Source organism: bacterium (assembly GCA_030018315.1).
In the GTDB taxonomy this organism is placed as follows: Bacteria; Hydrothermota; UBA3073; order JACQXS01; family JAGMCI01; genus JASEGA01.
The window spans coordinates 1-55,756 of the sequence record JASEGA010000013.1 but is presented as its reverse complement, the minus strand read 5'-3'; the positions used below and the strand labels follow the sequence as shown (position 1 = coordinate 55,756).

Below are 55,756 nucleotides of genomic sequence, written 5' to 3'. Positions count from 1 at the left end.
AAGAGATGCTGCCTGATATCCTTTGAGTTCTCCTCTCAGAAGTTGTTGCAAGACTTCATACTTTATGAGGTCTCTCATTGTAATATTAAACTTCTTTTCTTTCATGGCAACCTTCTATCATTTTAATTTTAGAAGGTTGCTTTTTAAAATCAAAAAAACATTTCTAAAAATTTAACATTTTCACGTAATAATTATCTTTAACATTTTAAAATAATAACTACACAAAGCAAATAAAACTTGACAAGAATAGGTTCTTCTTTTATATTTTAGTTTAATTTGCGGGGGTAATTCAGTGGTAGAATGCTTGCTTGCCAAGCAAGTCGTCGCGGGTTCGAGCCCCGTCCCCCGCTTAAAGCAGGGATTAGTGGTAAGGTATTCTTTATTATTACTAACCACTTCATACTAATCACCGTAGTCTAAGGCGCGGTACCCAAGTGGCTAAGGGAGCGGTCTGCAAAACCGCGATTCGTCGGTTCAATTCCGACCCGCGCCTTAATTAAACCAAAGTGAAATCAAAAAAACACATTTACGATGACCGTGTCCCATCTGATATAGAGTTAAAGGCAAAAAGGGCGGTAGGGAAGAGTTTTGAGCCATCAGTTGTTGACAGCTCAATTCTTGTCACCTTTCCATACGAATATCCATATCGTCATATTCAGATGGAGCATACTACAGATGAATTCACCTGTGTATGCCCTTTTAGTGAGCTGCCAGACTATGCCACTATTACCATTAAGTATGTACCCAATAAGTTATGTATAGAATTGAAATCTTTAAAGTATTACTTGTACTCTTATCGCCAAGTCAGAATATTTCATGAACATGCAGTAAATAAAATCTTAGAAGACCTTGTAGCGGTTTTAGACCCATTGGAGATGACTGTTGAGGCTAAGTTTGCTGTCAGGGGGGGTATAGCTACTACATCTACCGCATCCTACAAGAAAAAGCATTGATAAGACATGAGAAAGGGATGGATAATGTTTAAAGGGATTTTTTATCTAATAATCGGTGTATGGCTTGTAGCATTGCCACAAGTCGTAAATTCTGTCACATGGACAAGGACTTATGGAGGAGAATTAAGTGATGAAGGTAACTCAGTTGCTCTCACTGCTGATGGTGGCTACATAGTGGTTGGTTCCACCAATTCATATGGCGCAGGCAGCGCGGAATCAATTTTTGGCTTGTAAAGACGGATTCACTTGGTAATAGAAGTTGGGAGCAAATAATTACTTCACCTGAGTATGATGAAGTTGGCTATGGTGTACAGCAGACGAGCGATGGTGGCTATATTATGGTTGGATATACAGAGCCTTGGGGGCAGGTGGTCAAGAAGTACTGCTTATAAAGCGAAATTCTGATGGTGGTCCAAGCTGGTGGAATTATTTTGGGGGAAGTGGCGACGATTGTGGGTATGGAATTCAACAGACTACTGATGCCGGTTATATCATAGTTGGATACACGGCCTCATATGGGGAAGGTGGTAAGGATATATGGCTTATAAAGACGGACACAGGTGGTGATACACTATGGACAAGGACATTTGGCGGCCCTTATAGTGATGAAGGACACTTAGTCAAACAGACAGCTGATGGCGGTTATATCATTGTAGACTCCACTTATTCATATGGTGCAGGTATAAGTGATGTATAGCTTATAAAGACTGATTCCCTTGGTAATATAGGAATAGAAGAAAATGCAAGATGCAAGATTAGAAGTCTATCCCAATCCTGTATACAAAAAGGCAGTAGTAAAGGTTTTATCTCCAGTAAATGAAAGGGCAAGTTTATCCATATATGATGTTTCTGGCAGAAAGTTAAGTGAGCTATGGGCAGGAAATATTATGAGTACTAAAATTATATCATTGGATATAAGCAAGTTTAATCAGGGCATTTATTTCATAGCACTTAATCTGGGCTCGTATACTACTGCAAATAAGATTGTAATTTTGAGATAAGAAGTTTTTACCAAGTTATTCTATCTCCTTCTTTCTCCAGTTATCTTTATCCTAACTTGATTTGGCGTTGCTAATTTATATACCTAAATTTATTGCGTCAATTCCTATATAGAATTTAATGTTCCCAGTTTTATTGGTAGCGATTCCTAATTTTGGTGCTGCTTTTATAAGTCCAAGCATAGTACCGGTCTCAAGTTTTAATTCCATTCCACATGATAAGTTGTATTCACCATCTATTGCAAATGCGACATCAGTAAAAATAGCTGCACACAAATCTTCAAAGAATAGATTAGGATTCCATAACCCCTTCCTTATTTTTAAAATTGGATGTGCATACTCGAGAGTTAAAGAGCTGCCAGTCTTAGTATAAAGTTGGTCATAGCCGCGTATTTTTATACCAATAGGGTCTGGATTCTCTTTGTCACTGTATCCTTTTGCTGAAATCCTTAGTTCACCCCCTTTTATATAATTTCTAATCCCAGCCTCCACACTATAAGCAGTGCGTTCAATATTTGAGCCAAATTTACCTCGTTCTACCGATGACTCTACTCCTACAAATACATCTGTATATGGGAAAGTAAACTCTATAACTAAGCCTGGTTTAAGTTCTTTTCTTGAGAAATCTTCTTTGAAAGCTTTGCCTCTGAGATATAAAGATAGGCTTGATAACCCAGGACTTAGACTCATAAATAGAGGGTAGGTGATTCCAAGTCCAGCTGTAATCTTTGATCGGTATTCCATATCTATACTAATAGGTGATAAAAATAGCGATCGTAGAAATGAAGATAAAAATGGCGTCTCTTCAATAGGGTCGTAGCCAAAGGAAACAGTGTAAAAATTCTCATAGGTCGCATCTGCACCAACAAGTATGCAACCGAGTGACCATTTTTTGAATGTAGTATCAGCTGGAAGTATAAAAGGAATGCGAACAGCTGGCTTTAAAGCAGTGCTTAAGACATCAAAGTAGCCACCATGTGATATACTCAACTTGTTTTTTGAGAAGTCGGGTCTATCACTAACAAGCCACTTTTTTGGCGTATACTCTACAAAGTCTATCTTCTTTTTGTATATGTCAAAACCAGCTTTTGTGTCTCCTATAAAATATAGATTATCATTAGAGAATACTCCGTTAGTAGCATAACCTCCTTGTGTAAGCTGGTATAGTTTATGGTCTAAAATATCATAACCGTAAATTGAGTATATTTTATCATAATTAGCAGTAAATAAAAGTGTATCACCAACAAGCCAGATATTGGACTCAGACCAAGGAGTGGTAGCAATAGGGGTAAGTCTTTTGCTGCTTAAATCAAGTAAATATACATCCCAATTTTTGTAATCCGTCCGTGCTGATGTTACGATATATTTAGAATTAGCAATTAGTTCTCCTAAGAGATAATCAGTAACCCATAATTGCTCTTTTTTACCACCCCGGTATAGCCAGAGCTCTGAGCCAAACTTATGCTGTCTATCCTTTGAATATAGAATAGACCCATCTTCTAACACACAGAATGCACGTATAGCGTCAGAAAATATGACTTTATCTTTGCCAGTTTTTAAATCGTTCATATGGAGCAAAGAAATAATCCCAAAACCCATCATGCTTGCATTAGCGTAGCCTTTTTTGAATTCATAGGTTGTGTAGTATAGTTCATTATTTTTAACTCTTAACGGAGTAGAAACTGGGCTTGTAAGTGAGACGAGGGTTTGCTCTTTCTGGGTATCAATGTTAAACTCAACAATCTTATAAAACTCAAATCCTTTCAGAGCATCAGTTTTCTTTGGGTAAGTATGTACGTAGTATAGCTTGTTTCCATCGTTTACGAGATACTTAACGAAATCACCCTTTTTAGTTACCCTGTCACCATCTATCTTCCAGTCCTTGTATTTTTTCTCCTCATAACGCTTCCAAGCCGAGAACAACGATGGTAAGTCTTTACCATAAGTTATTCTTGCTGCCATATCTATGCCAAAAAATGGAAAGAGTTGACCAAAAAAAGGAGCCCAGAAAAACGAGCCATAGATGTCAAACAGTTGCGAAAAGCGGTCTTTGCCATAAGTATCGGCAAGATAATTAAAAAACTCGCCCCCATAAAGATAAATACCAGTACGATATGGAAACTCTAATGGAGAATAGGTAGCAGTATGAATAGATGGAAGTTTGCCCTCTTTTGCTCTTGCTCCTATGTATGCATCAAAACAGCCGTCATTTAGACGACCTTCGTAATTTGAGAGCTGTGACTCAGAGTATACAGTAATGCCTTCCACTACCCAACCAGGTGAAAAAAGATTAGGCTGAAAAATTCTACCAAATAGTGTAGTTACAGCACGAGAAACACCTGCCGTTTTTGTCAAATGGCACATATGGGTATACTCATGGAGTGATACCAGGCGGTACCAGTTTTCAGTACTACTGGCAAAGATACCCGATGGTGGATAGGTATATATATGAATATTATTAAATATTGGGTCAGCCATTCCATTAGATACAGTTCCTATATCCTCAATAACAATAGGTAGATGTTTAGGCCTGTTACCTGTGAGAGCAGTAACTTCACTACGATAGTATTCAAGATTATTTAATACTTCTGTTGCCTCCCACTCATAGCCCGGCTTATAGATAACAGTAAAGTTGTCCGTTTTTACACTCTTCCAATCAAGCCAACCAAATAATAAAAATGCAGTCAAAAAAGTCATCTCTCCCCTTTTGGTTATGTCAGTAATTTTGTGTAATCCTGTCCTGACGACAGGTCAGGATTCAACATAACCTTCCTTACTTATCATGGGTTTAAAATCTTTTTCTTCGCCAGGGTGGATTAGTCCTGTATAATCCCTATTTTTATATAAAGCATATTCTTCTACTTGTCAAGTCTTAAATTTCAAAATTTCGTCTGATGACCCCACATGGTATCCATCCTTTATAAAATTGTCAATAAAATTATCTAAAATTTTATAATTGTAGGTAAATTGAAAACTTTGGGGGAGACACTACTTTCAGTTTCCTCAAGTATTTCTATTGGAGTTTTTCGCCTCCTGTCTCTATTTTTTCATAGCTCGCAAAGATTGCAGCGTTAGTCCCATCTTTGGTCTCCCCATAAGTATGCCACTCACCCCCGGTTCTCACATCTCTTGCAGTAAATTCATATCTGGGAAGGTGTAATCTTTTCATTTAGGGCCAATATTTCTCTATATCCCAGAGATCTTTTGTATCTATCTCTATAATTTGAATGTGTTTCGGAGCCCTGGAATGCTCCTCAAGACCTCTCAATCCCTGTTTTTCATACCTTCTTCTTTAATCTTATATCAAACTTTGATACCCCTTTTATCATGTCATAATAAACCATCTTGAAAAACCTCCTTTAGCTGAATATAAGTTAATTTTGGAGATTTCTCAAGCTTTTTATTTGCAATTTTGCGTAACTCGTTTACTAAATCTTCTTTCATATCCATACGGATCCTGCGGAAACTTTAATCCTCTAATCCCCTGTATACCATGTATCTTCCCTATCACATAAAATCAAAAAATACAAATAAAAGAATTCACTATGCTCGTTAGGTTTGTTGAGTTCGTCAGATTCATGAATAATAACCTAAGTATAAAACACCTAATCCTATAAGCATATTAAACTTGAGTAATACTGAAGCTTTGGGTACAAATGCTGCATTTTTTAATAGTTTATAAATAATAAAACCGAGCCCCAAATCCATACAAACTAATACAGCAATAAGATAAAATATTCCATACAGATGGGCTATGAAAGGCACTGGTGTAGATAGAATAAGTATAGCTAATACTAAAATTACCAATCTAATAGCAGCTTCAGTACCATACTTAATAGGGAACGATTCACTTTTAGCCATCCTGTCCCCTTCTGCATCTTCTATATCTTTTAGTATTTCTCGTCCCAAATGCAACATAAATGCAAACGCAAATGGTACAAGTGTTGGGAGACACGCTTTCACAGCCACTCCACCGTATATAAACGGTAGCCCACCAAGATATGCTACAATAAGGTTACCCGTTATTCCCCTTTTTTTAAATTCAAAGTTATAAATCAAAAGTAACATTGTTGCAAGAGTAGCAATAATAAATTCGGCTGATGATATCTTAATGCTGACTCCAATTCCAATTCCAAATAGTATTATGGATATGATAATAGCCTGCGTTTTTGTAATTCTACCTTTTGGTATTGGTCTTTCAGGTCTATTTTTGCTGTCTATTTCAGCGTCAACATAGTCATTTATAGCATTACCTGCGCTTATTATTAAAAAGCAACTTATGCATGCAAGTATTATCTTTGTGTAAACCATTTCTTTATGTGTTAATAGTGCTCCAATAAAGACAGCTATCATCCCAATTATTCCATTAACTGGTCTAATTATCTGTAATAATGGAACAAATTTTTTCATCAATAGGCTGTCTGATAATCCAAAAAATCATCACGAAGATACGTATGAATAAAATTACGCCATTGAGATTGCTTCGCTACCGCTCGCAATGACAGGTTGGGCTTACCTGATTTGTATAGGTATTCCTTCCTTGTAAAGCGATCTTTGAGCTGCTTGTAATATCTTTGTCACCTTGATTCCATTTTCTCCATCTGACAGTGGTTTACTTCTTTTTATCACGCATTCTATGAAGTGCTGGCACTCTAATCTTAACGGCTCATTCATTTCAATCTTTGGTATTAGTATATCACCTGTCCTAATAGTTAAAGTTTTGGCGTACGATTTAAAAGAAGGTTTGTAATCAACTCCTTTATCATAGACTCGTAATTTTTCTATTGTTTCCATATCATCAAATACAGCCATCTTCTTAGCACCGACGACAGTAATTTTTCTTATTTTATGTGGGTCTAACCAAGATAAATGTATGTGTGCTATTACTTTATTAGTAAAATATAGGGTGATAAATACGACATCCTTAACTCCTTTTTGCAAATATGCCTCTCCGGTAGCTGTAATCTTATCTGGCATTTCATCCATCAAATATAGTATAACTGACACATCGTGTGGTCCGAAGCTCCACAGTGCATCCTCATCCTTCCTTATTTGGCCCAAGTTGACGCGTTGTGAATAGATGTAATATATGTCACCAAAAGTGCTATCTCTCACATATTCTTTTAGCTTTTTAACTGCTGGATGATAAAGTAAAATATGTCCTACCATAAGTATAAGTGCCCTCTCTTTAGCCAATTTTATAAGTTCTTCACCTTCCTGTATAGATAGTGTAAGTGGTTTCTCCACAAATACATCTTTATTAGCAACTAATGCTTTTTTTGCAATTTTGTAATGTGAGCCCGCTTCTGTAGCAACAACTATAGCATCTGCATTTGAAATTGCTTCATCAACATTTACAGTAGTCTTGATAGTTGAATACTCTCTACCCATTTTATTCAGTCTTTTCTTATCCTTATCACATATCACTTCGAGACATCCCATTTCACAAAAGTTTCTGATAAGATTGGGTCCCCAATAACCTGCCCCAATAACACCTACTTTAGGCATAATACCCCCCTTTAATAAAATCAAAAATTAAATATCAAATATCAAAAATATAACTGCATATGTCACGAATAAGCTACAAATCATATTTAATATGAAATAGATACCACGCAATTCCGCCTCTTAATAAGCATGGCAATGGGTCTACTTTTCCTACTTTTATATACTTAATATTTGGACCTATATTTTGTTATGAGACCTTTACTGAAGCATCCCATGTTCTCCACCTCCCAATTTCATGTCCATATTCATCTACGCCAACAGTTTCTCCTGTGGTGAAGTAAATAATATGTCCTCCAATAGCCCCTTGGTTGATTGGATGAACATAACCTAAGAAATTGTAATACATTCCCGGATAAAGCCCGGGTAGCCAAAATGCAGCGCCCATTCCAACTGGTCTTGCTCCGGGGTATATTATAAGAAAAAGCACCTCAGCCTCAGAAGTCCCTGCGTCCAAACAAAAGGGATAAAAAAGTAGAATTATAGCAAAAGTTATAAACTTTATCATTTCAAAAATGCAAAATTATAAACTCAGGTTGCATATGACACAGATTACACAGATTAAATATTTTTATAGTTCTTGAACCAGTTTATGGTTTGTCTAATGCCTTCTTCTAATGTTACCCTTGGTTTCCATTTGAGCAACTTTTCTGCTTTCCTACAATCTAAAATGCTTCTATCCAGCTCTCCTCTTCTCTTTGGCTTATACAAAGGTGTAATTGAATATTTAGTAATCTCTTTCATAATTGAGAATAGTTCATTAACTGAAGTAGGTCTACCTGTCCCTATATTAAATATTTCATTCTCTCCTTTATTCATAGCAAGTATAGTAGCATCAACTGCATCTTTCACATATACATAATCTCTAATCATTTTTCCAAACCCATAAATGGTACATTGCTTGTTATTAAGCATTTGTTTTGTAAATATAGCTACAACTCCTGCCTCACCATCCGGATTCTGTCTCTGTCCATATACATTTGCATACCTGATAATTGTATACTTAATGCCGTATTCTTTGCCGTATAACTCTAAATACTTTTCGCCTACAAGTTTAGATATTCCATAAGGTGAGGATGGTTTTGTTTCTACTTCCTCCGTTGCTTGCTTGTTGGTATCTCCGTAAATAACACCTCCTGAAGATGCGAATATGAACTTCCTAACTCCTGCCTCCTTGGCGGCTTGTAGTATATTTATTGTCCCGATAATATTTGACTTAGCATCAAGTATAGGATTAGAGAAGGATTTCCTAACATCTATTTGGGCGGCGAGGTGGAATATATAATCTATTTTTTCCTGTTTAACAATCTGAAAAATACCTGTGTCTTCAACTTTTAGCTTATAAAATTTAGCCTTCTTGTGTAAGTTTTCAAGTTTTCCTTGAGATAAGTCATCTATTACTACTACTTTCTCACCCTGTTTTATAAGTTCGTGTACCAGATTTGACCCAATAAATCCGGCACCGCCTGTAACAAGTATATTAGACATAGTTAATACTAATTACAAATTACAAATTTAGATAAAAACATTTATTGCCAGTTTAGCTCTCACCTGCGTAACTGATTTGTCTGAATTCCAATAATTTTTAATTATACTTCCCCATATTCCACCAGATATAGATAATTTTGAGCCATTTAAGAATGCTTTAACTCCTAATATGTTCCTTCTATCAGGACATTCTGTAGGTGACTTCATCCCTCTCGCATTCGGGAACTCTTCTTTTTCCCATTCCCACGGTATCTCTAATTTTCCTTCACCGTGAGCTAAATTTTCATAACTTATGGAAACTCCATGAATAGCAGATAGCCATCTTATATACTCTAAATATAAATCAATAACATCTGAGCCTGCCCAAAATCCGAGCGGAATACCTCCATATGTCCAATGTGTTATACCTGACCTATGTGCATATGTCCATCTATTTACATAAGTAGCTTCAATTCTCAAATCACTCTTTGGCATTGCAAAGTATAATCCTCCAAGTATACCGTAAAGGCTGGGCTGCACTTCTTTTGACCAAATTACATAGTCATCGTTAAGGAATTCGAAGTAAATTTTAGTCCCCCTTTTTGGGACTATACTAATATCCACAGTCGCCATCAAATTATCGTCTCCACTCCTTCCTCTTCGTTCAGTAATGTAATAAAGACCAAGTGGGTTAAAGTATTTAAATATGTCCTCCTTCGTGTGCAATACTCCTTCTGATATTCCGATTATCATTTTCTTGTGCAAGCAAATCTCCACCCTTTGTGCCGACATTCGTTTTAATTCAAGTGAGTCTTGAATTCCAGCATTAAACGCATATAAGCTAATACTACCAATTTTTGTCTTTATGTTGTACACGAAATCTATAGGTGATGAGAACCCTGAAATAAATAGTGTTCCCCTACATCCTGGTCCCCACCTAACTTTATCCTTGCCAATTTCAACCCTAATAGATGATAGATTAAACACTCCATAAGCCCTATCTGCTTTGACTTCAAGCACCTCTTTTTCTCCAACAACTGGTGCCTGTTCCCAGTTATGCAGGATAAAATCTGGTTGTATATCTGGGTCATAGTATGGAATAGGGTCCTTTAATTTTCTTTGTTCATTAAATATCGTAGTCTTATTATATCCATAAAAGATATTACCAACCTCTACCTGCACCCATGGGCTGAGGCAAGAGAAAAATTCTCTTTCCCCGCTAGGGGCGCCCCACCCTTTTCCACCTAAATCTGCACCCAATAGAATATTTTTATTATTCACTTTTCTGCACTCAATCTCTTTTTCCAAAGTCTCAATCATCTGCATATCAAACGGGCGCATGCCCGTATCATTCTCATCTTTTTGTTTAAACTCATTCAGTATAGTTTCTATCTCTCCTTTTGACAGTGGCAAGCTATAACACGACAAATTTCCAGTTCTTACACTTATTCGTTCAATCTTTGCATATACCCAATTTATATGTCTTGAATCTAATTCATCCTCAAACTTGTATAGTTGCAAATTTGTAGCTGTTAAAAAAATATATAAAGTTATAATCATTGTGTAAACGAATTAGCCGAATAAAATCTACTCTTCATTATAACACTAAATAACACTAATATGCGTTTTCACCTCTAATGATGGCACTGAGTGTTGTCAACAGTATTTTTATATCAAACCCGAGTGACCAATTTTCTATATAATATAAGTCATATTCCACCCTTTCCTTAATTGAACTATTTCCACGTAGTCCATTGACTTGTGCCCATCCCGTAATTCCTGGTCTAACTCTATGGCGTTCAAGATACCTTGATATCTCTTCACTAAATTTTTCGACAAACTCCGGTCTTTCAGGTCTAGGGCCGACGAGGCTCATCTGTCCTTTAATCACATTGATAAGCTGTGGAATCTCATCTATTCCCCATCTTCTAATCACTCTACCAATATTTGTAGTCCTCGCATCGTTAGCGGTAGCGAATACAGGTCCTGTAGTTTCTTCCGCATTCATCTCCATACTTCTAAACTTAAGTATCTCAAACACTTTCTCATCTTTTCCAATTCTTTTCTGCCGATAAAATAAAGGTCCTTTTGAAGACAGTTTTATAATTATTGAAATCACAAGTGTAAGAGGTGCTAATATAATGAGGAGTATACTTGTAACGACAACATCAAAAATTCTCTTTGTTAATGCATTCCAGTATGTTAATGCAAACTCCTTAATTCCGAGCATAGTAAATCCATCCAAGTCGTAATACTCAATCTTTGATGTCAGCAGTTCGTAAGGGTCTGGTACAAACTTCAGGTCAACTGGTAATCCATTGCATCTAAGAAGTATTTTAGCTGCTTTCTTATGTTCAGACAAAGGGAAAGTAAGTATTAGTGTATCTATTTTATTCTTTTCTATTATTTCTCGTATTTGAAAAAGATTACCAAGTATAGGTAGGTCATTTCCATCTTCTCTTTCTGTAATCTTGCCTACAAGTCTATATCCAGTGATTGGATTTTTCTTAAATCTTTCAATTACCTCCTTTGCTCTATTCCCTCCCCCAACTATACATGCATTATGCACTGCTATCCCTTTACGGTACAAAGCCATCTTTACAACCCTAATAATTCCCTTTCCACTCATGATTAATACGCCACTAATGATACAAGCAAGTAAAATAGTAACTCTTGAGAACAAGAACTCTCTATAAAAGAAAATGGGTGCAAGCACAATAACTGTTCCTATAATTATTCCCTTAATAACTTCGTAAGTTTCGTCCACTACTGACCTCACCTTTTTTGTGTCATAAACTTTTGACAGATATAATATAGCAATCCATACCACCATAGCAAACACAGCCATTGATAAATAAGGTCCGATTGCAGGTATTCCTTTGGTAATTGGAATTAGCCTTGAATAAAACCTTATTAAGTAGGCTAAGATAAAAGCTATAAAAATGGAAATAGCATCTAAAATAATAGGTGCCAAAAATAATATGATATCACTCTTCTTTCTCATAATCCCATAGATTCTTCCCCTTCGCTACGCTCATTATCAGAATGACAATCTTTTAATTTCTCCTCTAACTTTGCCCTTTCTATCTTCGTCCATATCGGCTTTTTATCGCCTATTATGTATTTAATAACTCCTACTATCTGTGCACTATTTGTCAAACAAAAGTAAAATGGCAATCTAAATACTTCTTTTATCTTAGATTCTTCGCTTTGCTCAGAATGACGGGGGGCGTATTGCAATACGCCCCTACCACTTTTTATTTCAAATATAAACCCAATAACTGCAAAGCTATAAAAACACATTTGCAGTAATAATAATATACTATAAAAAGTCCCATAAGTAAATATATTTGAAATAAGTGCTGCAATCATAAATACTCCTCCAGCCCATCGTAGTATCTTATGCGACACAATTTGTAGCGCAGTTTTTTTTATTCCGTAATCAATTATAGATGTAATAGCACCTTCCATTATCCGTACTTTTCTTCTGAACTCATCAAAAATATTTACTGATGCTGTCTCATATGCAACTGCTTCTTTTTCAAGTACACTCCTGTATCCATTATTTATAACTGCTAATGAGACTGCTAAATCATCCATTATAATCCTATCCTCTTTCGGGAATGGGTAAAGTTTTCTTCTTACTGCATATATCGAGCCATCTGCAACACATGACCCAATTTTACTCTCTTTCTCTTTCAAAAACTTTTCCAGTTTCCAGTAGAGTCCCTCATATTTTCCTATTTTACCATCTTTTTTTACACTTTTAACCCCACATACACAACCTACACTTTCATCTTTGAAGTCGCGCACCAGTTTCTTTATAGCATCTTTCTCAAACATAGCATTAGCATCAGTAAGTACAATAATTTCACTCTCCACATCCTTTACTGTTTCATTTAATGTAGCCATCTTTCCTCTTCTTTGGTTGAATTTTTTAACTTTAATTTTATTAAATTTTTCTGCAATCTCTACTGTTTTATCTTCAGACCCATCGGAAGCAATAATTATATCAAGTTTACCTTGATAATCAAGCTCCAAGCTATTTTTAATCTTTTTTTTTATCACTTTTTCCTCATTATAGGCAGGAATAATAAGTGATACAGAGGGTAACAATGACTCATCCTTTTTATACAATTTTGGCTTTATCTTAGAAATAATAAGTAATAATAATGGATAGCCTATATACACATAACACAGTATTCCAATAGATAAGAATAAAATAACTTTCATCCTAATGAGGTTGTTTCGTTTACGCTTGCAATGACTTTCATTTAAAAGATATTAGGTATTTAGCAAAAGTTTTCGCTGCTTTAACTACCCTTTTTCCTTCTTTAGGACTTTTAACCACCTGCACCGCCTTTCTTACAATATAAGATAGTCTAATGTAAAACTCTCTTCTTGCTCTATCACAGAATTCAACCAGTTCTTTACTCTTAAGTTCCGGAAAATCCACTACGCAGTTATGCAGTCCGTCATTTGTAAGCCATCTACTATAATCATCAGTTATAAGATAACCTTCCTTTTTTACCCATTCGTATATTTCTGTTCCCGGGTATACCATTATTGGGAAAAACTGTGCCGTATCTGGATTCAACTCTTTAGCAAACTTCATCGTCTTTTCCATAGTCTCTTTTGTTTCACCCGGATTACCAACCATAAAGCATCCATGAATAAGTATTCCAATCCTTTTCGCGTCATTCATAAATTGTCTCATTATCTCGAGCCTTATCCCTTTTTTCATATTATCAAGTATTTTCTGTTCCCCTGTCTCAAATCCGACGCACATCAGCCTACATCCAGCTTCTTTCATAACTTTAAGTGTCTCAAAATCTACATCTGCCCTCGAATTACACGACCATCTAATATTAAGTTTGCGTTCAATTATGGCTTTACAAACCTCTTTACACCTCTTCCGATTCACAGTCAATGTATCGTCTTCAAACATAATCTCTCTAACTTCCTTGAATTCTTTACTAATAAATTCCAACTCATCAACTATATTTTTAACACTTCTAAATCTCAATTTCCTCCCACTAAAAGTCTGTGGGTACACGCAATAAATACACCTATGCGGGCATCCCCTTCCCCCTACAATTGTCACAATTGGGTACTGTGAGTGTGCGTAGAAGTATTTTGTATAATCAAGCTGCCTTTTATAGACCTGTGATACAAATGGAATTTCATCCAAGTTTTCAATGAACGGTCTATCAGGATTATGAATTATTTCTTTTCCATTTCTAAAACTTATTCCTTGAATCTTATCAAAAGCATTTTGCATTTTGCATTTTGCATTTTGCAATTCTTCAGCTATATCTCTAATTGTGTAGTCGTATTCACCTCTACATACAATATCAATTTTATCACTTAACTTCAATGTTTCTTCTGGAGTAGCTGATACATGTGGACCAACTAAAACAGTTAAGGGTTGGGAGTTGGTAGTTTGGAGTTGACTTTCTTTAAGTTTTTCTGCTATCTTGATGTCATTATAAATACTGGGGGTAGAAGTATCAATCACTATAAGCTCTGGCTTAAACTCTTGTATAATCTTTATTACATTATCCACATCAATTCCGCCTGCAGGTGCATCCACAAGTTTAACATTAAATCCATCCTTTTCCAGCACTCCTGTAGCATACGCCAGCCACATTGGATAATACAGGGTACCCGACTTAGTAATAGCTGGCGACCTCTGTTCACGAGAAAACCTCCCCTTAAATGGTGGATTAAGCATCAAAATATTCATTTTTCATTATAAACTTCTTCATATACTTTTAATGTTTCTTTTGCACATTTTTCCCATGAAAATAGTTTAATTCTTTCAAGTCCTTTGGCAACTAATTCTTCCCTAAATTGCGTGCAAGTGAGTACTTTCTGGATTGCATCTACAATGTCCTTTACGTTATAAGGGTCAACCAAAACGGCGGCATTACCTGCCACTTCCGAAAGTGCAGAGGTATTTGAAGTGATGACTGGGGTTCCACATGCCATGGCTTCAAGTATTGGTAATCCAAAACCTTCATGAAATGAAGGAAAAATGAAAACATCCGCGCACCTATATAATGAGGGTAAATAATTTTTATCAATTTTTTCTATAAAGATAACCTTATCGTTTAATGAAAGCTCAAAAACTCTTCTTAATACATTATGATATAACCAACCCTTTCTACCCGCTAAAATTAATTTATATTCTTGATGTATTCTTTGAATTTTATAAAAAGCATCAATAATAGAAATTACATTTTTACCTGGCTCAATCGTTCCAACATATAAAATATAAGGCTTATATTTCTCCCATTTCTCACAACCTCCTGTTTCCAGATTAAATATATTAGATACTCCATTATATATTACTTTTATTTTCCATCCATTCACACTACAATACTTAATTATTTCTTCTTTGCTACTATTGGAAACAGTAATAATCTTCTTTGCTAATTTTGCTGAATAGGGCACTAATTTTTTAAGAAAAAAAATTTTTAATTTACTAAATCGCTTACCTAATACAAACGATGTTACATCGTGGATAGTAAGTATTGAATTAGTTTGAAAAAAAATTGGCATTACATTATTTATCGAATGGCATAAATCAATTTTATATTTTTGAGCTAATAAAGGCACTAATAATTGTTCCATAAGTCTTCTAATTATAGGGTTTGTATTTGGTACACCAATTGATATAAATTTGAAATTTTTTTTGCTTACATAATAATTCTTAAAATTTCCCTTGCTTAAAAATATATAATATTCATTTTTGCTATCAAATTTTGCTAACCATTTTATTAAATTTTCAGCATAAACACGAGGTCCCATACTTTTAGTTGACTCAGATAATAAATTTATTCCTATTCTCATAAATTGTACACTTTCTTATATACTTCTAATGTTTTCTTTGCACTCAGTTCCCAAGTAAATAATTTACTTCTTTCAATTCCTTTATCAATTAATTCTTCTCTTAAATTTCTATTCTCTATAACTTTTATAATTGCATCTTTTATTTCTTCAACATTATGTGGGCTAACTTTAATTCCTGCATCAGATAAAATTTCTGGTATAGAAGAAACATTTGAGGCAATAATCGGTACCCCACACTTCATTGCTTCTAAAATAGGTAAACCAAAACCTTCATAAAACGAGACTAATACAAATACTTCAGCTCCATTATACAATAAAAATAATTCATCAATTGAGACATAATTTGTAAATATTACATCATTATCTTTTATTTCAGATAGAATTTTTTCACCCTGCCAACCAATAGGGCCTACTATCACTAATTGGTAATCATATCCTTCTCTTTTTAACAATTTGTATGCATTAAAAAGTGATTTTATATTTTTTCTTGGCTCAATATTACCAACTGTCAATATGTATTGCTTTTTTATTCCAAATAATTTAGATACTTTATCAAATGCCTCTGTTTTATTAATCCTACGAAATACTCCACTAGCTCCTAAATAAACAACTTCTATTTTTCCTTCTTCTACACCTAAAGTATTTATTATCTCATCTTTAATAAAATAAGAATTGGCTATGATTTTATCTGCTGATTTTGTTGATATTTTAAACATTATCCCCATATATATCTTATATTGTTTGCTACAAAATCTATTTGATATGATAGGGATTAAATCATGGATAGTAACTACATATTTTATATTAGGAAATTTAATTAAAGGAAGTCTTGCTACTGTTCCATGATATACATCAATTTTATCTTCTTTTAACTTTAAAGGTAGCCAAATTTGTTCCCATGCATCACCACGGAAGTGGTCGCACAACTTTACGCCCCAAGCCTTCTTATATGTAATATATGTATTTGTGGAATCAATTTTTTTAATTACCTCTATTAAATTTTTGGTATATGTCCCTAAGCCAACTTTTTCAAATACTGTAGCTCTACTATCTATCCCTATTCTCATTTTAATAGCGATTTAAACTCACCAATTGAACTTCTTTGTATTAAAATTACATCTTTTACTTTTATTTTTGCTCTTTTTATAAATATTAAAATTGAGCAAGAAGCACCTACAAAATATGATATTGTGGATGCGATTGCCGCACCTATCATACCATACTTTGGGATAAGTAGTAAGTCTAAACTAATTGTAAAGATTGCAGAAACAGCTGTTATATAAGTCCCATATTCTGGCTTACCTTGTCCTTGAAAATTACTTGTTATTATTCTTGTAATCCCCATAAATATAATCCCAGGAAGTAAAATTAGAAATGGTGTGATTGAAAGATAAAACTCTTTACCCACAGTTAGAAATATTATAGGCTTTATTATAAGAGCAAATAATATGCTGCCTAAAAACATTAAAAATACTGTATGTTTTAATATTAAAGAAGTAAACTCATTACCTTCATTATTTGATAGTTTAGCGACCTTTGGAAATAGTGTCATACCAAATGCTTCTGGTAATTTATAAAGTATTTCAGCAAATGAAACAGAAATAGAATAATAACCCACTTCTCTTATAGGCTTGAAATAATTTAAAATAAACATATCTAATCTCTTATTAACAAAATCAATAATAAAGCCTGCCTTATTTCTTATTCCAAACCAAGCTGTTGATTTTAATAATGATAAATTAGGTGGACCAGGTCTTCCATAAGGTAATAAATAAAATTGAACAACTATTCCTGCTATCATTGTTGAAACTAAAATAGAAATTATAGCACCTAAAATCTTAAATTTAATAATTAAAAAAGTACAAAGAATGAAATTTAATCCATGATGGATAATAAAAGTTAAATTAAATTTAACAAAATCACCATGCCCTTGAAGTAATGCTCTACTATAAATTAAGAAAATGAAGAATGGTATACTTGTAGTTATTATGATAAAATGCTTGTATTCTAAATTTTTTAATACTTTTGTAAAGAAAAAATCTCTATAAGTATAAAGAATAAAAATAGATATGCCACTCATAATAATGCCTAATATAAATGAGTTAGAAAATATTGTTTTGTGATTATTCTTATCTTTTGCAATCATATATATGTTTCCTTCGTCTAAACCTAATCCTGCAATTACTGAAAAAATAAATGGGAATAGATAAGCAATTGTTGCTATACCTTTACCCTCCGGTCCTAATATTCTTGCAATCAGTATGCTGTAAATAAATCCAATTATTAATATAATAAGTTGCGTTATAAATGTAATTTTCGTATCTTTAATATATTTTCTTATCATTTCATATATTTTCTGGTTAAACATTCAATCATAGCAAAATTAGTTGCCCAAAGAAAAACATATCTATCATGAATTAACATATCATTAGTAAAACCAATAACACTCATACCACCTATTAAAAACAAAGAGCTTAAAGAATATATTTTCTCTTCCGGATTTTTAGTAGTCCGGAATAAAAATATACACCGATTAAAAAATATAAATAAAACAATCAAATAAGAAATTAAGCCAAAATAACCTAACTTCCAGAGCAAAAATGCATAGCAATTGTCAACCGAATTATTTTCAAGAGAAACTTGCCTTCCTAACATTGCACGACTTACATAATAATCACCCAAACCTTTACCAAAAATAAAATCTATTATTGATGTTCTTCTACTAAATGCCACTTCTATTTCTCTATTTCTTGTAACCCAAGAAATGTCCCTTGTTATCAACGAAAGATTTGTAATTACAGCAGTTCTATGTAAAAGTGGCGTCAAATTTATATTTAAGGTTTTAGAAATAATTTTTAACCCTCCAAAAATTAGAATAAATAAGGTAAACAATGTAGTGAAGAAAGTTAAATATTTTCTCTTTAACAAAAGTAAGAAAAAAAACAAAATTAAAGAAAATCCGACAGTAATCCATAGTGCTCTTTGGTATGAAATAATAACACTTGGCAAAATAATAATAAGACCAATGATTGCGATTGCTTTTCTTTTTGTAGAATCTGAATATACTAATGTAGCGCCAATATAAGGTATGGTTAATTGAGCCATCTGAACATGGGCAGCGCAAACTCTCAAACCCCTTGAAAGGTAACCCGAATATAAAAATTGTAAACCAATTATTATAGAAATACCAAATAGAAACTCATAAAATATTCTTGTATTTTTTTCTTTAATTACCGAGTTTAAAAATATAAAATATGTGAGATAATAAAATATTGGTATAAAATCTTGTGCAAAATATTTAATTTTATTTCCATTCATAATCCCTATAATTGATGAGAATAAAAAAGATAGCATAAATACTATCATTGCTAAGTCCATAGAGGTAAATTTAATTTCATGGGTATTCATTAACATCCATATAATCCAATAAAACATTATCAACAAAAACAATGGTAAGCCAATAAGATTTGTATAACCAATATGTAACCAACGAAAATCAATAAATATATATCTAATTGCAGGAAAAGCAAGTGAATAAAATAAAATTAAGAAAAAGACCTTTTCTACAGAAAATAATGTAATCCCTAATATTAGGAGAGCGAAAAATGTAGTAAAAATAATTAACCAACTGTTAGTTTTACTATATAACCCTAAAAATGCAAAAAATACAACAATCTGAAAAATAAGAAAAGTTAAGAATAATTTTTTATCCTGGCCCACATTCCTCAAGCCAATTTTTTGATAGTTAAGATGTAGATTCATGCCTGTATCAAAACCTTATTCGGTAGTGGCTGACTATAATCTCCTTTCTTTTTCTGCCTGGAAGACCATTTTTATAGCATCCGGGCGCGTCCCTACAATTATAAGAACTTTTTTCATATGTCTCTCATACCTCACAAGAACCAGAGTTTAAAATTATACTTTAATTCGGATAGGGAATAATTTAGAAATTTTTTTCTACTGAGTTTAAAAACGCATTCAAGAAGTGTTATTAGTCTCACTAACAGCCAAGTTTTATAATATTACCCCCTTTTAGACCCTTAGTTGCATTTCTTGTGTCTACAACAAGCTTTGAATTCTTCACAATCGACTTGTAATCGTAGACACTGTGGTCAGTTGCTATCAGGGCGCAATCCGTGGCCTTTAAGATATCGTTTGTGAGAAGGATTGATGTATACTTATGGTTATTTATACTTATAGTCTTAATATAAGGGTCATTATAACTTAGTTTGGATACCTTATTTTTCAAAATCTCCATTATCTTTAAAGCGGGTGAATCCCTCAAATCTGCAACATTACGCTTAAATGCAACCCCAAGAACTAACACCTTTGCTTTAGCTGGGCATATCCCTTTTTGACTCAATGCCTCAATAACCTTGTTTACCACATAATACGGCATATCCTCATTCACTTTAGCAGATAGTTCTATAAAACTTGTATGAAAATCATACTCCCTTGCTTTCCATGATAAGTAGTAAGGGTCTATTGGTATACAGTGCCCACCGACACCGGGTCCCGGGTAAAATGGCATAAATCCAAACGGCTTTGTAGACGCTGCATCTATTACTTCCCATATATCTATACCCATACGCTCACATAGCTGGGCAAGCTCATTCACAAGTGCTATGTTTACATTCCTAAAAGTATTCTCAAGTAGTTTTGTCATCTCAGCTACACGAGTTGAAGAAACTGGGATAACATTATCTAAAACACTCTTGTAAAGTAGAACAGCTAACTTTGTGCATTCACGAGTCACTCCTCCAACAACTGTAGGTGTATTTCCAATAGTAAATTTCTTGTTCCCCGGGTCTATACGCTCGGGTGAAAATGCAAGATAGAAATCTTCACCTACTTTAAGACCCGACTTCTCAAGTATTGGAAGGACAACTTTATCTGTAGTCTCAGGAAATGAGGTACTCTTTAATATAATAAGCTGATTCTTATGCAGCCTCTTTTGAATTTCTTTGGAAGTAGCTACTATATAAGAGATATCCGGTTCTTTATTTGGATTCATAGGTGTAGGGACACATATCTGAATCGCATCACATTCACGAATCCTATCATAATCACCTGTGGCACTCAATCTACCTGATGCCACTTCTTTTTTAAGCTCAGCCTCTGGAGCATCTTCAATGTAACTTTTGCCTTCGTTTACAAGATTAACACGCATTTTTTTAATGTCAAATCCCAACACTTTGAACCCTTTCTTTGTAAAATGTAAAGCAAGTGGCAGTCCTACATAGCCCAGACCAACTACACCAATTTTTGCCTTCTTCTCTATTATTTTCTGTTCAAGCATATTTTCCACAGAATTAGCTATTAAGTGATTAAGCAATTATTAACAAAGGTATTATCTTTTACTTATTTACTTCCTTCTCACCATCGCCCTTATCTCTTTCCACTTTGCCCTTTCCTCTGGTTCAAGAGTTTCTATCCAGTTCAAGAAGAAGGCAAGAATAATTCCTACAGCAAGACTAAATATAAAAGCAAGCCCGACTATTATTTTTCGTTTTGGATAACTTTTATGTTCAGGGATAGAGGCTCTTTCAAGAACATCAACTGTAGGTGTATCTTTTGCCTCTTGTGTTTTTGCAAGTTCGTATTGTTCTGTAAGAATGGCAAGTAGTTTTTCCTGAATCATCACATCTCTGGTAAGCCTTGCCAGCTGTAATCCGACTTTTGGAATTTTTCTAAATGGGATAGAAAAACCGATTCCAAAGTGCTCACTATCTCCACTATATTCCATAGCATGCAGTCTCTTATTGAGTTCACTAAGTTCTGATTTTACTTTAATTACCTCCGGATTGTCTTCAGTAGCGTACTTTTGGAGCACACCAAGTTTAACTTCATTAGCAATAATTTTTGCCTTAATCTCACTTACTGCTTCAAGCACAGGTTCTATCTCCTCCTTAATAGATATAGTTTTATGTAATTCTTGAAACCTTTTGAGTGAATCTTCAGCCATTTTTAGGTCCCTTTTGACTTCTTGCAATCTACTTTCAAGAAATATCCGATTCCGTTTCCCAATACTCATCGTCAATTTCTTATTTAAGTTGTCAAGATTTCTGATATATGAATCTGCCATAAGTTTTGCAAGTCTAGGTGTCTTTGCTGTTGTAGCTATAGTAATTATACCTTCAGGAGTTACTTTTATTTCTGTATCTTTTGTGAGTCTCTCGTAAGTAGCTTTCATAGTATTTGTTTTGTAAACTTTTATTAAATTACAATCTATAATAACTCTATCCGCCGTAGCTTTTGATTTTAGAATAGCAGCAAATAAATCTGATGAAGTAGTAGCTGAGAGCCCTGGAATTCCAGAAATACCTGCTATACCCGATAAAGCACTCGCTATTCCTGATGTTCTTGAGATTCCTAACATCTCCGTTCCCGGGAGAGGTGGAAGTAGCGAAGCTGTAGCTGTGTATTTTTTGGGAATGATAAATGATATACCTATGGCGAAGCAAGTGATAATAAGTACGTTTAAGACAACGAGCCTTCTCCATTTAATCAACACTCTAATATAATCCTTTATACCTATATTACGCTCCATTTGTTATCGTGATAATGTAAACCAAGCAATTGTCACAGTTGTGAGAGCAGAAGCAATTGTGACATAATCTTCCCACCACTTAAGAAATACACGCTTTACCACAATTATATCGCCCCTATCTATTTCAGTCTTGTCAATGTGAATCTTGTTTCCGCCTTTCTTAATAACATAACTTCTTTTAGCATCTGCTCTCTCTGTAAACCCACCTGCTAACCCTATATATTCTTTAGCTGTCCTGCCAGGGAAAAATGGATATGCCCCTGGTTTCTCAACTGCACCATTTACACAAATAACATCGTGAAATCCTTTAATTGCGATAGAAATACGGATATTCTTGAAATATCTATTAAACTCATCCTCTACTAACTTACTTGCTTCTTCTAATGTAAGGTCGAGCACTTTTACTGTACCTAAGATTACACTACTTGATAGAGTTACTGCATTACTTAAAGGTGATACACCTTCTGAGGTTAATCCACCCGACCGAATAAATATAGTACCTTGAGGAGACACACTATCTGAATATGCAAAATTTATGTTACCAGATACGGTTAATGTAATCTCATCCCGTATTTGGAGTTTGTAATCTTCGGGAATAGGAGTAACAGTTATTAATATAGATAACAAAACACTCACTTCTTCCTCCTGAGTTTACTATACCACAATTTTTCAAACTCTTTAAACTGCGGTTTCTTCTTTATCTTTTCCCACCATTTTCTATTATCTACATACCACTCTATTGTTTGTTTAAGTCCATTTTTAAATTGAATCTCCGGATACCACCCAAGGATATCATTAGCTTTTTTAGAGCAGGCAATCAATCTCTTTACATGCCCTGGTCGGTCGCCAATAAGTTCTATTAATGCCTTTGGTCTATTTAAAGTATTGAGAATAGTCTGAGAGATTGTAATAACATCTACCTCCGTCTCTGACCCAATATTTATCACTTCCCCTTCTATCCCCGGGGTTTGTAGTGTTTTCCACACTGCTTTTACACAATCAAATACATGAGTCCAATCTCTTGTATTTCTACCATCTCCGTAGATAGGTAAAGATTTATCCTCCATTACCCTTGTTATAAAATACGGAATCAATTTCTCAGGATATTGGTTAGGTCCATAGATATTAAAAGGTCTTAGTATTACTACAGGAAGTTTGTAAGTCTGGAAGTATGAATAAACAAGCCTATCTGCACCCGCCTTGGCTGCTGCATAAGGAGATTGAGGCGCTATTGGATGGTTTTCATCCACTGGAGTGTATATAGCAGTTCCATAGACTTCAGATGTGGAAACATGGATGAACCGTTTAACCGGATACCTCCTTATAGCCTCAAGTAAAACTTGTGTCCCTTTGAAATCTGTATCAATGAAAGGGTCGGCAACATCAATTGACCTGTCTATATGAGTCCAAGCAGCAAAATGAACAACTTTATCCTGATTTTTCATAAGGTCAAAAACTAAATTTTTGTCTAAAATACTACCGTGACAAAAGGAAAAATTCTTATTATCCCATACATCAGGTGCAAAATTATCAAGATTTCCGCAATAGGTTAAAGCGTCGAGGACTGTAACTTTTATATCTTGATGCTCCTTAAGGACCAGCTTCACAAAATGGCTCCCAATAAACCCTGCCCCTCCAGTCACTAATAAGTTCATAGTTTGTTAGTTTGTTTTCCTACTGTATTCTTTGCAAAATAGTCCCATTTTATTACCTCATCCCGTATCTCATCTCCAATATTTTCTGCCTCTTTAAGTATCTGTGAACTCTCAACACTTTCAAATCCCATCTTTACTCCTCTAACTAACCAACTGACCAACTATCTCTCCCTCCTCTTCCAGTCATAAGGTATATCATTATTATATGGGTCAACTCTAAACTCATCCGGATCTTCGTAATTGTAGAGTTCAGTTGGAATATTCTCTACAATTGCCTCTTTTTCTGAAATACATTTAAAACCATGATATACATAAGGTGGAATATGAATAAGAATTGGGTTGTATTCTCCTATAAAAAACTCATTCACCTCACCATAGGTTTTTGAATCCTTCCGTGCATCATAGAGCACAATCTTAACCATACCACTCACACAACTCATATTATCGAACTGCTTTTTGTGATAGTGCCATGCTTTTACCACCCCCGGATAGGCAGTGGTAATATATACTTGGCCAAAGTGTTGGTATAGTTCATCATCCGCTCTTAATATCTCCATTAACCTACCACGTTCATCAGGAATTACCCTCAATTTCTTTGTCTTCACTCCTTCTATCATATATAAAAAATAAGGTCCTTTTTGGGACCCCTATCAAAGAATTAAAGTCTTCATAAAGTATATAAGTTTTTGTTCTTCTAAACTTATAACTTTAAAAAGACTTTTTCTTACCTCCTTTTAAAAATTACTACAAAAATCTTATTTGTCAAGTTTTTTTTGACAAAATATTATCGCATAAGCTGCTATTCCCTCTCCTTTACCTATAGGTCCTACTCCTTCGTTAGTTTTTGCTTTTATAGATATACATCTTATAGAAACATCTAGTGTTTTAGCAATCTTCTTTCGTATAGCTAAAATATAAGACGAAAGTTTTGGTGACTCACATATTATAACTGAATCCACATTTATAATTTCTACTTTTGCAATTTTCATTATCTTTTGAAGTAAAATAAGACTTGATATACCCTTATATTTTGGATCACAATCCGGGAAGTATGTCCCAATATCCCTCTTACCACTTGCTCCTAATATTGCATCACCAATAGCATGAGAAAGAGCATCACCATCAGAGTGTCCCAAAAGCCCTTTGGACCATGGAATTTTCACCCCTCCAATGATTAATGGTTTCCCTTCCACTAAACGATGGAAATCATAACCAAAACCTACTCTCATAAAATTCAATGCAAATTACAAAATTAGCAATTAACAGTGCAAAATTACTATCCTACCTTTACTATAAAATTGCTAATTGTTAATTGATAATTTTGCATTGATTTATAATTGCTTTTGCATATAAAAGGTCTTCATTAGTCGTGATTTTTATGTTGGTAGGCAGTCCCTTGATAACCCTTACCTTGATTCCTAGTCTTTCTACAAGTGATGCATCATCTGTCCCATAGAATCTGGTAGCATAGGCTTCTTGGTATGCTTTTCTTATTATATTAGTTTTGAAAACTTGTGGTGTCTGAATAGAATAAGCACGGTCTCTCTGAATAGTACAGTGTACAAAATTACCATCTACTTCTTTAATCGTATCGGTCACAGGAATACCTGGAACCACTGCTCCATATTTTTTACATTCCCTAATTAACGAAATTATAAAATCTTGTGTAACAAATGGCCGCACAGCATCGTGGATGAGCACAATGTCACCATCTACTACATCGAGCCCTACATTCACAGAATCCTGTCTTTCATTACCACCTTTTACTACAGTAATAACCTTTTTAAATCCAAATTTTCTTATAATTTCAGATTGGCAGTAATCAATCCATTTCCAGTGAGTAACAACCACTATATTCTCTATCTCCGTGGACTGGTCAAATGGCTTTAAGGTCAATGCTATAATTGGGATTCCATTTAATTTAATGTATGGTTTAGGAATAGAAGCCCCTATCCTTGACCCCTCACCCGCTGCTACTATTATTGCAGAAATATTAATAGACATATAAAAAGATGTCAGAACATTAGAGTACCAGAATGAGATGCTCAGAAGGACAGAATATCAGAGCGTACGAGAACCTTTCCTTTTCGAAAGCCCTTTCTTTTCAGAGATTCTCCTAACTATCCCATTGATACCCCTTTTATATTCTTCCACTCTGGTTTCTTAGAATCCTTTTCCATTAATCTGACCTTCTTTTCTGTGTAATCCGCGGCTTGACCCGTTTCCATTTGGAACGGGTCTTAAAAAGTGAAAACAGCCTCAGTTTCCACACCAACCAAAATGCCTCCCAAATAATACGTTTAGTCATTTTAGAACTCCCCTTTTCTCTATCTGTAAATATAATCGATAGCTCACCCATTTTAAATCCACTGTGATAAGCCCAGTATACTGTCTCAATTTGAAACCCATAACCATCTGAGCTAATTCTTTCAAGTGGCATCCCTTCCAAAGTTTCTCTTTTGTAACATTTGAATCCTGAAGTCAAATCTTTCACTGGAACTCCAGTTACCACTCTAGCATAAAGGTTAGCAAAGTAAGAAAGCAGAAGCCTTAACATTGGCCAGTTAACAACTGATACACCATCTGAGTATCTGGAGCCTATTACGAGGTCGCAATTTTTTATCTCTTCAATAAACCTTGGAATATCTTCAGGATTATGAGATAAGTCTGCGTCCATTTCAAAAATGTAATCATATCCCATTTTTATTGCATACTTGAAACCAAATCTATAGGCTGTCCCTAAGCCAAGCTTTTCAGGCCGATGAATAATGTGAATTCTTGGTTCACTCTTTGATAATTTTTCTACATATTCACCAGTCCCATCTTTTGAGTTATCATCGATTACAAGTATATCTGCTTGTGGGACGTAGGAAAATATAAGTTGAATTAGCTTTTCTATATTTTCTATTTCATTATAAGTAGGTATGATAATAAGAACACGCATAATTATTGACTCCGTTTTCTTGTTCTAACCCAAAATCCAATTACACCAAGTAAGAACAGAAATGAAATAAAAGAAAGCGTAGCTCCTATTTTAAAATACGGAGAATCATAAATGAATTCTACTTTATGTTCACCCTCATCAAGCTGAACAGCTCTCAAAGCATAATCTGCTACATATAACTTAGATTCTTTACCATCAACATAAACCTTCCAATCCGAGTGCCAGTTTTCTGATAATACAAGAAAACCGGGAGCCTCAAGTTCTGTCTCAATAGTAATTTTATTAGGAGTATATCCAACTATTTTAACCTTTTCAGAATTCTGAATTCTGAGTTCTAAATTCTGAATTGTAGACGGTTCTTCTTCAATTAGCACTATAGTTCGGGGGTCAAACTCAGTGCTCTTTAATTCCTTAAGCACTTGTTCTCTTGGCACGACTTTAAAATTATGGGTAATCCATACCCTTGGTAATGCATTCTCATTCTCATACACTGCATATCCACGTGCATCCCTGTAGACAAGTTTAAGTCTATTCCGAACTTCTGTCCAGCTTATACCCCATTTTTTAAAAAAGCTAAGTTTAAAGTCTTCAATTGCTTTCTGTATATTTTCTGGATAACCTGAGATATCATCGGGTACCCATAAAGAGACAATATATTTAACATTTAAAATATCAACTATATTTCTATATCTCATCAGATTAGGTGCATTGAACATAACACTCTCTCCTGCGCCAATAAGTTTCTGATATCTCTCACCCGGATTTGGGACATAGCCACCTACACTCTGTATATTATGAAGTGGAAGATAGCCATCAGTTGAGTGTTCATAATAAACAGGAAATACTCGATACAAGGAGTTGTCCACAGGTTGGGAGCCTGTGCTGGATAAAAAATTTACAACTTCATCAGCTTTATAATATTCTTTCGGATGTGGTACACTCTTCAAGAACTTCTTCTCAATACTCCACTGGTCAAATAGCAGTATTACTGCACTAACTATTGTCCACGGAACTAATTTTAGCTTCTTTGTAGCCAACAATATTATAAGGATAGAATTAACGGCTATCAAAAATATAGTCCTGCCCAGCCCTCCAATAAAATAAGGATAATTTTGGACAATGGTTTGTAATTTTTGTTGGGTAAGTCCGGGACCATAGCTTGCAAGTAAAACTGGCTGAAAATGTTCTTTTAAGAATGAAAGCACAGATTCTTTCCCTAACGAGCAAATAAGACTAAAAATTACAACTATCCCAAATATAATTCCTAATAAGAGACCGAGTTTTTTCAACTTTTTACTTTTAACTATTGCTTTTTGATTTTCTATAAAGAGTTGGATTCCAAATCCTAAAAGGACAGCAATTGAAAAAGCACCAAGGAAGAAAATCATTGAGGGACCCCTAAACTTCTTTATCCCTGGAAGGATATGATAAGGTATACGATAAAGTGGAGTATGTCCTCCGACAGCAAATACTGTTGCAACAACAGCAAGTCCAATGAAGAATTTGACATACTTTTCTCTACTTCTGAATACCATTGCTACAACAGCAAGTAGCAATGGCACTATTCCAATATATTGCGTATCAAGTTTAAAATAGTTCTCTCCCCAGTAATTATCTAATATACCAGAAAAGTGTGGTGTCAATAAGCCTAAAAGTTCATTAGGTGGCAATGCCCACGAGGTAGCAAATTCATACCCCCGGCCCTCACCTCTTGCCCCCCATCCTATACCTGCAAAAATAGGTAAATAGTTTATAGCTAATAAGCCACCTGCCAATACTAACCCAGCAACAGAATAACTCATAAGTCTTAAAGACCCTTTCAACTTATTTTCATTTCTTTGCCATATAAGATGATAAAGTAGATAAAATATACACACTATACCAGCATAATAGATAAGTTGAAAATGTGCATGTGTAGCAGCAAACCCACCTACCCCGCCGGCAAATAGAAAGTAAACAAGTCTATGTTCTGCAAGTCCTTTGTGTAAAAAAAGTAGTATAAAAGGAAACAAACCAGCAGCCATAATTTTACCCTCATGCCCCGGATAAGTCATAGAAAGTACAGACCCGCATCCCATATAGACTAACGCCCCAATAAAACAAGGGGAAAGAGAAAGCTTAAGTTCTTTCAAGTATAAATACATACCCAATCCCGCTAAAAATGTACCGAACACAAAAAGATATGTCCAAACTACATGAACAGGTAAAACAAGTGTTAGAAGTGTATAAAAAGTGTATGGATTACCAGCCGGTAACCCGCAAAAGACAGCCGGATTCCACAAAGGAGCACTCCCATTAGCTTTAATACAATCAGCTACCCATTTCATTGATGAATATGCACCCAATAACCAATCTGACCCATATAGCATCTTAGAGCCAGAAAGGAATGGTGCAAAATAGATTATTGGGAGGACAAATAGTATAGTTATGAGTATTTTATTTAAGGTACTCTCAGAGATAGCTTTAGGTCCCGCTATAGGTAATTTTTTAGCTCTCTTTACTCTCCCCATAATATTAAGACATTTCTATAATCCCTCTAGCTCGTTTAAGAAAAAAATCACGCAGTTCCCCTACAGTTATCGGTCTGACCATTCTCGGAAGAAATGATACTTCACTTACTCGGAAAAATGCCCTAGATAGTAAGTATTCATCAAGTCCAATATGCTTTTTCTTGGCAAGTGGAATAAGTTTAGGTAATTGGATTAACTCTTTTTGAAAGGCAGCAACAACATGTTTGATAATATTTGGCTTTTCTGTAAAGAAGTCCAAATTTTCAGAGTATCTATGCTGGAGATAGAACTCAGTAACTTTCTGGTTCTCTGTTAATATGCTCATATCTTTTTTGGACTTCTTGAGTACTGAAGTACCATTCCCAAAACTCTCTTATTTGTAGAGGAAGAGTAATTGCTGGTAAGTACTTATAGATAGTTTCCAAGCCCACTTCTTTAATATCCTTTATAGTCCCCTTTGTTAACACTCTTGCAATATACCATTTCTTGAACCCAGCAGAATTGAAATTGTTTGGCTCAAACTCATAGTCCCAAATAAGTTCTTTATTTATTTTCATTATATATTTACTCCAAACTTCCACTTAAAATCATTGCCAAATCTATATTACTTATCATTTATTTATATGTCAAGTAAATTTGCATTCTTATAAAAAGCTTGCAATTCTTACAAAGTGTATTATTGTTATTTTATGCCTCAAGGAGTTAAGAAAGGTGCTCTTTTCTCGTTCATTGGATTAGGTGGGTCCGGTTCAGTATTATTTATCTTTAATGTAATAGCGGCACGAACTTTAGGACCTGCTAATTTTGGTGTATTCAATATTCTATACTCACTTATCGGTCCAATTGCTACATTATTGGCATCAGGTGCTGCAGATGGAATTATAAGATTCAGTGCCGCTGCCGAGGCAATGGGAGAAAAAGCTAAGATAAGCAATGCTATAAGAAATGGCAGTCTTTTAACCATGGCATTGTTTATCGTATTCCTTGTTTTTGCCTTGAGCACAAGAAACTTTATTCAGACTAAATACTTAGATAATAAACCCGCCTTTTTTTCAATTTTTATTCTCAGTGTCTTATTCTGCTCAATAATCTTTCTCTTACGAGGCATATTTCAGGGCTTGAGAGAATTCAAGTACTATTCTTTATCCACACTTTCTGAGCCCCTTACCAGGCTGATATTTCTTCTCCTACTTGTCAACATTTTACACTTCGGAATTACAGGAGCCTGTGGTAGCCTTCTAATAGGTTATTTTATCTCCCTTATACCCACAGCTTGCTTATGTCTGACATTGAGGGACAGGTTTACAGGAGACAACAAGGAAGCAAAAAATGAAAGTCAAAAAGAGTTCTTCTCTTTTGCTGCTCTAGCCACTTTTATTCATTTCTTTCGGATATTCATTCTAAGGTCGGGTCCTATTTTTCTTAAAATGTTAGGTGGTACAGATGCAAACCTTTTAACCGGCTTATATAGTTCCGCATTGGTGTTACTAAACTCACTCCATATACTATTCACCGCTCTTTCCACCGCTATATTCCCTAACTTGACCAGAGTAGAGGTATTGAAAGAAGAAGGTATCAAGAAAAGATACATCAAAAAGGCAATACTTCTTGCTACGGGATTAGCATCTCTTATGATTATACTTTTCTCTTTTTTAGGAGCTTGGATATTAAAAGTAATTTATGGAAAAGAGTTTATTTTAAGCAGGTTAGATTTGTTTCTTATTTCAAGTATGATGGGCTTCTATTTCATTGCAGAACTATTAAATTATATTTTTCTTGCAAAATTACTTACTAAAGAGGCTTTTATAATATGGAGCGTCTCTTTCCTATTTCTTATTTTATTTATATATTTAAGCAATTTACCTCCACTTCTAAGGGTAGAATTAGGACTTTGCATAGCATCATTCTTAAACTTTATCTTTATGTTTACTAAGCTCATAATTATAAAAAAGTAGTTACTTCTTGCAAATTGACAAGTTAGTATATAAATTTAGTAATTCATAAGAAGAATAATTCTCAAAAATAAATCTTACTTTACTTTTTCCCTTTTTCCCCATCCTCTCAGCTATTTCTGGATTGGTTAATAGATATTGTATTTTTTCGGCAAATTTTTTATAATTTTTAAAGTCATCTATCAAAAACCCATTTTCTCTACTTTCTATAAATTCATCTGTTGCTCCAATTTTACTAGTTATAACTGGTCTACCAACTGCTAATGCCTCAATCAGGATAAGCGGTCCAAATTCTTTCGGCCATTGATGTGGTACAACTACAACATTACATTTGGATATTATACTCAGTGTTTCAGGATTATTTTTTTTACCCAAGAAAAATATACTATCTTGTGCATTATTCTGCACAACTTTATCTTTTAAATTCTTGACAAATGCTTCTTTTCCTGTCCCTATTAAATATAATTTTGCCTCTGGGATTAAACCCAATACATCCAAGAATGCATCAACCAAAATATCTACCCCATTTTCTACCGAAATCCATCCCGCAAAACCTACTGCTGGCCCTTTTATATCTTCTTTTGTTTCACCTAATTTAGCTAATTTATAATGATAAATTACTTTCACCCTTTCCGGTTTAATCCCATAATCTATTAGCCTCTGCCGAGAAGGTTTTGATAGGGCAACAAAACAATCCACCTTTTGGTTAAAATAATCAAATACCTTAGCTCTAATCAAAAAAAAAGTTTTCAATAAAATATTTGGCGTAATATAAGTTATAGTTTTTAAAATACCCTGTTTCATTTCTGATACGCATTGGTAACATTCTGCCCCATGGTAGGTTGAGCAATTATCACCGTTAGGCTTTCTTATAAAAGTCCGAGGGCAAAATATAAAATAATCTGCCACTGTATAAACTATTGGTATTTTAAGCATCAAACAAGTAATAATTGTAGGCAAGTATAGATATTTGCCATTGATGTGGACAATATCTGGTTTGGTTTTCTTTAAAATTCCATAAAGGTTGATTATGGCACAGACATCTAAAGGAAAGTTTGAAACTACAGCTTCATACTTCTTTAAAGGGGTGTTTATTTCATAAACTAAGTTACCTTGTTTGTTTTTGGTATAGTCAAAAGAGGAGGTCAAAAAAAAAATCTCACAATTTACACTTTTAAGTATATCTGAAAGAGTAACAGCAATGAGCTCAGCGCCACTCCAAATTTTATGGTACCCGGGGAGATGGTCTGAAACAATCCCAACCTTCATCCAAAAAGTTTCTCAGCCACTATAATATCTTCTTCTGAATTTATATTGGTGTATTTATCACAAATATCAAAAATTTTCACTAATTGTCCATTATCAACTGCGCATTGTATCAAATCAGGGAGCTCTTTTTCTCCTCTTTCCGGATGTATCGGTGTCCTCTCTATATAAGATAGAATCTCATTCTTGAATATACAATGTCCTGTCCCTTGAAAATCGTTCAATACTTTCTTTGGCTTTTCTATTAATCTAAAAATTCTGCCATTATCATCCACTAACACGGTATATGTTCTGCTTATCTTACTTTTGTCTTTTTGTATCATGACGCCACAGACTCCGAACAAATCTTCATCCTTAAACTTATCTAACATTTCTTTATGCCTACTATTTATCAATACTTCATCTCCTAACAACAAGAAAAAATCGTCCTCACCTATCGCATGCTTACTGCATTCAATTGCATGAACCAACCCTTTTTGTTCCCATTGGAGCACATACTTTATCTTTTTCCCATTATACTCTGTCCCATATCTGTTTATTATATCTTCTGCTCTATGCCCAACCACAATTACGATTTCGCTTATATCCACTATCTCAGCGGCACGGTCAATGTTATATTCAATCACAGGTTTACCGCCAAGTTCAAGCATGCATTTATTTACTGAGTTGGTTATCTCTTTTAATCTTTTTCCTCTTCCGCCAGCAAGAATTAATGCTTTCATAAAGATTTAATTACCCCCTTTACTGAACAATTTTTTATTTTCTTCTATCCACTCAATAAGTGTTCTAATTCCTTGTTTTGGCATAATAAGCGGTTTCCAATTAAGCTCTTTTTGTGCTTTAGTTATATCACATATAAAATATCTTAAATCCCCAAGCCTATCAGGCCCAAATTTAACTTCAGGCTTTTTCCCTTTAATTTCAGCTATGATATCTATACATTCTAATAAAGATATAGCAGTTTCCGTGCCTCCTCCAATGTTGTATATTCCTGGTTTTCGCGAATGGTAGAAGGCATCAAACGCCCGGCAAACATCAGTAGCATAAATAATATCTCTAACCTGCTTACCTGAGCCATAAATAGTTATCGGCCAATTTAACACACTACGTATTGCAAAGTTAGCCACCCACCCGTGGTCCTCGCCCCCAAATTGCCTAATCCCATAGATTCCAGTGAGTCGGAAACTTGCCGCCTCAACTCCATAAGTATCTATATAAACTTTGACATATATATCTCCCGCAGCTTTTGAAGCATGTAAAGGCGTTAAAGTCCCCTCTAATGTAGGATAACTTTCATCAATTGCTTCTGGCTCTCTAACATACCGTGTATCACTTTCACTCAATGTTTGATTAATTTTATTCCCATAGACATGAATTGTTGCGCATGACGCTACAGGTATCTTAAGCATTTTAGCTGTTTCCAGAACATTAAAACTACCCATAACATTTGTGGTAACATCTAATCGGGGGTCTTCCCAACTAATTGTCATAGCTGGCTGTGCTGCAGTGTGTATTATGTAATCACATCCCTGAGCATTATCAATTAATTCTTCAAAATTCCTAACATCCGCTTTAACTACCTTTACTCCAATATTCTTTAGATAGTTCCAAGTGTAGTTCCGTGCTTCCTCAGTTGCATAGCCAGTTCGCTGCAGTTCATATTTTGTCATGTTATCGTAAGATACTACTTCAACTCCTTTTTTGACATAAAATTCACAAATATGTGACCCTAAAAAACCACACCCTCCTGTAACTAACACTTTCATATTCTTTCTCCTGTATTCCGACGAGTCGTGATTATTTTTAGCTTTTATTGCCTTTTAAGTAAGATAGCACAAAATTAATATTCTGTCAACCTTTTTAAGATAACACAAAATTAATATTAGTATCTTGTTCCAAGTAATGTACCATCCCTATTGTAAAACGATGTCGTTACCAATGTACTTGTATTTACATAACTACTATTAACAAGGGACTCTGATGATTGCTTATCTACCTCTGGTGTCATAACAACTACAGTTCTTGCATTGGATAGGAACTTTATTTTTGCTTAACATCTTTCTAAAATTTCTATATTCCTTTCCTTTCCATATTTCTCTAAAACTCTGCTCAAACACATTTCCCAAACTATATTTTTTCTGGAACTCACGGCGATTTGCCTCATTTCCGGCACAACAGGGAATAACATGTCCAGTAGCAAATATAAAAGGCTCAATCCATGCAGTGCATCTATAAATGGGAAGTTTATCTTGAGACACATCTATGTTCCATATCAAGTGAATACCTAACTCTTTCGCCTTTTTCTCCACTGCCGTAATAACCTCTGGCGGTATTTCAATGAATAAATCCTCAATTTCCTCAAAACTATGTAGTGCTCTGGTAAATTGAATACTCACCTCCATATCCTTTACAATAGTATGGACTAACTCAATATAAGGAAGCATCTCGTGCAGATTTATTTTAGTAACTATATAATGAAAGCAAATATCAGGATAAACCAGACTTTTCCTATTTTTCAGTTGAGATAGATAGCGTACATTTTCTATAACTCTCTCAAAATTGGAACCAACTCTTATTCTTTCGTATGTTTCTTTAGTTGCTCCATCTATAGAGGGCAAAATTCTATCTATTCTTAAATTTATCAGCTCTTCAGCAATTTTTTTATCTACAAGATAAAAAGTATCGTAAATCTCTATATACACACTTTTAGATTTAAGATATCGCAACATCTTCATAAAATCCTTGTTAAGAAAACTCTCCCCTATGCCTGTGAGTCCTATCCACTTTAGCCTTGGGAATTGGTCTACAATTGCTTTAAATTCTTCAAATGACATATCTCTTGCTGGCTCGTTCCAATAAGTATGTTCACACATTATGCATTTCATATGACATCTGGTAGTAGTCTCTATCTCTACGCAGATTGGATAAGGAGCTACCGAATACAACCATTTGAGTAAAATAGAATTTTTACTTGTAGTAAGCATTTTAAAGTAAAGATAATTAATGGCATGCTTAATTCCACCGGTTGCTAAAGTAGTAAGAATCTGCCTTTTTAGAGCTAAATACCTTCTCTTTATTCTCTGTAATTTTCTCTCCATTTCATCCCTTCCAGAGTCAAGAGCCTTTTCACTTCGTTATAAATTCTTAAATTATGTGCCTCATCAGATAACTTTTCCGCCCACCTAATAAGGTAATTTTTATCAAGTTTATCGGAATGACGGATTGCTACTTTTTCCAAGTCTGTTGATGCGATGACGAAGTCAACATGAAATTGACCTAAAAATACTTGGAAGGCGCCATTTTTTGCTTCTGTAATACATTTTCTATTATTAAATTTAAACCCAGCCTCCTTCAATCCATATAGAAAATTGGAAATGTCGTCCCTGTCTAATAATATATCAATATCTACATCCCCTGTAACTCTCGGCTCGCCAAGAGTACCCGCTGCTATACCACCAATTATCATATAGTCAATTTCTTCCTTATTTAGGAGTATCAGGAGCAAAATTCTTACGCCATTCCCAAATAAGTGTAGAAGAAATGAGACTCTCCTCAAGTATCAATGCATCCTTGAGCGATAACCTTTTCAACCATAAAATTTTATCTTGCTCCATCCTTTTAAAACGCTCCTTATTCAATAGTCCTTTATTACCTTTTTGGAAGTTACGCATTTTTACTGTGCAGTATCTCTAGTGTATTCTTTAACATCTTATAGATGAAGCCATAAGTGACTGTGTAATCCATTGCTCCTTGTTCACAGGATTCACAGCAACATAAACAACCTATACATCTTTTTAAATCTATTTTTGGTCCCCCATTTTGAAGCCTAATGCAATCACGCGGACACATCTCTACACACACACCACACCTAATACATCTACCCCTAAAACGTAGATACGGCTTCTTTCTGAATATCTTTTTGTTAATTACCGGAAGCTGTGTCACTACAGGTGAGAACGGGAATGGCATATCAAAACACTTCTTGACATCTTTAACACTTACACCCTCATATACAGTACTAAGTGAGGAGTAACGAGTAATAAGAGCTGCTAGCCGAATATGTTCTACCTTATTTGGTTTGTACCCCATAACCTCTACCCCAGTGCTATCTACAGCTACTCCATCTGTTCCTCCAATTATTAAATCCATTTTCACCGGCCGTCCGTGTACAGGTCCGAGTCTACCTTCCAAACCATATATGCCATCTATAAAATATAGCATCTTCTTGTGTGCATTTAAATATGTAAAAATATCAACTAATGCACTATTTAGTCCATCTCTATGCGCAATACGACGGTCACTATGTGGAACACAGCCAAATAGATTCTTGATAGAAAGGCTAACCATTGTCTCACTATGTGTCTTCAACTTTGCTACACTAATAACAAGGTCGCTCTCCATCACTTCCTCAGGGAGATGAAATTTTCCCAATACTATTCTATGTCTCACTATCTTATTATTTGTCTCCACTTTCACCCATTTACCTTTATCAAAATTCACTACTTTTGCACCTAATTTTTCAAGTCTGTAAACCCCCAATTTTTCAAAGACATCATCCGTGCCACTGATAGCACTTTCACCTACTACAATTTCTTTTATACCACACTCGTGAAGAATTTTTATCATACTTGCAACGAGCCGAATATCAGTAGTGATGCCAAGCCAGGCTGGACTGGAATTAAGGAAATTGGGCTTAAGAAGCACTTTATGCACACCAGAGAGTAATTTAGCAGAAACAATCTTATCAAAGCAAAAACGGGTTGCACCATAAATATCATCACCGTTAACCTTAGCAATGCAAACAGTAGACATTGAATTACAACAGATTATGTCTTTGCTGCAAACAGCATAACTGCTCTAATATCGTCCCCAGTAATGAATGGATATTCCTTTTAGAAAATCTATCAAAGGCTTCTCAATGTTTACATCGGCAATAAACTTTAATTTTTTGCATCTATCAATCTTCTTCATTTTTCTTTAAGCCTTCTCAGGTCATTTTCAACCATCATCTTAACTAACTCTTTAAACTCAACTGTTGGCTCCCAGTCCAGCTTTTCCTTTGCCTTCGTAAAATCGCCCCTGAGTTCGTAAACTTCTGCAGGTCGATATAGGTTCTTATCTATCACCACATAATCCTGCCAGTTAAGGTTAACATATCCAAAAGCCAGCTCTACAAACTCCCTAACTGAATGTGTTTTACCTGTTGCAATTACATAGTCATCAGCTTCGTTCTGTTGTAGCATAAGCCACATGGCTCTCACATAGTCACCAGCATAACCCCAGTCTCTTTTTGCGTCTAAATTTCCAAGTCTTAATTCTTTAGTTAATCCCAATTTAATTTCAGCAACTGCATTAGTAATTTTTCGGCTCACAAACTCAAATCCTCTTCTGGGTGATTCGTGATTAAAAAAGATACCTGAACATGCGTAAAGGTTATATGCCTCGCGATAATTTCTTGTTAAGTCAAACCCTGCTACTTTAGATATTCCATATGGGGAACGAGGGTGGAAAGGTGTCTTCTCATTTTGAGGTGTCTCTTCTGCCTTTCCAAACATTTCGCTAGAAGCAGCAAAATAAAATTTGCAGTTTGGAACCCTATTTTTAATCGCTGCCAAAATAAAATGTGTTCCATTAACATTTGTGTTGATTGTAGAAAACTCGTCTTCAAATGAGTAACTAACAAAACTTTGTGCAGCTAAATGGTAACATTCATCAGGTTTCACTTTTTCAACCACATCAAAAATGCTTGCATAGCTCTCTAAAGAAGCAGGATGTAAATTTATTCTATCAAGAATATGCCTTATCCGCCACAGCCTATGCTCAATATCTTCAATGGCTACCCTCCTCACAATCCCATGAACTTCGTAATTCTTCTCCAAGAGGAACTCGGCTAAAAATGAGCCATCCTGTCCTGTAATCCCTGTGATTAGTGCCTTCTTCATTTTACCTCCATCTAAATTGTAATAGTTTAGTTTTTCTAAGCTCTGGAGTGCAAAATCGGTGATTTTGCAAAATAATGAGGTGGAGAATGTTTATAAATTTTATAATTTGCAACAACATCGTTGTTGCACTCCATATTATTCCTTTCTGTTTTTTAGAAATACTTACCTATTATTCTAAATTATCACAATTAGGGATAGAAGTCAAGAAGTTTCATTATATGTTTTAACCAACCTATCTATAATTTTTTCCCAACTGAAGTTTGTTTTAATGAACTTGTGACCGGCCTCGCCAAACTTATTTGCCAGAGCTTTGTTATTAAGAACTTCATAAATAGCAGCAGCTAATTTTGTAGCATCTTTTTCTGGAACTAATAGTCCTGTTTCCCCATCTTTCACAATATCTACTATACCACCAACTTGAGAAGCTACGACTGGCTTTTTGTAACTCATTGCTTCAATTAAAACCACACCTAAACCTTCAGTATCACCTTTTGAATCGGTACATGCAGGCAATACAAATACATCGCAATTCAAGTAATATTCTTTAAGCTTATGTTCTGAAATTTTTCCTGTAAAGATAACTTTCTCCTTTAATCCTTTTTCATCCACTAACTTTTCAAGCTTCTCCCTCTCTGAGCCTTCTCCCACAATTGTAAGTGTAGAATCTATTTTCTTAGATACCATATCAAAAGCTTCAATAAGATATTTTACTCCCTTCCGCTCAACAAGTCTACCAACAAATAGAATATTGTTTTCTGGCTTCTGTTTTCTGTCTTCTGTCCTCTGTCCTCTATCCTCTATTTTCTGACTGCTTGCAATTGCAGCTCCAAATGGAATTATTATTACTTTGGTAGGAATAAGCTCATTTATCAAGTTTGCTGTATATGTAGAAATTGCTGTTACAGTATCTGAACTTTTAACCGCCCATTTAAGAAAAGGGGTTAAAATTGGTAACTTTTTCTTAACCCATTTTAACTCTACACCATAAAAAGAAGACACTATACTAGCGTTGCATAACTTTTTACCAATATACCCAAATATTGCATGTGGAAGTGGCCAATGTACATGAATCATATCATATTTTGATGCCCTGCACAACTTGATTATCCCAGATATACCGCCAATTAAATAAAATATAACAAGTATTTTATAAAACATACCCCTTTTTAATCTATCAGGTGTAGTCTCCTCATGAGTTAATTTTTCCCACCTTTTAAAGAAATATCTAAACCTTATTACATCAATGCCATAAATTCTTTGATTACCTAATCCTTTGTAAGATGATGTAAACACATCAATATTTAGACCGCAAGTCTTAAGTTTTAATATACTCTCAACAAGCCACGGTGTTATAACATCGCCTTCATATCTTGGAAAGGCAGTCACTATATATAAAACTTTCATTTTAGCAGACAGAATACAGTAGACAAGGAAGGAAAATGTTATTATACTGCTTCAGAATAGAAGCTTCTTGTATAACTCCACAGTTTCTGCTGCAGTCTTTGCCCAACTGAATTTATGTGTCCTCTCAATCCCTTTTTCACGTAATTCTTTATATAGCCTATTATTTGTTAAAACACGCTGCATTGCATTCATCAACTCAATTGGAGATTTGGGATTAACTGTAATTGCTGCATTACCTACAACCTCAGGTAGTGAACTCGTGTTTGAACTCACCACAGGTAAATCGCAACTCATTGCTTCTAATGCAGGTAAGCCAAATCCTTCATAATATGAAGGAATCACAAATAAGTCTGCTGCACTGTAAAAGATGGGAAGTTCGGTCTCAGGTATAGCATCAAAATATTTGATTTTATCTGTTAATTTTAATTTGTGTATAAGCCTATCTGTGTGCCAACTCTTTTTACCTACCCTTACAAGTAAAGTGTTGGGCATTTTTTTATTCAAAAGAGAAAAAGCAACAAGTAAATTAGATATGTTTTTTCGCCTCCCTTCTGTTCCTACATTCAAAATTAACTTTTTGTCCAAAGGTAAGCCAAACTGTAAGTTAAGCTTTTTTCTTACAGCTGATTTTTCATAAGGCTTAAATGTATCAGAATCTACTCCTAAATAAATCACTTTTATCTTATTAGCAGGAATGCCAAAAATTTTTACAAGATAGTTTTTAGTAGACTCCGAATCTACAATTATTTTTTGGCTTATTTTGAGACCTGAATATAAATACCTACGAAAATGTGGCTCCAATAAATTAGATGGCATAAGAAGTGGGGCAATATCGTGACAAGTTACTACATAACGAGGGACTGTCAGCTTATTAGCTCGCGACTTAATCACACGAATAAGAAAAGATAGATTTTGATTCGCAAAGTGAAATATATCATAATTTGTAGGAATTTTTTTACTCATTCTATACCAAAAATATGGTTTATTGTCAAAAATGGGGATTTTGTAAGTCTTGTTTATTGGGTAGCCATCCTCTTTTTGTAACTCTCTTTTATTATAATCTAAAAATAGGAAATCTATATTATGGTTTTTTTGAGGTAAAGTCTTTTTAAACCCCTCATATAATTTCAGTGCATACTTACCCATGCCAGAGTAAAGTGGCTGGTCATTTATAAGCACTATCTTCATCTTTATGTAAACGAATTACCCTAATGACAGCGAATTTTTGGATTCTTGTAGCAAAATTTTTTGAATCCCATTTTACATTTTAAATCATAAATTGAACCCCTCACTTCAGCAGGAACTCCATAAGCAACAGAATTAGGTGGTATATCTGCAGTAACTACACTACCCGCCCCTATTAATGAATTCTCACCTATTGTGATATGAGGAAATAATGTTGCATTTACACCAACTCTTGTCCCCCTCTTTATTGTTGGTCCTTTCATACACTTTCCACATATGGGATGTAAATCATTTGCTATCATCACACCTGGAGACAAGAAAACATAGTCTTCAATTATTGTATACTGTGCTACATAGACATTGCTGTGTATTTTAACATGATTACCTATCTTGCACCCATAGTCAACTGTTGAATTATTCCAAATCTTGAAATTGTCGCCAATAATATTGTCTTCTCTCACTACCACATTATGACCAGTTTCAAAATTATTCCCAATTTCAGTACCAGCATAAATAACATTTCCGGAGCGTATAATAGCATTAGCACCTATCTTAAGTTTATAAGAAGACAGCTTCCTACCCGGTAAACACCCTAATATAGCCGTTGAGTCAATTTTGCAATTCTTGCCAATTATCAATTCTACCATTTTTTAATTTTTAGCACATAAGTCTCAGGCTTTTGAGTGACATAGACAACTTCAAATCTTATTTTACTCTCCACTTTACCAATGTCCATATTGCCTGTAACCCATCCCAAAATCCTATCTTCTTGCCCCCCTTGGTGCTTCTTCCTTTATAGGAAATAGGCACCTCTAATATCTTTATCCCCTTGCGCAACAATTTTGCCGTAACCTCTGGTTCAAAATCAAACCTCTTTGAGTGTAGATTCAATCCATTAATAACTTGAGTTTCTATACATTTATAACAGGTTTCCATATCTGTAAGTCGTGAGCCGTAGAATAAATTCGTAAGAAATGTCAAAATCTTATTCGCAACAAGACTGGAGAAGACAAACTCTCCTTTCCCTCTGAATCGTGAGCCATACACAACACATGCCTTTCCTTCCTCTATCGGTTTTAACAATCTTGGATATTCTTCTGGTTTATATTCCATATCTGCATCCTGAATTATGACCACATTTCCTGTTACATATTGGAGTCCCGACCTTATTGCTTCCCCCTTTCCTCTATTCCGGTTATGATAAATTACTTTAATTTTTTGGTTCTTGATTTTTTCTAATATCTCTCTTGTCCCGTCGGTGGAGAAATCATCAACAATTATGAGCTCCTTGTTAATTGAACCATTCTTTAGTTTTTCAATAATAGAAAGAATTGTGTCTTTCTCATTATAAACAGGAACAATTATACTACATTTCAAATTTTTTCTCTTCATGTCAGTTTCAATTTTCTCTTTTTCTTGCCACTACAAATAACGACATTCCCCACTGAGGAGCCCAATACTTTTCTGTGCGGGATAACATTGGCACTATCCTATCAAAAAGAATAGTCTGCAAGACAGGAAATGATCTACGATGGAATATCTTGCCATTTATAAACCAACCGCTGATACCTAAAAGATTATAATAGCGTAATTTCTCTATCTCCAACTCTACTCTTTCTATCTTTTTTCTTAAATTTCCTTTATTATACCTCCGGAAATGACCCACTTCCTTATCTACACTACCGTAAAGTCCTTCTAACCTGGGCACAAACAGTAAAAGTCTGCCACTTGGTTTAAGGAGTTCTCTCATATTAATAAGTGCCTGCTCATCCTTTTCAACATGCTCTAATACATTCACACAGATAACTGTATCAAATCCCTCAGGAATCGAGGGAGGGAAAATATCCATAGAGATATCTAAGTGGTAAAAAGGCACTGTCGGATAGTAAATTTTCATATGTTTAATAAAATATTCTGATTTATCCAGACAGGTAAGATGTCTCTTTCTCTCTCTCTCAAGATAAAAGGTAAGATTGCCAAGTCCACATCCCCTCTCTATAATCTCATTTCCTATAAAAGGCTTCAGAACATCAATAATCTATGCATTATACCTGTGAGTTAACGCTAAAGTCCGCAATGCCTGTTCCCCAATATCAGGATAGTCTCTCATCTTTCTTTTAACTCTTTCCTCTTCACTCTCAGCACCAGAGTTTGAGGTTGATCCGTAGCATACACCACTGTAAAGATTTCTCTATTCTCTTTGAGGACAGGAATAAGATATTTTGGAGTAGTGCCTGTCCAGAAAAAGTGGTCTACTAATATGTAATCCGATTTATTAATAGCATCGAGAATTTGCTGGTGCTCATAAGTCATTGGATAGCAAAAAGTCTTGCGATTTGCTCTTAAATAGAAAAGCCCAGGTTTTCGACACAATACTACAGCATCTGGTAAAGTATTTAATCTAATCCAATCGGATGCCAAATAATAATTCCTCCAATCAGATGAATAGCCAGCCATCTCATCACCCTTTCTATAATAGGATAACATTCTAATGTTTGGTGGAATTTTCGGTAAAGTAGTCTGAAGACTTGTAAAAGCGCTTATTCCTATAAATACTCCGGGTACTACTAAATATTTAGATGCAATTTTAGAAATACCATTAAAGAAATAAAAAATTACAAAAGGTAGAATAGGGAACAAAAAACGCTCACTACTCCATACAGAGGGCCAGCCTAAAGTTATGATAGCATAAAATAGTAAAAAGAAATGAACAAAATGTTTTTTCAACAAAATATCTTTGATTAAACCATAAATTACTATCCCTAAAATTATAAGAGATAATAAAACTGTCCCTAAATTTAGAGATTTATATGGTGGAGTCAATTTGTGGTAAGAGGGAAATATAAATCCAGGTATAATACTGAGAGCATATATCTTAAAGTTTGTATAAACTCGAGTTGCAATGTCAGAAATAGCTACATAACCAGACTTAATGTCATATGGATTTTTTAAAAGAAATTGAGTAAAGTAGCCTCCTCCCTGTGATACCCTGCTATTTCTTACAATCCACGGCAATATGAAAGCTAAACTAATGAGTAAAAATGCAAGGACTTCTTTAAATTTACGCCTATATAATAAATAAACTATTGCTCCAATAATTATAGCAATCCCAACTGTTCTCACAAAATAGCAAGCTATTGCTGAAAGAGTGCCAAAAAAGAACCATATTGACTTATTTTTGAGTTCCCATTGCCCCCACAGATATATTGTTAAGAGTGTAAAAAAGAGAAAAGAGGGCTCAGAAAGTATTATATGTGAATTTTCTAAAAAAGTAGGACTTATTGCAAACAAAAAAAGTATAGGATAGGAAAGTGAAGCTATCCTTTTCTGCTTAAGAATTAGATAAAAAATATAAACGGCTCCAAGAGAAAGCAGGAGAGAGAATATTTTTAAGCCCAAAAATTTATCACCTATTATAGCCATTATCCCTCCAAGTAGTAATGGATAACCTGGAGGATACTGGGTATGCGGAAGGTTTGAGGGTTCATAAATATCGCGGTACCCAGTCCCACTTATTAGTGATTTTGCAAGGCATATATAAGTAGCATTGTCGCCACCAGTATCTAACTTTGGGTCAAAAAGTAGTAAAGCAAAGACTAAACTTACTCCTAAAATAATATACATTAAAATTTTTTTGTTGTAAAAGAAAGCAAATTTGTAAGTTTTACGTTTTTGTCTAATATGTTTTTGTTTCATCTTATTTCCTCTCCATTCTTTTTATCTCATCGTGTAAACCAGCTATAGTCTCAGCTAAAAAACCCAAGATAAAGAGTAAAAGTCCTATAGTAATTAATAGAATTATTAAATAAAGTAAAGGCCTAAACCCATGATTAAGGACAAACCTCTGATAAATAGCAATAACCCCAATAATAAAACCTGCAATCAGAAATATTCCGCCCAATGTCCCAAAAAGAAGTAGCGGTTTCTTCATAAATGAGACTTGAAACTTAACAGCTATTAAGTCAAGAATACCTATAATTATCCTGATAGGACCACCATATTTTGATTTACCATAGAGACGAGGATAAATTTCTACCTCCACTTCACCTACTTTATACTTTTTATCACAAGCCAGTGCCACTATATAACGATGCCAATCTTTCCTTAAAGTCATATCTTCTAAGACTTCGCGTTTTAATAACTTTATTGAATTCTGGTCATGTATTGGTATTTTAAATAGCCATCTTGATAGGGCATTATATGTCCGGGAAACAGCTTGTTTCCCATATTTACCTCTTTTCCAACCTGTTACTACATCATACTTTTTGTCCAACTTTTGAATAAGTTCTGGTATACAAGACGGTGAATATTGGAGGTCTGCATCCATTAACACCAATAAATCACCGGAAGCTGCCTTTAACCCAGACAATATAGCTTCGGTTTTGCCAAAATTATGGCGATGTCTGATTACTTTCATAAAGTTGTAATTAGCCTCGCATTTCTTAGCTATTTCATATGTCTTATCCTCACTGCCATCATCTACTAATATAACTTCACAATCCAACTTGGTATTAGAAATCATATTCTGTAGTTCTTTAATTAAAATAGGAATATTCTCCTCTTCATTATAGGCTGGGATAATTACTGAAACTTTTTGACTTATTTCCTTTTGCTCAACCATGATTTTATATGGCCCATAAACTTATAGATATCTGAAATCTTTTGGCAAATTCTATTGGAAGGATTTTCAGCTCACCTAATCGTGTTATATGCTCTCTATAATCTTTAGGCTTCTCAGCTTGCTCCAATGAGATTATCCTTCCACCTATGTCAATACAACGTTGAGCTGCAATTTCAAGATTCCTTTCGGCAATGTCACGTAAATCGGAATTGGAGAGAAAATCTTTAAGCTTCCTTTCTTTGAGGGGCTCTAATTTTTCTAAGCATCCTTTCAGTTTTTCTAAGTGCCTCTCTACACCGCTGAATTCCTCTTTCATAATTTGACTCCTTTAATATCTCTTCTCTTTGCTTTCTTAAAACAGGAAGATAATCAAAATACTTACTTAGAGTATTAGCCTCAAATTCAACCCTATCATATACACTTCTCTCATACAGCAATTTACCAGTTGCTATAATATATAATATTATATGCCAATTCAATGGGAGCAGAATTTAATACTACAAGGTCTACTTTACCAGTATTTAATGCCTCACATAGCTCACTATGAACTTGATACTTATAGTTATACGGGACTTTCTTGTTCACAAGAATAGCAATGTCATAATCACTTAAGGCTCCTATTTTACCGTAAGTCATGGAACCGAAAATATACATTAAAATTATCTCCTTCCTACGATTAGCAATTTCTATAAGTCTTTTATTCACAATTCAATTATCTCTCAAATCCCATCAATGTCAATAATTATTTAACTCTCCACTTAATAAGGGTTAGTATTGCATGGATGCCATCTTTTAGACCTATCTTCTTTCCCTTTATTTTTCTATGATATGAAATAGGGACTTCAAAAATTTTGTATCCCTTCCTTAACAACTTTGCTGTCACCTCGGGCTCAAATTCAAATCTATTTGATTTAAGTTTTAGATTATTAATTACATCTCTTTTTATACACTTGTAGCAGGTCTCCATATCTGTAAGTTTAGAGGAATAAAGTAAATTTGTGCTAAAAGTAAGTACCTTGTTTGCTATACGACTTATAAGATTAAATTTGCCCCCCTTTAAACCTTGACCCATAAACTACAGAGAATTTTCCTTTTTCTATATGCTGTAAAATCATGAGATACTCGTTAGGGTTGTATTCTAAATCTGCGTCCTGTATAATTACCACATCTCCAGTTGCATATTGTAAGCCAGACCTAATAGCAGCCCCTTTACCTTGATTTTTGGAATGATAAATAGTTTTAAGTTTTGAGTTTTGAGCTTTTCTAACATTTCCCTTGTTCCATCATTTGAATTATCATCCACTACTATAATTTCTTTATCAATAGGAACTGAGTTAACACATTCAATAAGCTTTAAAATTGTATCCTTTTCGTTATAGACTGGAATAATTACAGAAAGTTTCATTCTCTCCTTGTAACTAAAATGTAAAAAAGTTAGTCAGACCCAAAACTATCCTCTATTTTTGATTTGTCATGTAGTTTATCAGTAGCTGAAACACGATTATTTGTGTGAAATTGAGGTTTGAGCTTCATAAAAGGAAAAATAATTCCACCTGCTAAACTTCCTATCACTCCAACAAAATAAAAAAGTAGAGAGAGGGTGACAGCTTGTGACTCTGTCAGTCCCATCTGTGCAAAGAAAAACCTATACCCCCATTCCCTGAGTCCTAATCCGTTTATAGTAATTGGTATTGTTGCCAAAAGCCCTATTATTGTAGGATAAACTACATAACTCATAATAGGAAGTTTGAACCCCAGTGATATTCCAACTGATAAGTTCATAAATGCAATACTGAGTTGCATTATAAATGAAACTAAGATAACTTCAAAAATAGTCTTTTTTTCCTCTCTGTAAAGATACATCGCATTGTAGAACTCTTTCACTTTATTACCGAGCTCAAATACTTTTACCCTTTCCACTATACCTTTAAATTTACGCATAAAGCCACGCTCAAAAAATAAATATATGAGAGTACTTGCAATAACAAAAACTGTAAGTATGGGTATAATTACAGTTTTTACTATAACTGGTCTAAACCAAACAAAAGATATAATAATTACAATAATAGTAAAAGAAACAACCGCCCAACTCCCAATAAGTAATTCTGTTAGCACAGATGAGAAAGCTTCTTTGTTCTTTCCTGTAGTCCTTCCCGCATATAAAGCTCTTATAACACTACCACCAAAGACTGCTGGCAAAAAGTTGTTATAAAAAAAACCAATTAGATAGTAAGCAAGTGCGTTCCGGTAGGCAACTTTAACATCTTGTACTAGAAGTAACCGGTGCCATCGTAAAGCACTACTCATGGCTAATAGGGTATAACCAGCAAATGAAGTTAAAAAAATGCGCATATTTGCATTTTTCAAGAGTTCAAATGTCTCTTTAAAATTTACTCTTTTTAAAATGAAAAAAAGGAGCAACCCACTTATCCCTATTCTCAGCAAAACCTTTAAGATATTCTTCATTTACATAAACAAGCGCCCTCGTTTAAATTCTTACCACATATAGGACATAGTCCTTTACAAGCTTCACTACAAAGTGGTTTAATAGGAATTGAAAGTAGGATTGTATCTCGAATAATAGGTAAGATGTCTATTTCTTCACCACTATAAAAGATAGTTTTTGCATCTTCAGGCGAGAGCTCCTCTACAACCGGTGCCATACCAGGTAAAAATAAGCTGTCAAGTTCTTCACTAAACTGACGAGTAAAATCACTTAGACACCTCGAACATACCATAGCCATGCTAAAATCTATTTTACCTTTAATTTCAACTTTTTTCATCTTCTTAATTGCCACAAGCTGGGCAGCTACATCAGAGGCAAGCTCGTCAATAGATAAAGTAGATACAGGAATTAAGTAAAATAACTCACTTACCCCCTCTTTTAATGCCCTAACACTAATTTTTAATTTTGTATTTTGCATTTAATTTATACGATAGACAGCATCCCACAGCAATCAGCTTTATCTGTGCAATAGTAATGATTTGATTAATCAATACTGCGAATGCACCCATACTCCTTACCTGCCTTTGGCATAGCGGTGGCAAGTTCAGCCTTTGCAAGCATAGTTGGTATAACCAAAATGCCAGCTATCAAATAAGAAAGGATTACAGCAGGACCAGTCTTTGCATAAGTAAGCCCTGGCAAAATAAATAAGCCAGAACTAATCATAGCACCCGATGCTATACAAAAAACATCAATAAGGCTCAGTTCTCTTTTTAAATTCATCCTTTTTCTATCTTAAAAATTGGGATAGGCAATCTTTTATGTTCAGAAGATTGGATTAGTTTTTTTACCTTGCTTATAATCCTGGAGTCAACACCCATCTCTTTACCAGTTTCTATAGCTAATATAGCTTTGTCAAGCTCTGTGTAAGAAATACCTAACTCGACCTCATCTGTTTGACCTTGCCATAAACCAGCGGATGGCGGTTTCAAAATTATTTTATCCTGTATTTTAAGCTCCTTTGCAAGCTCTATTACTTCGGTCTTTAAGAGCCCACCCAAAGGTAAGATATCAACCCCTCCATCTCCATACTTGGTAAAATAGCCTGTTATTAGCTCACTCTTATTTCCACAACCAGCTACTAAGTAATTGAGTTTATTAGCAAAATAATACAAAGTTACCATCCTTAGTCTTGCCTTTAAATTAGCTAAACAGACTTTATCTTTAACAGAACTTCTCCCTGTTTGCGGAATGATTTCAATAAGCCTATCATAAATTGAATCAAGCACAACACGTTCTGTCCTAATATCAAACTTTTTTGCTACCAGCATGGCATCTTCCTCATCTGACATCTCACTATAGCATGGCATTATGAGCCCCAATACACACTCACCTAAAGCAAATTTTGATAACACAGCCACTACTGATGAGTCAACTCCGCCACTTAAGCCTAAAACAACACCATCTGCACCCCCTTCATCCACACAGTCCTTTATCCACTTGCTTATTTTAGCTGTAAGCTCTTTAATTTTGCATTTTGAATTTTTCATTTTTAATTTTTATTACCCCTGGTGAGACTCGAACTCACGCCACCCGGTTTAGGAAACCGGTGCTCTATCCACCTGAGCTACAGGGGCATCGGTTATTAAACTACTACGTAATAAGTTAAAAGTCAAGTTTTTATTCCTTATAGGATTACAATTTTCACTTGACACTTACATTATTTAACAATATAATCATAAAATGATAAATTCTAAATCCTAATATTCAAATTCCAATGTTCCAAACACTGTTTGGGATTTGGAGAATTGGAATTTAGATATTGTTTAGAATTTAGTGCTTAGAATTTAGAATTTTTCATAATTATCTATGGAGAGATGGGCAGGTGGCGGAACTGGCATACGCGCTAGGCTTAGGACCTAGTTCCAGTAGATGGATTGCGGGTTCGAATCCCGCTCTGCCCAGTTAAAGATGGAAGTAGAAATCAAAGAGCCTAAAGAATACGAGAGGCTGTTGGAAATCAAAATACCGACAGAGAAAGTTAAAGATAAGATTGATAGTCTCTATCAGAAATATCAAAAGACATTACATATAAATGGATTTAGAAAAGGTAAAATTCCTATATATATCATAAAGGGTAAATTTGGCGACAGCATTAAAGAGGAGGCAATAAGTGATACTATACAGGAAGCTTACAAAGAGGTGATTGAAAAAGAGAATTTCTCACCCATTACTCAGGGTATAATTAAAGAGAGTAAATTTAGTGATGAAGATGGGTTACATTTTAAGATAAGTTTTGAAGTTATCCCTGATATAAAACCTAAAAATTACAAAGGAATTGAAGTAGAAGATTTGCCAACTACAGTAAGTGATAAAGAGGTTGAAGTTGCGCTTTTAAAATTACAGGACTCAAAATCAATTTACACTCCTTTATTAATTATGAGGGGTGCGTTACCCGGTGATATGGTAAGTGTGGACTACGAAATACTCTATGAAGATAAAGGAATAATAAGAAAAAACAAAGTCTCCAATTACGCTATCATACTTGGCGCCCCAGAAGTTCCGCAAGAGATAACACAGGGGCTCATAAACTCTATACCCGGCGATAGACGTAAAGTAGTAATTAGATATCCAATAGATTTAAAAGATGAAAAATTAAGAGGAAAATTAGTTGAATATGAATTTGTAGTCCGTGAAGTAAAAGAAAAAAAGCTACCTGAAATAGATGACGAATTTGCAAAAGATATTGGATTTAACTCTTTACAAGAGCTTAAATACCAAATAGAAAATGAAATTAAAAAAGAAAAAGAAAATATAGCTAAGTCAAAAATACTGACCCAAATTATAAACTCACTTATAGCTGATAATCCATTTGAACCACCGACTTCAATTGTTAATGCATATTTGAGACCTATGCTTAAAAGAGTGGGAACTAATATTGACGAAGAGACCCGAAAAAATCTTGATGAAGTTGCAATATGGAGGGCGAAGCGTGAAATTTTACTTGACCAAATTGCTAAATTAGAGGATATTAAGCTTACAGAAGAAGAGATAAAGTCTAAATTAGTAGAGAATCAGAAAGTCAGTTATGAAGATACTGTAAAATCACTGAAGAAAGAAGGAATCTTTGATTCTCTAATAGAAGAATTTAAGCGAGAAAAGGTGCTTGATTTTTTGGTTAATTGTGCAAAAATAAAAATAGGAGGGTAATATGAACTTAATTCCAATGGTAATAGAAAAAACTACTTATGGGGAGCGTGCTTATGATATATTCTCACGTCTTTTGAAGGAGCGAATAGTAATGATAAGTGGCGAAATCACTGACCCTGTGGCTTCAACAGCAATAGCACAGTTACTATTCCTTGAGTCAGAAGACCCTGATAAGGACGTTCACTTATATATTGATTCTATCGGTGGCATCGTTTCATCCGGGCTTGCTATATATGACACAATCCAATATATAAAGCCGGCTGTCTCCACAATCTGTATGGGGATGGCAGCTTCAATAGCCGCACTGTTACTTGCATCAGGGACGAAGGGTAAACGATATGCACTACCACATACAAGAGTGCTCATCCATCAACCTATGGGTGGAATATCAGGCCAAGCTGTCGATATTGCTATACATGCACAAGAAATAGTTAAAATAAGGGATGAACTAAACCAAATACTTGCATTTCATACAGGTAATCCTGTTGAGAAGATAGCAAAGGATACTGACAGAAACTTTTGGATGTCTGCTACTGAGGCAAAAGAATATGGAATTATTGATAGAGTGATAAGTAAAAGGACGGATATCAAAAAATGAAGCCTACATATCATCCATCAAAGATAAGGCGTAAAAGGAGATGCGGCTTTAGGCACAGGATGAAAAGTGCCTCCGGTAGAAATATCTTATCCAGGCGTAGAAAAAAAGGCAGAAAACGGCTTACAGCTTAACTTTGTGTCAAATAAAACTTTCACCCCTCGCGATAGACTAATTAAGAATAAAGACTTTGATAAAGTATTTAAATTTGGCACCCACATGTCAGGAAACAATCTCACTATTATCCGACTTCCGGCACATAGTAGAAGAATAGGGTTTATTATCAGTCATCAGATAAAAGGAGCTGTGGTGAGAAATAAATTGAAGCGCAGGTTGCGTGAGCTATATAGACAAAACAAAGAGTACTTTAAAGGTGATTATATTATACTTGTACACAAAGGAGCTGAGCAATTAAGCTATTCTGAACTAAAGGAAGAGACTTTGAAATTAGTGTTAAGTGGGAAGCAAATTCAAGGCGTTGATGAGTGTGTAAGATGAAGACAAAAATACTTACAGACAAAATTATATTTCAATTATTAAAAAAGCATGAGGATATGTTAAAAAAACACGGGGTTAAAAAAATAGGTCTTTTCGGTTCCTATATTAGAGGTAAACAAAAAGAAAGAAGTGACTTAGATTTTCTTGTAGAGTTTGAAACCCCCAACTTTGATGATTTTATGGATTTAGTTTTTTTTCTTGAAGAATTATTTGGTAAAAAAGTTGAACTAATAACAAATGGTAGTTTAAGTCCTTATATTCAACCGTATGTAGAAAAGGAAGTTAAATGGTATGAAACAAAATTTACCATATCTTAAACATATCCTTGATGAAATAATTTTTTTAAATAGATAAAACACAAGGGTTAACTTTTGAAGAGTATTTGCAAGATGAAGTTTTAAAGCGAGCCTCTACAAGAAGTTTTGAGATTATTGGTGAAGCAGTAAAGAATTTGTCTTCTGACTTTAAAAATAAATATAAAAAATTTGAATGGAAAAGAATTGCAGCAATGCGAGATAAGATTATTCATTTTTATTTTGGAGTAAATTGGAATATTGTTTGGCAAGCTATTAAAGAAAAACTACCTTCTCTTAAAAATGAATTTGAAGCCGTAATTAAGGAATTGGAAAAGAATGAAACTTAAGAAATATCTGTACTAAAGGAAGAGACTTTGAAATTAGTGTTAGATAAGGAGGGATAATGTTAGCAATTTTCTTATTTCTTCATCTAAGTTTTTCTGACTGTGGTGCTCAATTTCTTTTAATCGCTCCTGGTGCTAAAGCAGCAGCTATGGGCTCAGCATTTACAGCTTTAGCTGATGATGCCACTGCTATCTATTACAATCCGGGTGCTTTAGCATTTCATTAACGAACAAACATTGTTGCAATGAATATTTCATCACCTCCTGGGATTGGACGAGAGTTATTTCATCATTGGTTAAATTATGTTGGAGAAAAACATTTTCACGGAACACATATATCACTTGAAGGTGAGTGGTGGTTATCAGACATGAGATATTTGTATTACAGCGTTATGTATCCTCTAAGAAAAACAGGCATTTTAGGGCTTGGTTATACTTATATGAGCATAGGTGGAATTATAGCAACCGATGTCTACTGCAATAAAATTGGGCTCTGGACTGCTTATGACTATGCAATAGCTCTTGCTTATGGGAAAGAAATTTGCAAAGGTTTAGGATTAGGTGCATCGTTAAAATATATCTATAGTTTCATAGGTCCAAGTGATATTGGGTGGAGTATTTTGTATAAAGAAGGAAGTTATACTGCTAAAACCGTAGCTTTTGATATAGGGGCTTTTATAAGCTACCTCTGCCAGGGCTCTCCTTGGGACTCAGTTTTCAAAATATAGGTCTAGGGCTTAGCTATAGGTCAGGCTCATCTGCATCACTCCCACGACTTATAAGAAGGGGTATTGCATTTGAGCCTATCTCTACACTTGATGTCTTGTTACCTACTAAAGAGTTACCTTTTAAACTAAGTACGTTTTTAAAATATCAAATAGTATATGAGAAAATAACTGATTTGGTGGGTGAAAAACACGACACATTTAATTGCGAGGGGTATGAACTTACTCTCTTAAATCTTCTGTCTTATAGATGGGGATATAGGTGGGAATATTTTGACCATAAGTTGATGCCTACAGAAACAAAGGGCTATGCATTTAAACTCGGTCCTATAAGTATGGAGGTTGCATATGAGTCAAGCATTTACGATTTCGATATATGGCGTGTTCAGACAACTGTTATACCACATGAGTTTTCAGAATCAAAGTCTATTCAAGCTGATAAAAGATTGAACATAGCTGCTACTTTACTTTCCTGTTTAATGCTTCCTGGGGGTGGTCAGTTTTATAATGGCAATGAATTAAAAGGGTTATGTTTCGCATCTCTTGGGTTCTATCTTGGAGACTTATATTTTCATCAGCCATCTGGTACAAAGAAAACTGTTTCAGCTGTTGGTTTAGGTATACTTTATCTTGCTGGAGCTGCTGAAGCTTTATGGACTGGCGTTTTTAAGCAATGAAAAGACTTTTAATTCTAATTCTCAAATTTTACCATAAACTTTTAGCCCCGTTTTTACCACCTGCTTGCAAGTTTTATCCAAGCTGTTCTGGGTATATGATAGAGGCAATAGAAAAACATGGTATTTTGCATGGGCTTATATTAGGGATATGGAGAGTACTACGCTGTAACCCTTGGAACTCTGGTGGGTATGATCCAGTACCATAATATAATAAATTCCAAATTCCAAACAAAACATTAAAATGGACCGTATTGTATTTTTAGGGACTGCGGGTGCGCGGTTTACTGTATTCCGTCAAATACGGGCATCTGGTGGTATATGGATTACACTTGATGATACGCAAGTGCTTGTGGACCCGGGTCCTGGCTCGTTAGTTAGATGCTTAAAAAGTAAGTCAAAACTTGACCCAACTAAGCTTGATGGAATAGTTCTATCACATCGGCACATTGACCACTCCGCAGATGTAAATGTGATGATAGAGGCAATGACAGAGGGTGGCTATAAGCCACGCGGAGTAATATTTGCACCAAGTGATGCGTTAGATGAAGACCCGGTTGTATTAAAGTATGTTAGGAAATATGTAAAAGGGATAGAAGTGCTAAAAGAAGGAGGTAAATATAAATTAGTGAATATTAAAATAGAGACCCCTATTAGGCATTTGCATCGTGGTGAGACTTATGGTCTAAATCTTATTGGAAAGAATCACCAAATATCATATGTAGTGGATACAAAGTATTTTGAAGGCATATCTAAATATTACAAGGGGGATGTCATTATAATAAATGTAGTCAGGCTGAAACCGACAGAGATTGACCATTTATGTTTAGCTGATGCCAAGCAAATAATCCAGGATAGTAACCCAAAACTTGCTATTCTAACCCACTTTGGTATGACAATGATAAAGTCAAAGCCGTGGGAATTAGCAGATAAATTATCTCAAGAATTAAGGACTAAAGTAATAGCTGCCAGTGACGGGATGAAAATTGAACTGTAACCTCTAAAGTAATATTGAGTCAGGAGACCCAAAACTACCCTTGCTGACATGCGAGGTAAGAGGGCAGGGACAAGTCTTCGCCCTACACTGATGAAGAAGGTGTGCTAATTTTAGTTGAAATTTATGAGGCATCTCCTAAAATCTAAATACTGGAGGTGCATGAG

63 protein-coding genes, 4 tRNA genes and 1 pseudogene are annotated in these 55,756 nt (G+C 34.7%); 19 read left to right on the top strand and 49 right to left on the bottom strand.

Translation table 11 applies throughout. From position 1 onward, the window contains the following. The first annotated feature begins 278 nt into the window (after positions 1 to 278). The 6 genes from QMD71_05700 to QMD71_05675 all read left to right on the top strand — a co-directional run bounded on the left by QMD71_05700 (position 279) and on the right by QMD71_05675 (position 1,954). Positions 279 to 350 (top strand) — tRNA-Gly (locus tag QMD71_05700). A 70-nt stretch (positions 351 to 420) separates the two neighbouring features. Then, positions 421 to 493, top strand: a tRNA-Cys gene (locus QMD71_05695). 58 nt (positions 494 to 551) lie between these two features. After that, positions 552 to 953 (top strand): preQ(1) synthase, encoded by a 402-nt coding sequence (gene queF / locus QMD71_05690; GenBank protein MDI6840322.1) that lies wholly within the window; start codon positions 552 to 554, stop codon positions 951 to 953. Between the two features lie 24 nt (positions 954 to 977). After that, on the top strand, positions 978 to 1,187 hold the full coding sequence (locus QMD71_05685; GenBank protein MDI6840321.1) for a hypothetical protein: 210 nt from the start codon (positions 978 to 980) through the stop codon (positions 1,185 to 1,187). Between the two features lie 124 nt (positions 1,188 to 1,311). Continuing rightward, entirely contained in the window at positions 1,312 to 1,650 is a 339-nt protein-coding gene (locus tag QMD71_05680; GenBank protein MDI6840320.1) for a hypothetical protein, read from the top strand. Between the two features lie 43 nt (positions 1,651 to 1,693). Next, on the top strand, positions 1,694 to 1,954 hold the full coding sequence (locus QMD71_05675) for a T9SS type A sorting domain-containing protein (GenBank protein MDI6840319.1): 261 nt from the start codon (positions 1,694 to 1,696) through the stop codon (positions 1,952 to 1,954). A 75-nt stretch (positions 1,955 to 2,029) separates the two neighbouring features. Here the strand turns inward: QMD71_05675 and QMD71_05670 are convergent, their stop codons facing one another. From QMD71_05670 to QMD71_05545, 26 genes are all read right to left on the bottom strand, one after another. Then, the gene (locus QMD71_05670) at positions 2,030 to 4,648 is read right to left on the bottom strand and encodes a hypothetical protein (protein ID MDI6840318.1); all 2,619 of its coding nucleotides are present in this window, start codon (positions 4,646 to 4,648) and stop codon (positions 2,030 to 2,032) included. 316 nt (positions 4,649 to 4,964) lie between these two features. Beyond that, positions 4,965 to 5,120 (bottom strand): hypothetical protein, encoded by a 156-nt coding sequence (locus tag QMD71_05665; GenBank protein ID MDI6840317.1) that lies wholly within the window; start codon positions 5,118 to 5,120, stop codon positions 4,965 to 4,967. A 407-nt stretch (positions 5,121 to 5,527) separates the two neighbouring features. Further along, positions 5,528 to 6,361: a geranylgeranylglycerol-phosphate geranylgeranyltransferase gene (locus QMD71_05660; GenBank protein MDI6840316.1), complete on the bottom strand. Its 834-nt coding sequence runs from the start codon at positions 6,359 to 6,361 to the stop codon at positions 5,528 to 5,530. Positions 6,362 to 6,463: 102 nt separating this feature from the next. Next, positions 6,464 to 7,459, bottom strand: a complete 996-nt coding sequence (locus QMD71_05655; GenBank protein MDI6840315.1) for a Gfo/Idh/MocA family oxidoreductase — start codon at positions 7,457 to 7,459, stop codon at positions 6,464 to 6,466. A 187-nt stretch (positions 7,460 to 7,646) separates the two neighbouring features. Continuing rightward, positions 7,647 to 7,964 (bottom strand): hypothetical protein, encoded by a 318-nt coding sequence (locus QMD71_05650; protein MDI6840314.1) that lies wholly within the window; start codon positions 7,962 to 7,964, stop codon positions 7,647 to 7,649. A gap of 53 nt (positions 7,965 to 8,017) precedes the next feature. Further along, a complete protein-coding gene (locus tag QMD71_05645; protein MDI6840313.1) occupies positions 8,018 to 8,944 on the bottom strand; it encodes an NAD-dependent epimerase/dehydratase family protein in 927 nt (308 codons plus the stop codon). A gap of 27 nt (positions 8,945 to 8,971) precedes the next feature. Then, a complete protein-coding gene (locus tag QMD71_05640) occupies positions 8,972 to 10,483 on the bottom strand; it encodes a capsule assembly Wzi family protein (protein MDI6840312.1) in 1,512 nt (503 codons plus the stop codon). 55 nt (positions 10,484 to 10,538) lie between these two features. After that, entirely contained in the window at positions 10,539 to 11,927 is a 1,389-nt protein-coding gene (locus QMD71_05635; GenBank protein MDI6840311.1) for an undecaprenyl-phosphate glucose phosphotransferase, read from the bottom strand. Next, on the bottom strand, positions 11,924 to 13,156 hold the full coding sequence (locus QMD71_05630; protein MDI6840310.1) for a glycosyltransferase family 2 protein: 1,233 nt from the start codon (positions 13,154 to 13,156) through the stop codon (positions 11,924 to 11,926). The genes QMD71_05635 and QMD71_05630 overlap by 4 nt, the downstream gene beginning before the upstream one ends. Before the next feature lie 37 nt (positions 13,157 to 13,193). Beyond that, positions 13,194 to 14,669: a radical SAM protein gene (locus QMD71_05625; GenBank protein ID MDI6840309.1), complete on the bottom strand. Its 1,476-nt coding sequence runs from the start codon at positions 14,667 to 14,669 to the stop codon at positions 13,194 to 13,196. Next, complete coding sequence (locus QMD71_05620; GenBank protein MDI6840308.1) at positions 14,666 to 15,778, bottom strand: glycosyltransferase family 1 protein; 1,113 nt, start codon at positions 15,776 to 15,778, stop codon at positions 14,666 to 14,668. Before QMD71_05620 ends, QMD71_05625 begins: the two co-directional genes overlap by 4 nt. Then, a complete protein-coding gene (locus tag QMD71_05615) occupies positions 15,775 to 16,845 on the bottom strand; it encodes a glycosyltransferase family 1 protein (protein ID MDI6840307.1) in 1,071 nt (356 codons plus the stop codon). The genes QMD71_05620 and QMD71_05615 overlap by 4 nt, the downstream gene beginning before the upstream one ends. Continuing rightward, positions 16,842 to 18,122, bottom strand: a complete 1,281-nt coding sequence (locus QMD71_05610) for a flippase (protein MDI6840306.1) — start codon at positions 18,120 to 18,122, stop codon at positions 16,842 to 16,844. Before QMD71_05610 ends, QMD71_05615 begins: the two co-directional genes overlap by 4 nt. Continuing rightward, entirely contained in the window at positions 18,119 to 19,498 is a 1,380-nt protein-coding gene (locus QMD71_05605) for a hypothetical protein (protein MDI6840305.1), read from the bottom strand. Before QMD71_05605 ends, QMD71_05610 begins: the two co-directional genes overlap by 4 nt. A 280-nt stretch (positions 19,499 to 19,778) precedes the next feature. Next, the gene (locus tag QMD71_05600) at positions 19,779 to 21,077 is read right to left on the bottom strand and encodes a nucleotide sugar dehydrogenase (GenBank protein MDI6840304.1); all 1,299 of its coding nucleotides are present in this window, start codon (positions 21,075 to 21,077) and stop codon (positions 19,779 to 19,781) included. Positions 21,078 to 21,143: 66 nt separating this feature from the next. Then, positions 21,144 to 22,328: a Wzz/FepE/Etk N-terminal domain-containing protein gene (locus QMD71_05595; protein MDI6840303.1), complete on the bottom strand. Its 1,185-nt coding sequence runs from the start codon at positions 22,326 to 22,328 to the stop codon at positions 21,144 to 21,146. 3 nt (positions 22,329 to 22,331) lie between these two features. Further along, positions 22,332 to 22,964, bottom strand: a complete 633-nt coding sequence (locus QMD71_05590) for an SLBB domain-containing protein (GenBank protein MDI6840302.1) — start codon at positions 22,962 to 22,964, stop codon at positions 22,332 to 22,334. Next, positions 22,961 to 23,983 carry a dTDP-glucose 4,6-dehydratase gene (locus QMD71_05585; protein ID MDI6840301.1) on the bottom strand — a complete coding sequence of 341 codons (1,023 nt, stop codon included), beginning with the start codon at positions 23,981 to 23,983 and terminating at the stop codon, positions 22,961 to 22,963. The genes QMD71_05590 and QMD71_05585 overlap by 4 nt, the downstream gene beginning before the upstream one ends. Further along, the gene (locus QMD71_05580; GenBank protein MDI6840300.1) at positions 23,980 to 24,114 is read right to left on the bottom strand and encodes a hypothetical protein; all 135 of its coding nucleotides are present in this window, start codon (positions 24,112 to 24,114) and stop codon (positions 23,980 to 23,982) included. The genes QMD71_05585 and QMD71_05580 overlap by 4 nt, the downstream gene beginning before the upstream one ends. Before the next feature lie 30 nt (positions 24,115 to 24,144). Continuing rightward, a complete protein-coding gene (locus tag QMD71_05575; GenBank protein ID MDI6840299.1) occupies positions 24,145 to 24,600 on the bottom strand; it encodes a dTDP-4-dehydrorhamnose 3,5-epimerase family protein in 456 nt (151 codons plus the stop codon). A gap of 138 nt (positions 24,601 to 24,738) precedes the next feature. Then, the gene (gene ispF, locus QMD71_05570) at positions 24,739 to 25,212 is read right to left on the bottom strand and encodes a 2-C-methyl-D-erythritol 2,4-cyclodiphosphate synthase (GenBank protein MDI6840298.1); all 474 of its coding nucleotides are present in this window, start codon (positions 25,210 to 25,212) and stop codon (positions 24,739 to 24,741) included. Positions 25,213 to 25,291: 79 nt separating this feature from the next. Continuing rightward, complete coding sequence (gene ispD, locus QMD71_05565; GenBank protein MDI6840297.1) at positions 25,292 to 25,987, bottom strand: 2-C-methyl-D-erythritol 4-phosphate cytidylyltransferase; 696 nt, start codon at positions 25,985 to 25,987, stop codon at positions 25,292 to 25,294. Positions 25,988 to 26,162: 175 nt separating this feature from the next. Continuing rightward, positions 26,163 to 26,927: a polyprenol monophosphomannose synthase gene (locus tag QMD71_05560; GenBank protein ID MDI6840296.1), complete on the bottom strand. Its 765-nt coding sequence runs from the start codon at positions 26,925 to 26,927 to the stop codon at positions 26,163 to 26,165. A gap of 2 nt (positions 26,928 to 26,929) precedes the next feature. After that, complete coding sequence (locus QMD71_05555) at positions 26,930 to 29,437, bottom strand: YfhO family protein (protein MDI6840295.1); 2,508 nt, start codon at positions 29,435 to 29,437, stop codon at positions 26,930 to 26,932. A 4-nt stretch (positions 29,438 to 29,441) separates the two neighbouring features. Then, positions 29,442 to 29,762 (bottom strand): hypothetical protein, encoded by a 321-nt coding sequence (locus QMD71_05550; protein MDI6840294.1) that lies wholly within the window; start codon positions 29,760 to 29,762, stop codon positions 29,442 to 29,444. Continuing rightward, on the bottom strand, positions 29,728 to 29,994 hold the full coding sequence (locus tag QMD71_05545; protein MDI6840293.1) for a hypothetical protein: 267 nt from the start codon (positions 29,992 to 29,994) through the stop codon (positions 29,728 to 29,730). The genes QMD71_05550 and QMD71_05545 overlap by 35 nt, the downstream gene beginning before the upstream one ends. Before the next feature lie 132 nt (positions 29,995 to 30,126). Here QMD71_05545 and QMD71_05540 point away from each other — a divergent pair, with 132 nt between their 5' ends. Further along, positions 30,127 to 31,392: an oligosaccharide flippase family protein gene (locus QMD71_05540; GenBank protein ID MDI6840292.1), complete on the top strand. Its 1,266-nt coding sequence runs from the start codon at positions 30,127 to 30,129 to the stop codon at positions 31,390 to 31,392. Here QMD71_05540 and QMD71_05535 read toward each other — a convergent pair whose 3' ends face one another. From QMD71_05535 to QMD71_05425, 23 genes and pseudogenes are all read right to left on the bottom strand, one after another. Beyond that, positions 31,393 to 32,658 carry a glycosyltransferase family 4 protein gene (locus QMD71_05535; protein ID MDI6840291.1) on the bottom strand — a complete coding sequence of 422 codons (1,266 nt, stop codon included), beginning with the start codon at positions 32,656 to 32,658 and terminating at the stop codon, positions 31,393 to 31,395. Continuing rightward, positions 32,655 to 33,377, bottom strand: coding sequence for a nucleotidyltransferase family protein (locus QMD71_05530; protein MDI6840290.1), 723 nt, complete (start codon positions 33,375 to 33,377; stop codon positions 32,655 to 32,657). The genes QMD71_05535 and QMD71_05530 overlap by 4 nt, the downstream gene beginning before the upstream one ends. Before the next feature lie 6 nt (positions 33,378 to 33,383). After that, on the bottom strand, positions 33,384 to 34,421 hold the full coding sequence (locus QMD71_05525) for an NAD-dependent epimerase/dehydratase family protein (GenBank protein MDI6840289.1): 1,038 nt from the start codon (positions 34,419 to 34,421) through the stop codon (positions 33,384 to 33,386). A 222-nt stretch (positions 34,422 to 34,643) separates the two neighbouring features. Continuing rightward, the gene (locus QMD71_05520; GenBank protein MDI6840288.1) at positions 34,644 to 35,753 is read right to left on the bottom strand and encodes a radical SAM protein; all 1,110 of its coding nucleotides are present in this window, start codon (positions 35,751 to 35,753) and stop codon (positions 34,644 to 34,646) included. Next, positions 35,729 to 36,121: a hypothetical protein gene (locus tag QMD71_05515; protein MDI6840287.1), complete on the bottom strand. Its 393-nt coding sequence runs from the start codon at positions 36,119 to 36,121 to the stop codon at positions 35,729 to 35,731. The genes QMD71_05520 and QMD71_05515 overlap by 25 nt, the downstream gene beginning before the upstream one ends. 16 nt (positions 36,122 to 36,137) lie before the next feature. Next, positions 36,138 to 36,326, bottom strand: a complete 189-nt coding sequence (locus QMD71_05510) for a hypothetical protein (protein MDI6840286.1) — start codon at positions 36,324 to 36,326, stop codon at positions 36,138 to 36,140. After that, positions 36,319 to 37,467, bottom strand: coding sequence for a DUF362 domain-containing protein (locus QMD71_05505; protein MDI6840285.1), 1,149 nt, complete (start codon positions 37,465 to 37,467; stop codon positions 36,319 to 36,321). Before QMD71_05505 ends, QMD71_05510 begins: the two co-directional genes overlap by 8 nt. Before the next feature lie 155 nt (positions 37,468 to 37,622). Further along, complete coding sequence (locus QMD71_05500; protein MDI6840284.1) at positions 37,623 to 38,597, bottom strand: GDP-mannose 4,6-dehydratase; 975 nt, start codon at positions 38,595 to 38,597, stop codon at positions 37,623 to 37,625. Positions 38,598 to 38,798: 201 nt separating this feature from the next. Beyond that, positions 38,799 to 40,001, bottom strand: coding sequence for a glycosyltransferase family 4 protein (locus tag QMD71_05495; protein MDI6840283.1), 1,203 nt, complete (start codon positions 39,999 to 40,001; stop codon positions 38,799 to 38,801). Positions 40,002 to 40,052: 51 nt separating this feature from the next. Next, positions 40,053 to 41,189, bottom strand: coding sequence for a glycosyltransferase family 1 protein (locus tag QMD71_05490; GenBank protein MDI6840282.1), 1,137 nt, complete (start codon positions 41,187 to 41,189; stop codon positions 40,053 to 40,055). A gap of 20 nt (positions 41,190 to 41,209) precedes the next feature. Then, a complete protein-coding gene (locus QMD71_05485; GenBank protein ID MDI6840281.1) occupies positions 41,210 to 41,833 on the bottom strand; it encodes a DapH/DapD/GlmU-related protein in 624 nt (207 codons plus the stop codon). A 58-nt stretch (positions 41,834 to 41,891) separates the two neighbouring features. Then, the gene (locus QMD71_05480; protein MDI6840280.1) at positions 41,892 to 42,578 is read right to left on the bottom strand and encodes a glycosyltransferase family 2 protein; all 687 of its coding nucleotides are present in this window, start codon (positions 42,576 to 42,578) and stop codon (positions 41,892 to 41,894) included. 7 nt (positions 42,579 to 42,585) lie between these two features. Then, positions 42,586 to 43,185, bottom strand: coding sequence for a methyltransferase (locus QMD71_05475; protein ID MDI6840279.1), 600 nt, complete (start codon positions 43,183 to 43,185; stop codon positions 42,586 to 42,588). A gap of 107 nt (positions 43,186 to 43,292) precedes the next feature. Further along, positions 43,293 to 44,810 carry a glycosyltransferase family 39 protein gene (locus QMD71_05470; GenBank protein ID MDI6840278.1) on the bottom strand — a complete coding sequence of 506 codons (1,518 nt, stop codon included), beginning with the start codon at positions 44,808 to 44,810 and terminating at the stop codon, positions 43,293 to 43,295. A 73-nt stretch (positions 44,811 to 44,883) separates the two neighbouring features. Next, positions 44,884 to 45,807: a glycosyltransferase family 2 protein gene (locus QMD71_05465; protein ID MDI6840277.1), complete on the bottom strand. Its 924-nt coding sequence runs from the start codon at positions 45,805 to 45,807 to the stop codon at positions 44,884 to 44,886. Between the two features lie 4 nt (positions 45,808 to 45,811). Then, the gene (locus QMD71_05460) at positions 45,812 to 46,123 is read right to left on the bottom strand and encodes a DUF86 domain-containing protein (GenBank protein MDI6840276.1); all 312 of its coding nucleotides are present in this window, start codon (positions 46,121 to 46,123) and stop codon (positions 45,812 to 45,814) included. A 122-nt stretch (positions 46,124 to 46,245) separates the two neighbouring features. Next, positions 46,246 to 46,512 (bottom strand): nucleotidyltransferase domain-containing protein, encoded by a 267-nt coding sequence (locus QMD71_05455; protein ID MDI6840275.1) that lies wholly within the window; start codon positions 46,510 to 46,512, stop codon positions 46,246 to 46,248. Between the two features lie 37 nt (positions 46,513 to 46,549). Continuing rightward, positions 46,550 to 47,212, bottom strand: a pseudogene (locus QMD71_05450) (glycosyltransferase family 2 protein). A 29-nt stretch (positions 47,213 to 47,241) separates the two neighbouring features. Beyond that, positions 47,242 to 48,273 (bottom strand): lysylphosphatidylglycerol synthase transmembrane domain-containing protein, encoded by a 1,032-nt coding sequence (locus QMD71_05445; GenBank protein ID MDI6840274.1) that lies wholly within the window; start codon positions 48,271 to 48,273, stop codon positions 47,242 to 47,244. Further along, entirely contained in the window at positions 48,270 to 48,731 is a 462-nt protein-coding gene (locus QMD71_05440) for a DUF177 domain-containing protein (GenBank protein MDI6840273.1), read from the bottom strand. Before QMD71_05440 ends, QMD71_05445 begins: the two co-directional genes overlap by 4 nt. A gap of 65 nt (positions 48,732 to 48,796) precedes the next feature. Beyond that, the gene (locus QMD71_05435) at positions 48,797 to 49,036 is read right to left on the bottom strand and encodes an amino acid permease (GenBank protein ID MDI6840272.1); all 240 of its coding nucleotides are present in this window, start codon (positions 49,034 to 49,036) and stop codon (positions 48,797 to 48,799) included. Next, positions 49,033 to 49,803 carry an NAD+ synthase gene (locus QMD71_05430; GenBank protein MDI6840271.1) on the bottom strand — a complete coding sequence of 257 codons (771 nt, stop codon included), beginning with the start codon at positions 49,801 to 49,803 and terminating at the stop codon, positions 49,033 to 49,035. Before QMD71_05430 ends, QMD71_05435 begins: the two co-directional genes overlap by 4 nt. A gap of 13 nt (positions 49,804 to 49,816) precedes the next feature. Continuing rightward, positions 49,817 to 49,890, bottom strand: a tRNA-Arg gene (locus QMD71_05425). A gap of 242 nt (positions 49,891 to 50,132) precedes the next feature. On the opposite strand from QMD71_05425, the gene QMD71_05420 reads away from it, so the two are divergent. The 12 genes from QMD71_05420 to QMD71_05365 all read left to right on the top strand — a co-directional run bounded on the left by QMD71_05420 (position 50,133) and on the right by QMD71_05365 (position 55,592). After that, positions 50,133 to 50,217: transfer RNA gene (locus QMD71_05420), tRNA-Leu, on the top strand. Between the two features lie 7 nt (positions 50,218 to 50,224). Continuing rightward, positions 50,225 to 51,463 (top strand): trigger factor, encoded by a 1,239-nt coding sequence (gene tig, locus QMD71_05415; GenBank protein MDI6840270.1) that lies wholly within the window; start codon positions 50,225 to 50,227, stop codon positions 51,461 to 51,463. Between the two features lies 1 nt (position 51,464). Further along, positions 51,465 to 52,061: an ATP-dependent Clp protease proteolytic subunit gene (locus tag QMD71_05410; protein MDI6840269.1), complete on the top strand. Its 597-nt coding sequence runs from the start codon at positions 51,465 to 51,467 to the stop codon at positions 52,059 to 52,061. Then, positions 52,058 to 52,192 (top strand): 50S ribosomal protein L34, encoded by a 135-nt coding sequence (gene rpmH / locus QMD71_05405; GenBank protein MDI6840268.1) that lies wholly within the window; start codon positions 52,058 to 52,060, stop codon positions 52,190 to 52,192. The genes QMD71_05410 and rpmH overlap by 4 nt, the downstream gene beginning before the upstream one ends. Further along, positions 52,128 to 52,556, top strand: coding sequence for a ribonuclease P protein component (rnpA, locus tag QMD71_05400; protein ID MDI6840267.1), 429 nt, complete (start codon positions 52,128 to 52,130; stop codon positions 52,554 to 52,556). The genes rpmH and rnpA overlap by 65 nt, the downstream gene beginning before the upstream one ends. Next, positions 52,553 to 52,873: a nucleotidyltransferase family protein gene (locus QMD71_05395; GenBank protein ID MDI6840266.1), complete on the top strand. Its 321-nt coding sequence runs from the start codon at positions 52,553 to 52,555 to the stop codon at positions 52,871 to 52,873. Before rnpA ends, QMD71_05395 begins: the two co-directional genes overlap by 4 nt. Before the next feature lie 65 nt (positions 52,874 to 52,938). Then, positions 52,939 to 53,199, top strand: coding sequence for a DUF86 domain-containing protein (locus QMD71_05390; GenBank protein ID MDI6840265.1), 261 nt, complete (start codon positions 52,939 to 52,941; stop codon positions 53,197 to 53,199). Between the two features lie 56 nt (positions 53,200 to 53,255). Further along, the gene (locus QMD71_05385) at positions 53,256 to 53,423 is read left to right on the top strand and encodes a hypothetical protein (protein MDI6840264.1); all 168 of its coding nucleotides are present in this window, start codon (positions 53,256 to 53,258) and stop codon (positions 53,421 to 53,423) included. 18 nt (positions 53,424 to 53,441) lie between these two features. After that, positions 53,442 to 53,924: a hypothetical protein gene (locus tag QMD71_05380; protein MDI6840263.1), complete on the top strand. Its 483-nt coding sequence runs from the start codon at positions 53,442 to 53,444 to the stop codon at positions 53,922 to 53,924. Further along, a complete protein-coding gene (locus QMD71_05375; protein MDI6840262.1) occupies positions 53,900 to 54,598 on the top strand; it encodes a hypothetical protein in 699 nt (232 codons plus the stop codon). The genes QMD71_05380 and QMD71_05375 overlap by 25 nt, the downstream gene beginning before the upstream one ends. Then, entirely contained in the window at positions 54,595 to 54,804 is a 210-nt protein-coding gene (gene yidD, locus QMD71_05370; protein ID MDI6840261.1) for a membrane protein insertion efficiency factor YidD, read from the top strand. Before QMD71_05375 ends, yidD begins: the two co-directional genes overlap by 4 nt. Positions 54,805 to 54,839: 35 nt before the next feature. After that, complete coding sequence (locus QMD71_05365; GenBank protein MDI6840260.1) at positions 54,840 to 55,592, top strand: MBL fold metallo-hydrolase; 753 nt, start codon at positions 54,840 to 54,842, stop codon at positions 55,590 to 55,592. Positions 55,593 to 55,756 lie beyond the last annotated feature (164 nt).

Coding starts and splice junctions, on each gene's coding strand:
- QMD71_05685 (MDI6840321.1), top strand. CDS start 978: ATGTTTAAAGGGATTTTTTATCTAATAATCGGTGTATGGCTTGTAGCA.
- QMD71_05675 (MDI6840319.1), top strand. CDS start 1,694: ATGCAAGATGCAAGATTAGAAGTCTATCCCAATCCTGTATACAAAAAG.
- QMD71_05670 (MDI6840318.1), bottom strand. CDS start 4,648: ATGACTTTTTTGACTGCATTTTTATTATTTGGTTGGCTTGATTGGAAG.
- QMD71_05665 (MDI6840317.1), bottom strand. CDS start 5,120: ATGAAAAGATTACACCTTCCCAGATATGAATTTACTGCAAGAGATGTG.
- QMD71_05660 (MDI6840316.1), bottom strand. CDS start 6,361: ATGAAAAAATTTGTTCCATTATTACAGATAATTAGACCAGTTAATGGA.
- QMD71_05655 (MDI6840315.1), bottom strand. CDS start 7,459: ATGCCTAAAGTAGGTGTTATTGGGGCAGGTTATTGGGGACCCAATCTT.
- QMD71_05650 (MDI6840314.1), bottom strand. CDS start 7,964: ATGATAAAGTTTATAACTTTTGCTATAATTCTACTTTTTTATCCCTTT.
- QMD71_05645 (MDI6840313.1), bottom strand. CDS start 8,944: ATGTCTAATATACTTGTTACAGGCGGTGCCGGATTTATTGGGTCAAAT.
- QMD71_05640 (MDI6840312.1), bottom strand. CDS start 10,483: ATGATTATAACTTTATATATTTTTTTAACAGCTACAAATTTGCAACTA.
- QMD71_05635 (MDI6840311.1), bottom strand. CDS start 11,927: ATGAGAAAGAAGAGTGATATCATATTATTTTTGGCACCTATTATTTTA.
- QMD71_05630 (MDI6840310.1), bottom strand. CDS start 13,156: ATGAAAGTTATTTTATTCTTATCTATTGGAATACTGTGTTATGTGTAT.
- QMD71_05625 (MDI6840309.1), bottom strand. CDS start 14,669: ATGAATATTTTGATGCTTAATCCACCATTTAAGGGGAGGTTTTCTCGT.
- QMD71_05620 (MDI6840308.1), bottom strand. CDS start 15,778: ATGAGAATAGGAATAAATTTATTATCTGAGTCAACTAAAAGTATGGGA.
- QMD71_05615 (MDI6840307.1), bottom strand. CDS start 16,845: ATGAGAATAGGGATAGATAGTAGAGCTACAGTATTTGAAAAAGTTGGC.
- QMD71_05610 (MDI6840306.1), bottom strand. CDS start 18,122: ATGATAAGAAAATATATTAAAGATACGAAAATTACATTTATAACGCAA.
- QMD71_05600 (MDI6840304.1), bottom strand. CDS start 21,077: ATGCTTGAACAGAAAATAATAGAGAAGAAGGCAAAAATTGGTGTAGTT.
- QMD71_05595 (MDI6840303.1), bottom strand. CDS start 22,328: ATGGAGCGTAATATAGGTATAAAGGATTATATTAGAGTGTTGATTAAA.
- QMD71_05585 (MDI6840301.1), bottom strand. CDS start 23,983: ATGAACTTATTAGTGACTGGAGGGGCAGGGTTTATTGGGAGCCATTTT.
- QMD71_05580 (MDI6840300.1), bottom strand. CDS start 24,114: ATGGGATTTGAAAGTGTTGAGAGTTCACAGATACTTAAAGAGGCAGAA.
- QMD71_05575 (MDI6840299.1), bottom strand. CDS start 24,600: ATGATAGAAGGAGTGAAGACAAAGAAATTGAGGGTAATTCCTGATGAA.
- ispF (MDI6840298.1), bottom strand. CDS start 25,212: ATGAGAGTAGGTTTTGGTTATGATTTCCATCGTTTAGTGGAAGGGAAA.
- ispD (MDI6840297.1), bottom strand. CDS start 25,987: ATGTCTATTAATATTTCTGCAATAATAGTAGCAGCGGGTGAGGGGTCA.
- QMD71_05560 (MDI6840296.1), bottom strand. CDS start 26,927: ATGCGTGTTCTTATTATCATACCTACTTATAATGAAATAGAAAATATA.
- QMD71_05555 (MDI6840295.1), bottom strand. CDS start 29,437: ATGGGGAGAGTAAAGAGAGCTAAAAAATTACCTATAGCGGGACCTAAA.
- QMD71_05550 (MDI6840294.1), bottom strand. CDS start 29,762: ATGAGCATATTAACAGAGAACCAGAAAGTTACTGAGTTCTATCTCCAG.
- QMD71_05545 (MDI6840293.1), bottom strand. CDS start 29,994: ATGAAAATAAATAAAGAACTTATTTGGGACTATGAGTTTGAGCCAAAC.
- QMD71_05540 (MDI6840292.1), top strand. CDS start 30,127: ATGCCTCAAGGAGTTAAGAAAGGTGCTCTTTTCTCGTTCATTGGATTA.
- QMD71_05535 (MDI6840291.1), bottom strand. CDS start 32,658: ATGAAGGTTGGGATTGTTTCAGACCATCTCCCCGGGTACCATAAAATT.
- QMD71_05530 (MDI6840290.1), bottom strand. CDS start 33,377: ATGAAAGCATTAATTCTTGCTGGCGGAAGAGGAAAAAGATTAAAAGAG.
- QMD71_05525 (MDI6840289.1), bottom strand. CDS start 34,421: ATGAAAGTGTTAGTTACAGGAGGGTGTGGTTTTTTAGGGTCACATATT.
- QMD71_05520 (MDI6840288.1), bottom strand. CDS start 35,753: ATGGAGAGAAAATTACAGAGAATAAAGAGAAGGTATTTAGCTCTAAAA.
- QMD71_05515 (MDI6840287.1), bottom strand. CDS start 36,121: ATGATAATTGGTGGTATAGCAGCGGGTACTCTTGGCGAGCCGAGAGTT.
- QMD71_05510 (MDI6840286.1), bottom strand. CDS start 36,326: ATGCGTAACTTCCAAAAAGGTAATAAAGGACTATTGAATAAGGAGCGT.
- QMD71_05505 (MDI6840285.1), bottom strand. CDS start 37,467: ATGTCTACTGTTTGCATTGCTAAGGTTAACGGTGATGATATTTATGGT.
- QMD71_05500 (MDI6840284.1), bottom strand. CDS start 38,597: ATGAAGAAGGCACTAATCACAGGGATTACAGGACAGGATGGCTCATTT.
- QMD71_05495 (MDI6840283.1), bottom strand. CDS start 40,001: ATGAAAGTTTTATATATAGTGACTGCCTTTCCAAGATATGAAGGCGAT.
- QMD71_05490 (MDI6840282.1), bottom strand. CDS start 41,189: ATGAAGATAGTGCTTATAAATGACCAGCCACTTTACTCTGGCATGGGT.
- QMD71_05485 (MDI6840281.1), bottom strand. CDS start 41,833: ATGGTAGAATTGATAATTGGCAAGAATTGCAAAATTGACTCAACGGCT.
- QMD71_05480 (MDI6840280.1), bottom strand. CDS start 42,578: ATGAAGAGAAAAAATTTGAAATGTAGTATAATTGTTCCTGTTTATAAT.
- QMD71_05470 (MDI6840278.1), bottom strand. CDS start 44,810: ATGTATATTATTTTAGGAGTAAGTTTAGTCTTTGCTTTACTACTTTTT.
- QMD71_05465 (MDI6840277.1), bottom strand. CDS start 45,807: ATGGTTGAGCAAAAGGAAATAAGTCAAAAAGTTTCAGTAATTATCCCA.
- QMD71_05460 (MDI6840276.1), bottom strand. CDS start 46,123: ATGAAAGAGGAATTCAGCGGTGTAGAGAGGCACTTAGAAAAACTGAAA.
- QMD71_05445 (MDI6840274.1), bottom strand. CDS start 48,273: ATGAAGAATATCTTAAAGGTTTTGCTGAGAATAGGGATAAGTGGGTTG.
- QMD71_05440 (MDI6840273.1), bottom strand. CDS start 48,731: ATGCAAAATACAAAATTAAAAATTAGTGTTAGGGCATTAAAAGAGGGG.
- QMD71_05435 (MDI6840272.1), bottom strand. CDS start 49,036: ATGAATTTAAAAAGAGAACTGAGCCTTATTGATGTTTTTTGTATAGCA.
- QMD71_05430 (MDI6840271.1), bottom strand. CDS start 49,803: ATGAAAAATTCAAAATGCAAAATTAAAGAGCTTACAGCTAAAATAAGC.
- tig (MDI6840270.1), top strand. CDS start 50,225: ATGGAAGTAGAAATCAAAGAGCCTAAAGAATACGAGAGGCTGTTGGAA.
- QMD71_05410 (MDI6840269.1), top strand. CDS start 51,465: ATGAACTTAATTCCAATGGTAATAGAAAAAACTACTTATGGGGAGCGT.
- rpmH (MDI6840268.1), top strand. CDS start 52,058: ATGAAGCCTACATATCATCCATCAAAGATAAGGCGTAAAAGGAGATGC.
- QMD71_05395 (MDI6840266.1), top strand. CDS start 52,553: ATGAAGACAAAAATACTTACAGACAAAATTATATTTCAATTATTAAAA.
- QMD71_05385 (MDI6840264.1), top strand. CDS start 53,256: ATGTTAGCAATTTTCTTATTTCTTCATCTAAGTTTTTCTGACTGTGGT.
- QMD71_05380 (MDI6840263.1), top strand. CDS start 53,442: ATGAATATTTCATCACCTCCTGGGATTGGACGAGAGTTATTTCATCAT.
- yidD (MDI6840261.1), top strand. CDS start 54,595: ATGAAAAGACTTTTAATTCTAATTCTCAAATTTTACCATAAACTTTTA.
- QMD71_05365 (MDI6840260.1), top strand. CDS start 54,840: ATGGACCGTATTGTATTTTTAGGGACTGCGGGTGCGCGGTTTACTGTA.